This is a genomic window from Methylobacterium oryzisoli (assembly GCF_046557895.1).
Classification (GTDB): domain Bacteria; phylum Pseudomonadota; class Alphaproteobacteria; order Rhizobiales; family Beijerinckiaceae; genus Methylobacterium; species Methylobacterium oryzisoli.
The window spans coordinates 165,917-209,085 of sequence record NZ_JBKIBX010000009.1; the positions used below are offsets into that span (position 1 = coordinate 165,917).

The 43,169-nt window shown below is 70.3% G+C and carries 38 protein-coding genes and 1 pseudogene (1 of these 39 cut by a window edge); 24 read left to right on the forward strand and 15 right to left on the reverse strand.

The genetic code is table 11. The features are described from left to right. A protein-coding gene (locus ACKUB9_RS11560; RefSeq protein WP_407521984.1) for a GlxA family transcriptional regulator crosses the window boundary here: on the forward strand, positions 1-169 show its 3' portion. It extends 794 nt beyond the left edge of the window; only the last 169 of its 963 coding nucleotides appear in the window; its start codon lies beyond the left edge, outside the window; it ends in the stop codon at positions 167-169. Between the two features lie 7 nt (positions 170-176). On the opposite strand, the gene gluQRS is transcribed toward ACKUB9_RS11560, so the two are convergent. Further along, complete coding sequence (gluQRS, locus tag ACKUB9_RS11565) at positions 177-1,022, reverse strand: tRNA glutamyl-Q(34) synthetase GluQRS (RefSeq protein WP_407521987.1); 846 nt, start codon at positions 1,020-1,022, stop codon at positions 177-179. Between the two features lie 31 nt (positions 1,023-1,053). Between gluQRS and ACKUB9_RS11570 the strand changes: the two genes are divergently transcribed. Then, the gene (locus tag ACKUB9_RS11570) at positions 1,054-1,734 is read left to right on the forward strand and encodes a DNA-3-methyladenine glycosylase family protein (protein WP_407521989.1); all 681 of its coding nucleotides are present in this window, start codon (positions 1,054-1,056) and stop codon (positions 1,732-1,734) included. 14 nt (positions 1,735-1,748) lie between these two features. Then, on the forward strand, positions 1,749-2,417 hold the full coding sequence (locus ACKUB9_RS11575) for an alpha/beta hydrolase (protein WP_407521991.1): 669 nt from the start codon (positions 1,749-1,751) through the stop codon (positions 2,415-2,417). 231 nt (positions 2,418-2,648) lie between these two features. On the opposite strand, the pseudogene ACKUB9_RS11580 reads toward ACKUB9_RS11575, so the two are convergent. Next, positions 2,649-3,431, reverse strand: a pseudogene (locus ACKUB9_RS11580) (HpcH/HpaI aldolase family protein); the annotation flags it as partial. A gap of 381 nt (positions 3,432-3,812) precedes the next feature. Here ACKUB9_RS11580 and purC point away from each other — a divergent pair. Then, the gene (purC, locus tag ACKUB9_RS11585; protein ID WP_238235646.1) at positions 3,813-4,607 is read left to right on the forward strand and encodes a phosphoribosylaminoimidazolesuccinocarboxamide synthase; all 795 of its coding nucleotides are present in this window, start codon (positions 3,813-3,815) and stop codon (positions 4,605-4,607) included. A gap of 59 nt (positions 4,608-4,666) precedes the next feature. Here the strand turns inward: purC and ACKUB9_RS11590 are convergent, their stop codons facing one another. From ACKUB9_RS11590 to ACKUB9_RS11605, 4 genes are read right to left on the reverse strand one after another with little or no spacing between them, the layout of a single operon-like run. Beyond that, entirely contained in the window at positions 4,667-6,244 is a 1,578-nt protein-coding gene (locus tag ACKUB9_RS11590; protein WP_407521996.1) for a glycosyltransferase, read from the reverse strand. A 40-nt stretch (positions 6,245-6,284) separates the two neighbouring features. Next, on the reverse strand, positions 6,285-8,261 hold the full coding sequence (locus ACKUB9_RS11595; protein WP_407521998.1) for a glycosyltransferase family 2 protein: 1,977 nt from the start codon (positions 8,259-8,261) through the stop codon (positions 6,285-6,287). Positions 8,262-8,288: 27 nt separating this feature from the next. Next, entirely contained in the window at positions 8,289-8,873 is a 585-nt protein-coding gene (locus ACKUB9_RS11600; RefSeq protein ID WP_407522000.1) for a hypothetical protein, read from the reverse strand. 32 nt (positions 8,874-8,905) lie between these two features. Next, a complete protein-coding gene (locus tag ACKUB9_RS11605; protein WP_407522076.1) occupies positions 8,906-9,385 on the reverse strand; it encodes an invasion associated locus B family protein in 480 nt (159 codons plus the stop codon). A 254-nt stretch (positions 9,386-9,639) separates the two neighbouring features. Between ACKUB9_RS11605 and ACKUB9_RS11610 the strand changes: the two genes are divergently transcribed. Next, positions 9,640-10,008 (forward strand): hypothetical protein, encoded by a 369-nt coding sequence (locus ACKUB9_RS11610; RefSeq protein ID WP_407522002.1) that lies wholly within the window; start codon positions 9,640-9,642, stop codon positions 10,006-10,008. A 22-nt stretch (positions 10,009-10,030) separates the two neighbouring features. Here the strand turns inward: ACKUB9_RS11610 and ACKUB9_RS11615 are convergent, their stop codons facing one another. Then, the gene (locus ACKUB9_RS11615; protein ID WP_407522004.1) at positions 10,031-10,774 is read right to left on the reverse strand and encodes a M48 family metallopeptidase; all 744 of its coding nucleotides are present in this window, start codon (positions 10,772-10,774) and stop codon (positions 10,031-10,033) included. Positions 10,775-10,833: 59 nt separating this feature from the next. Beyond that, on the reverse strand, positions 10,834-12,102 hold the full coding sequence (locus ACKUB9_RS11620; RefSeq protein WP_407522006.1) for a polyhydroxyalkanoate depolymerase: 1,269 nt from the start codon (positions 12,100-12,102) through the stop codon (positions 10,834-10,836). A 343-nt stretch (positions 12,103-12,445) separates the two neighbouring features. On the opposite strand from ACKUB9_RS11620, the gene ACKUB9_RS11625 reads away from it, so the two are divergent. Then, a complete protein-coding gene (locus tag ACKUB9_RS11625; RefSeq protein WP_407522008.1) occupies positions 12,446-13,819 on the forward strand; it encodes an ActS/PrrB/RegB family redox-sensitive histidine kinase in 1,374 nt (457 codons plus the stop codon). A gap of 41 nt (positions 13,820-13,860) precedes the next feature. Next, positions 13,861-14,460, forward strand: coding sequence for an ActR/PrrA/RegA family redox response regulator transcription factor (locus ACKUB9_RS11630; RefSeq protein WP_407522010.1), 600 nt, complete (start codon positions 13,861-13,863; stop codon positions 14,458-14,460). A 54-nt stretch (positions 14,461-14,514) separates the two neighbouring features. On the opposite strand, the gene ACKUB9_RS11635 is transcribed toward ACKUB9_RS11630, so the two are convergent. Beyond that, positions 14,515-16,113 (reverse strand): gamma-glutamyltransferase family protein, encoded by a 1,599-nt coding sequence (locus ACKUB9_RS11635; protein ID WP_407522012.1) that lies wholly within the window; start codon positions 16,111-16,113, stop codon positions 14,515-14,517. Between the two features lie 177 nt (positions 16,114-16,290). Between ACKUB9_RS11635 and ACKUB9_RS11640 the strand changes: the two genes are divergently transcribed. From ACKUB9_RS11640 to ACKUB9_RS11650, 3 genes are all read left to right on the forward strand, one after another. After that, a complete protein-coding gene (locus ACKUB9_RS11640) occupies positions 16,291-16,479 on the forward strand; it encodes a hypothetical protein (RefSeq protein WP_407522078.1) in 189 nt (62 codons plus the stop codon). A gap of 8 nt (positions 16,480-16,487) precedes the next feature. Then, on the forward strand, positions 16,488-18,047 hold the full coding sequence (locus ACKUB9_RS11645; protein ID WP_407522015.1) for an OpgD/OpgG family glucan biosynthesis protein: 1,560 nt from the start codon (positions 16,488-16,490) through the stop codon (positions 18,045-18,047). Between the two features lie 392 nt (positions 18,048-18,439). Beyond that, the gene (locus ACKUB9_RS11650) at positions 18,440-18,664 is read left to right on the forward strand and encodes a type II toxin-antitoxin system HicB family antitoxin (RefSeq protein WP_407522017.1); all 225 of its coding nucleotides are present in this window, start codon (positions 18,440-18,442) and stop codon (positions 18,662-18,664) included. 43 nt (positions 18,665-18,707) lie between these two features. Here ACKUB9_RS11650 and ACKUB9_RS11655 read toward each other — a convergent pair whose 3' ends face one another. Continuing rightward, positions 18,708-19,577 carry an MBL fold metallo-hydrolase gene (locus ACKUB9_RS11655; protein WP_407522019.1) on the reverse strand — a complete coding sequence of 290 codons (870 nt, stop codon included), beginning with the start codon at positions 19,575-19,577 and terminating at the stop codon, positions 18,708-18,710. A 117-nt stretch (positions 19,578-19,694) separates the two neighbouring features. After that, positions 19,695-22,226, reverse strand: coding sequence for a glycogen/starch/alpha-glucan phosphorylase (locus ACKUB9_RS11660; RefSeq protein WP_407522021.1), 2,532 nt, complete (start codon positions 22,224-22,226; stop codon positions 19,695-19,697). A 414-nt stretch (positions 22,227-22,640) separates the two neighbouring features. Between ACKUB9_RS11660 and ACKUB9_RS11665 the strand changes: the two genes are divergently transcribed. Then, positions 22,641-24,263: an alpha-amylase family glycosyl hydrolase gene (locus tag ACKUB9_RS11665; RefSeq protein WP_407522023.1), complete on the forward strand. Its 1,623-nt coding sequence runs from the start codon at positions 22,641-22,643 to the stop codon at positions 24,261-24,263. A 211-nt stretch (positions 24,264-24,474) separates the two neighbouring features. Next, positions 24,475-26,004, forward strand: coding sequence for a glycogen synthase GlgA (gene glgA / locus ACKUB9_RS11670; protein WP_407522025.1), 1,530 nt, complete (start codon positions 24,475-24,477; stop codon positions 26,002-26,004). 312 nt (positions 26,005-26,316) lie between these two features. Here glgA and zwf read toward each other — a convergent pair whose 3' ends face one another. Both zwf and ACKUB9_RS11680 read right to left on the reverse strand, forming a co-directional pair. Next, positions 26,317-27,795, reverse strand: a complete 1,479-nt coding sequence (zwf, locus tag ACKUB9_RS11675) for a glucose-6-phosphate dehydrogenase (RefSeq protein ID WP_407522027.1) — start codon at positions 27,793-27,795, stop codon at positions 26,317-26,319. An 83-nt stretch (positions 27,796-27,878) separates the two neighbouring features. Continuing rightward, positions 27,879-28,748 carry an SDR family NAD(P)-dependent oxidoreductase gene (locus ACKUB9_RS11680; protein WP_407522029.1) on the reverse strand — a complete coding sequence of 290 codons (870 nt, stop codon included), beginning with the start codon at positions 28,746-28,748 and terminating at the stop codon, positions 27,879-27,881. A gap of 208 nt (positions 28,749-28,956) precedes the next feature. Here ACKUB9_RS11680 and ACKUB9_RS11685 point away from each other — a divergent pair, with 208 nt between their 5' ends. From ACKUB9_RS11685 to ACKUB9_RS11695, 3 genes are all read left to right on the forward strand, one after another. Next, the gene (locus ACKUB9_RS11685) at positions 28,957-30,069 is read left to right on the forward strand and encodes an acyl-CoA dehydrogenase family protein (protein ID WP_407522031.1); all 1,113 of its coding nucleotides are present in this window, start codon (positions 28,957-28,959) and stop codon (positions 30,067-30,069) included. A 250-nt stretch (positions 30,070-30,319) separates the two neighbouring features. Continuing rightward, on the forward strand, positions 30,320-31,192 hold the full coding sequence (locus ACKUB9_RS11690; protein WP_407522033.1) for a DUF4747 family protein: 873 nt from the start codon (positions 30,320-30,322) through the stop codon (positions 31,190-31,192). A 184-nt stretch (positions 31,193-31,376) separates the two neighbouring features. After that, positions 31,377-31,682 (forward strand): hypothetical protein, encoded by a 306-nt coding sequence (locus tag ACKUB9_RS11695; RefSeq protein WP_407522035.1) that lies wholly within the window; start codon positions 31,377-31,379, stop codon positions 31,680-31,682. A gap of 168 nt (positions 31,683-31,850) precedes the next feature. Here ACKUB9_RS11695 and ACKUB9_RS11700 read toward each other — a convergent pair whose 3' ends face one another. Continuing rightward, on the reverse strand, positions 31,851-33,737 hold the full coding sequence (locus ACKUB9_RS11700) for a sigma 54-interacting transcriptional regulator (RefSeq protein WP_407522037.1): 1,887 nt from the start codon (positions 33,735-33,737) through the stop codon (positions 31,851-31,853). Positions 33,738-33,922: 185 nt separating this feature from the next. On the opposite strand from ACKUB9_RS11700, the gene ACKUB9_RS11705 reads away from it, so the two are divergent. The 5 genes from ACKUB9_RS11705 (at position 33,923) to ACKUB9_RS11725 (ending at position 37,913) form a co-directional block, all read left to right on the forward strand. Beyond that, a complete protein-coding gene (locus ACKUB9_RS11705; RefSeq protein WP_407522039.1) occupies positions 33,923-35,281 on the forward strand; it encodes a CmpA/NrtA family ABC transporter substrate-binding protein in 1,359 nt (452 codons plus the stop codon). Positions 35,282-35,283: 2 nt separating this feature from the next. Further along, positions 35,284-36,123, forward strand: a complete 840-nt coding sequence (gene ntrB, locus ACKUB9_RS11710; protein WP_407522041.1) for a nitrate ABC transporter permease — start codon at positions 35,284-35,286, stop codon at positions 36,121-36,123. A gap of 5 nt (positions 36,124-36,128) precedes the next feature. Then, a complete protein-coding gene (locus tag ACKUB9_RS11715) occupies positions 36,129-37,085 on the forward strand; it encodes an ABC transporter ATP-binding protein (RefSeq protein ID WP_407522043.1) in 957 nt (318 codons plus the stop codon). Between the two features lie 25 nt (positions 37,086-37,110). Continuing rightward, positions 37,111-37,599 (forward strand): cyanase, encoded by a 489-nt coding sequence (gene cynS / locus ACKUB9_RS11720; RefSeq protein ID WP_407522045.1) that lies wholly within the window; start codon positions 37,111-37,113, stop codon positions 37,597-37,599. A gap of 74 nt (positions 37,600-37,673) precedes the next feature. Beyond that, the gene (locus tag ACKUB9_RS11725; protein ID WP_407522047.1) at positions 37,674-37,913 is read left to right on the forward strand and encodes a hypothetical protein; all 240 of its coding nucleotides are present in this window, start codon (positions 37,674-37,676) and stop codon (positions 37,911-37,913) included. Positions 37,914-38,000: 87 nt separating this feature from the next. Here the strand turns inward: ACKUB9_RS11725 and ACKUB9_RS11730 are convergent, their stop codons facing one another. After that, on the reverse strand, positions 38,001-38,630 hold the full coding sequence (locus tag ACKUB9_RS11730) for a glutathione S-transferase family protein (protein ID WP_407522049.1): 630 nt from the start codon (positions 38,628-38,630) through the stop codon (positions 38,001-38,003). Between the two features lie 237 nt (positions 38,631-38,867). On the opposite strand from ACKUB9_RS11730, the gene ACKUB9_RS11735 reads away from it, so the two are divergent. The 4 genes from ACKUB9_RS11735 to ACKUB9_RS11750 all read left to right on the forward strand — a co-directional run bounded on the left by ACKUB9_RS11735 (position 38,868) and on the right by ACKUB9_RS11750 (position 42,761). Further along, a complete protein-coding gene (locus tag ACKUB9_RS11735; protein WP_407522051.1) occupies positions 38,868-39,917 on the forward strand; it encodes a 30S ribosomal protein S2 in 1,050 nt (349 codons plus the stop codon). Positions 39,918-40,064: 147 nt separating this feature from the next. Beyond that, complete coding sequence (gene tsf, locus ACKUB9_RS11740) at positions 40,065-40,988, forward strand: translation elongation factor Ts (RefSeq protein ID WP_407522054.1); 924 nt, start codon at positions 40,065-40,067, stop codon at positions 40,986-40,988. Positions 40,989-41,160: 172 nt separating this feature from the next. Next, complete coding sequence (gene pyrH / locus ACKUB9_RS11745) at positions 41,161-41,883, forward strand: UMP kinase (RefSeq protein WP_407522056.1); 723 nt, start codon at positions 41,161-41,163, stop codon at positions 41,881-41,883. A 362-nt stretch (positions 41,884-42,245) separates the two neighbouring features. Further along, complete coding sequence (locus tag ACKUB9_RS11750; protein ID WP_407522058.1) at positions 42,246-42,761, forward strand: CYTH domain-containing protein; 516 nt, start codon at positions 42,246-42,248, stop codon at positions 42,759-42,761. The last annotated feature ends 408 nt before the right edge of the window (positions 42,762-43,169 follow it).

The following is a 43,169-nucleotide window of genomic DNA, read 5'->3' on the forward strand; positions in this document are numbered from 1 at the left end:
AATCCGGGTCGAGGCGGCGCGCCGCCTGCTCGAACAGGGGATGCCCGTGACGGCGGCGGCGACGCGCTGCGGCTTCGGCTCGGAAGAGACCCTGCGGCGTGCCTTCCTGCGCCTCGTCGGGACGAGCCCCAGCGCCTACCGCGAGCGCTTCGCGGAGAGGCGGGCGTGAGCCCGCGTCAGGGAAAGCCGAGCCGGCGGCGGATCTCCGCCGCGGTCACGCCCTGCGCCCGCAGGTCGGCGAGGGCGAGCGAACCCCGCGACTTCGCGAGTTTCTCGCCCTCGGGATCGCGCAGGAGCGCGTGGTGGTGGTAGCGCGGGCTCGGCAGGCCGAGCAGGCGCTGGAGCAGCACGTGCAGGTCGGTCGCGGCGTCGAGATCCTGGCCGCGCACCACGTGGGTGACGCCCTGCGCGGCGTCGTCCAGCACCACCGCGAGGTGATAGCTCGTCGGCACGTCCTTGCGGCCGAGCACCGCGTCGCCCCAGCGCTCGGGATCGGCCGGGCGGTCGCCCGGCGTGCCGGCCGCGTCGACCGTGTCGACGCGGAGCGAGCCCGGACAGGCGGCGCGGGCCGCCCGCATGTCGAGCCGCCACGCGTGCGGCGCGCCCGCGGCGATCCGCTCCGCGAGATCGGCGCGCCCGCAGCAGGTGCCCGGATAGAGAGGTGCCCCGTCCGGGTCGCGCCCGAGGCTCGCCTGCGCGATCTCCTTGCGCGAGCAGAGGCACGGATAGACGAGGCCCCGCGTGCGCAGGGACGCGAGGGCGGTCGCGTAGGCCGGGAGATGATCCGACTGGCGCCGTACCGGCTCCTCGAAGCGCAGCCCGAGCCAGCGCAGGTCGGCGAGTATCGCCTCCGCCAAGTCGGGCCGGCAGCGGACGGGATCGATGTCCTCGATGCGCACGAGCAGCCGCCCGTGCATCCGCCCGGCCATCTCCGCGTTCAGGAGAGCCGAGTAGGCATGGCCGAGATGCAGGCGCCCGTTGGGGCTCGGGGCGAAGCGGAAGACCGGAGGACGGGACGGCATGGGGCGCAGCAGGCTTGAGCCGAAGATGGGGATGGCGAGGCGCGCCGTCGATGGTGCCCCGCCCGCGCGGCTCCTCGATTCGGAAGACGTGCTGCGCGAGGGCGTGGCGGCGCTCGCCGCCTGCGACCCGGTGATGGCCCGCATCGTCGCGGAGGGCGCAGTGCCGCCCCTGCGCAAGCGCCCGCCGGGCTACGAGGGACTGGCCGCCATCATCGTGGCCCAGCAGCTCTCCACCGCGAGCGCGGGCGCGATCTGGGGGCGGCTGAAGGCGAGCCTGCCCGACCTCACGGCCGAGACCCTGGCGGGGGCCGACGACGCCGCCCTACGGGCCGCCGGCCTGTCGGGGCCGAAGATCCGCACCCTGCGGGCGGTGGCCGAGGCGGTCGCGGCCGGCAGCCTGCCGCTCGACGCGCTCCACGCGCTGCCGGCGGACGAGGCCCACCGGCTGATGGTGGCGGTGCGCGGCATCGGCCCCTGGACCGCGGACGTTTACCTGCTCTTCTGCCTCGGCCACCCGGACGCCTTCCCGGCAGGCGACCTCGCGCTGCAGGAGGCGGCGCGGCTCGCCGACGGCCTCGATGCGCGCCCGAGCGCCGCGGCGCTGACCGAGCGGGCGGAAGGCTGGCGGCCCTGGCGCGGGGTCGCCGCCAAGGTGCTCTGGGCGTATTACCGGGTCGCCAAGGCGCGCGACGCCGCGCCCATCCAGCCCTGAAACCGGAGCCCCCGATGACGACGCTCACCGGCCCGCGCCTGCCACCCCGCTCGGGTTGGGCCCCGCGCCAGCTCGTGGTGCTGCTGCACGGCTTCGGCGCGGACGGCAACGACCTGATCGAGCTCGGGCGCGCGTGGCAGCCGCTCCTGCCGGACGCCGCCTTCGTGTCGCCCCACGCGCCGGAGCCCTGCCTCCAGGGCTTCGGGCGGCAATGGTTCCCCCTCACCTTCCGGGACCCGCACGAGCGCTGGCGCGGGGTGAACCGGGCGGCCCCTGGTCTCGACGCCTTCCTGGACGCCGAACTCGCCCGCCACGGCCTCGACGAGAGCCGCCTCGCGCTGGTGGGGTTCAGCCAGGGCTGCATGATGGCGCTGCATGTCGGCCTGCGCCGCCCGCGCCGGCTCGCCGCGGTCGTCGGGCTGTCGGGTCTCCTCGTGGTCGAGGAGGGCAAGGGACCGGAGAGCCTGATGCCGGCCATCCGCTCGGTCCCGCCGATCCTGCTGGTGCATGGCGACCAGGACGACGTCATCCCGGTGGAGGCCCTCTTCCTCTCCACCGACCTCCTCGCCGGGGCCGAGGTGCCGGTGGAGTGGCACCTCTCGGCCGGCACCGCCCACGGCATCGACGAGGGCGCCCTGCACCATGCCGGGCTGTTCCTCGCCCAGGCCTTCGCTGGCCGATAACGCGGCTAGAGCAGGCTTCGATCAGGTTGAAACGTGAAGCCTGCTCTAGGTTTTTGATTTTGCCGCATTTTCTGCGACGAACCGGCATCCACTTCGTCGGAAAATGCTCTATCCCCGTGCCTCCTTGAGCGCCGCCTGCACGCCCGCGCGCAGCAGCCCCACGTCGCTCGCCAGCGCGATCAGGTCGAAGCCCTGGCCGGCGAGCTCGCGGGCGCGCGGGCCGGAATGGGNTCCCCGTGCCTCCTTGAGCGCCGCCTGCACGCCCGCGCGCAGCAGCCCCACGTCGCTCGCCAGCGCGATCAGGTCGAAGCCCTGGCCGGCGAGCTCGCGGGCGCGCGGGCCGGAATGGGAGTAGACGCCGATGTGCTTGCCCGCCGCCCGGGCGCGCGCGAGCACATGGTCGAGGGCCGCTCGGGTCGCGGCTCCGTCCGGGTCGAGCCCGGCGCCGCCCGAGAGCGCGATCGACAGGTCGGACGGCCCGATGAACACGCCGTCGATCCCCTCGACGCCGAGGATGCCGTCGATGGCGTCGAGCGCCGCGCGGGTCTCGATCATCGCCAGCGTGAGGCACAGCCCGTTCGCCTCCTTGAGGTACTGGTCGCCCGAGAGCCCCGAGAGGGCCAGCGCCGGCAGCGGCCCCCAGCTCCGCTCGCCGAGCGGCGGGAACTTGGCGAAGCCCGCGAACAGCCGGGCATCCTCCACGCTGTTGACCATGGGGGCGATCACCGCCGAGACGCCGGCGTCGAACATCCGCGAGACCGTGTTGAAGGCACCCACCGGCACCCGCGCGATGGTCGGCTTGCCGCGCGCGGCGATCAGCGGCACCGAGCGGGTGACGCTGGCGACGTCGTGGGCGCCGTGCTGCATGTCGAGCACCACCGCGTCGAAGCCCGGCTCGCCCGCGAGGATTCCGGCCACCGCAGGCTCGGCGATGCCGCTCCAGGCCGTGATCAGCGGTCGACCGTCCCGCAGCCGCGCGGCCAGCGCCGCGACCGCTCCACCCCGTTCCGCCATGCGCATCCTCCCCGTGGTCGTCCAGCCCCGGCCGCCGGGTTCCGGTCCGGCCGGCCGAACCGCGGGACCTTAGGTCGGGCCGCCACGGGCGTCGAGGCGCGACGCTCGGGCTTATCCGGCGCGAGATCCGGGGATTCTTGAAACCCGGACCCGGCGGGACCACATTCCGGCATCGAACGGCACGGACGGATGGTGTCCCCGATGCCACTGGCGCGCTCCCGGCAGGCATCCCTGCGACCGGGCTAACGCGTTGTGCTGCCTTCTCGCTTCGGGTAGTTTGCGACCGGCTGCAGGGACGATCCGGTTCGAGTCGTCCCTCGCCCGACCTGATTGCGGGTCGCCGCGCCGCGGGCCTCACACGTATTCTGGAGCCACGGCCCCATGGATTTCCTCAAACCACGGTACACGCCTATGAACCGCCGCCGTCGCATCTACGAGGGCAAGGCGAAGGTCCTCTACGAAGGTCCCGAGCCCGGCACGCTCATCCAGCACTTCAAGGATGATGCGACCGCCTTCAACGCCAAGAAGCACGAGGTGATCGACGGCAAGGGCGTGCTGAACAACCGGATCTCCGAGTTCCTGTTTCAGCATCTCAACGACATCGGCGTGCCGACCCATTTCATCCGCCGCCTCAACATGCGCGAGCAGCTGATCCGCGAGGTCGAGATCATCCCGCTCGAAGTCGTGGTGCGCAACGTGGCGGCCGGCTCGCTGGCGACGCGGCTCGGCCTGGAGGAGGGCACGCAGCTCCCGCGCTCGATCATCGAGTTCTACTACAAGAACGACCAGCTCAACGACCCGATGGTTTCGGAGGAGCACATCACGGCGTTCGGCTGGGCGACTCCCCAGGAGATCGACGACATCATGGCGCTGGCCATCCGGGTCAACGACTTCCTGTCCGGCCTCTTCCTCGGCGTCGGCATCCGCCTCGTCGACTTCAAGATGGAGACCGGGCGCCTGTGGGAGGGCGACCTGATGCGGATCGTCGTTGCCGACGAGATTTCTCCGGATTCCTGCCGGCTCTGGGACATCAAGAGCCAGGACAAGCTCGACAAGGACCGCTTCCGCAAGGATCTCGGCGGCCTGATCGAGGCCTATACCGAGGTGGCGCGCCGCCTCGGCATCCTGGGCGAGAACGAGAAGGTCCAGAGCGGCGGCCCGCGCCTCGTCCAGTAGGCGCGCCGGTCACTCCTACTCCGCGACGGGGCTGCCGGTTAGGCGGCCCCGTTCTGCTTTCAGCGCATGGCGGCGGGTACGGGGACGGGCCGCAGCCGCGCGTAGGTGCCGGCCTGCGGGTCGAAGCCCGGGTGGTAATGCGGGTCGGCGGCCAGCGCTGCACCCCAGCGCTCCCGCAGCCGCGCCACCTCGGCCTCGTGGCGGGCGCGTGCCTCCGGGGTCCAGCGGCGGCTCGCCGCCTCGCGGTGATGCAGCACCGCGCCCGGCACCAAGAGGGTGCGGTAGCCGGCCCGGTCGAGCCGCAGACACAGGTCGACGTCGTTGAAATCGACCGCGAAGGCCTGCGCGTCGAACCCCCCGACCGCCCGGAACTTTTCTGCCTCCACCGCCAGGCAGGCGGCCGTCACGGCCGAGACGCGGTGTGTCGCCCGCAGGGCGTGGAGGTACCCTGGCGCATCGCCAGGAAAGTGGCGGTGCGCGTGGGTGACGAGGCCGCCCGTGCCGAGCACGATGCCGCCGTGCTGGATGCGCCCCTCCGCATCGAGGAGCTTCGCGCCCACCGCCCCGACCTCGGGCCGCAGCGCCTCCTCGGCCATGCGGCGCAGCCAGTCGGGCCGGAACGCCTCGACGTCGTTGTTGACGAAGACGAGGAGCCGCCCGCGGGCGATTCGCGCCGCCGCGTTGTTCATGGCCGCGAAATTGAAGGGGCCGGGGCAGGGCAGCACCCGCGCGACGCCCTCCCGCTCGAGGTCACGCAGGTAGGCCAGCGTCGCGGGCTCGCGGCTGTCGTTGTCGCAGACGATGATCTCGCGGTGCGGCCAGTCGGTCCGCGTGCGCAGGCTGTCGAGGCAGGTGCGCAGCAGGTCGAGGCGGTCGCGCGTCGGCACGATCAGGCTGGCGAGCGGCAGGGGATCGGGCAGCGGCCGGCGCAGGGTGAGCACGCCGTCCGGCCCCGTCTCCACCGTGGCCCCGGGAACGGCGGCCTGCGCCTGGACGCGCCGCGCCTCTCGGCCGCCCTCGTCCTGTCCGGCGAAGGGCCGCCACACCGACAGGAGCACGGGCAGGTGGCGCACGGCCCCCTCCCCGGCCTCGGCGTGCAGGCGCAGCAGCAACGCGGGCAGGTCGGCCGGGACCGGCGCGCGGTCGAGTGCCGCCCGGCGCAGCGCCACCACCGGGCCGATATAGTCCACCGCGAGGAGGTAATCCGGGTCGAAGGCCGGCCGCAGCAGCGGCAGCAGCGGTTCGTCGCGCGGGCCGAGCACCAGCGCATCGCCGTAGAGGGCGCGAAGGCCGGGGTTCTCCGCGAAGGCGGCGGCGATGCGCACCCCGGCGCCCGCCACCAGGGCATGTCCGGGCGGGCAGAGGATCAGGAACTCGGCCGCGTCCGGATTCGGCTCCTCCGGCGGCGGGCCGGGCGGCACCAGCCGATGGGCGTCGCCGAGGAGCGCCACCGCGAGGTTGCGCGCCCGCACCCGCCTCCCGGTGAGCCAAGCCCGCGCGATGGCGAGCGCGGCGGCCGGGTGGCGCCGCAGCACCGGCAGCGCGGCGAGGAGGCGCAGCGGCGAGGATCGCAGGGGTTCGGCGAAGCGCAGCACGTCGCAGGCGGCCTGCGCCGGAAAGGACGAGGGCCGCCTCATCCGGCTTGCCCCGCAACGCCCGCCCGGCGCGTCATCGCCCTCACTCCAGATCCTCCCCGAACGTCGTCACCGACAGGGCCGGGTGATAGTAGGGGTCGTCCCGGATGACCGTGCGCCAGCGCTGCGTGAAGCGGGCCGCCTCGGCCTCGAACCGCTCCCGGGCCGCGCCCACGGCCGGGCCGCGGCTGACCGATTCGTGGTGGGCCAGCACCGCGTGCGGCGTCCAGAGCGTGCGCAAGCCCTCCGCGCCGAGTCGCAGGCAGAAGTCGATGTCGTTGAAGTCCACCGCGAAGGCCTGCGCGTCGAAACCGCCGACGCGGTCGAAGGCCGCACGGCCGACGGCGAGGCAGGCCGCGGTGACGCCTGCCACCTCGTGCGTGACGCGCAGGCGCCCGAGATGCCCCGGCGTGTCGGCCGGGCGGTTGCGCAGGATGTGGCCGGCCCGGCCGCCGAGGCCCACCACGACGCCCGCGTGCTGCAAGCGACCGTTGCCGTAGAGGAGCTTCGCGCCCACCGCGCCGATCCCGGGACGCACCGCGAGCCGCACCATCTCGGCGAGCCAGCGCGCCTCGCGCACCTCGACGTCGTTGTTGAGGAGCACCACGACGGCGCCGCGCGAGGCCGCCACCCCGGCATTGACGAGCGCCGAGAAATTGAAGGGACCCGGCCGGTCGAGCCGGCGCACGCGCGGATCCCCGGCGAGGCGCGCGTAGAAATCCGCCACGGCCGGGTCGGTGGAGCCGTTGTCGACGAGGACGAGTTCGAGCGCCGGGTAGTCGGTCTCCTCCAGCACGCCCCGCACGGCGACCCGGATCAGGTCCGGCCGGTCGCGGGTCGGGATCACCACCGAGACCAGCGGCGGCGGGTCCGGCAGCGGCCAGAGGAGATCCGTCGTGCCGCCCTCCTCCCGCGGGCGGGCCGGGACGCCGGCCCGGGCCAGCATCGGCGCCAGCGCGGCCCCGTGCCCATGCGCCTCCGGCTCGGCCGGGCAGCGGCAGAGGATGCGCGCGACGTGCCGGACGCGGTCGGGCGCGACCGCCAGGGCGGCGGCGAGCGCCAGGGTGCGGATGCCGTCGGCAGGGCTCCAGCGGCTGCGGGCGACGAGGTCGCGAGTGATCAGGGTCGGGCGGCCGGTATAGAGGGTGGCGAGCGCGAGGTCGGGGCTCCAGCCGGGCTTGAGGCGCGGCCGCAAGCCGCCCGCCGTCGCCACCTCGTCGTCCGCGTAGACCATCTCGGGGCGGGAGGGATGCGCCAGGGCGGCGGCCAGCAGCGCCAGCGCGTCGGGCGCGAGCACGTCGCCCGGATGCAGGACGCCGATTGCGTCCGCGTCGGGCAGGCCGGGGCCGTCGATCGGCGACACGCGGGGTTCCGACGGCAGGGCGGCGGGCGCGCCGTGCCACCGGACGGCGAGGCGCCAGTCGCGGTGGCTCTGCGCCAGAAGCGACCCCAGGGTCCGGCGCAGCGCCTCCGCGTCCTCGGTCCGGGCCTCGATCAGCAGGCCGATGCGCAGCGGATCCGCGGGCGGCGACCGGTCGAGGGCGGGCTCGAAGGCGCGGGCCTCCCGGGCCTTCCAGGCGGCATAATCCGCCATCGGCGTCACGGCGGCGGCGATGCGCAGGGTGTTGTGGAAGCGCCGCCGGTCGCCCCGCGCCGCGAAGCTCAGGGCGAGCGCGAGCCGGTCCGGCCGGCGGGCCGCGCGGACCAGCACCGCGGGAAGCCGCAGCAGGCGCGCCGCCTCGATGCGCAGGCCCGGTTCGGGCGCGGCGAGGAGGATGGCCGTGGTGCCGGGCGGAACCGGGCCGATCCAGTCGGCCCGTCCGAGCACCGGCCCGGGCAGCAGCGCCTCCGTGATGGCCCCGTCTGCCGCCACGAACCGCAGCATCGGGCGGATGGGCCGGTCGAAGCGGCTTCCCGCGTAGGTCAGGGCGAGCCAGCGCCCGCCGGCCGGGCGGTCGAGGACGAGCCTGCGGGTGAAGTCCGGATCGCCCGGGTGGGGTTCGAGGCGGAAGCCGGCCATCGGCGGGGGTGCGGCGGGCGCCCCGCCTCAGCCCGCCGGCTTGCGCGGCCGCCGGGCGGGCTTGGCCGCGCCTCCGCCGAGCCCGATCTCGATCTCGAAATCCTGCGCGTGGGCGGCCGGGACCGTGATGCCCTCCTCCACGAAAGCGAAGGTGGCGCTCGCCGAGCCCGGCGGGATCGTCACGGCGGCGCGCCGGCTGCGGCGGGCGAAGACCTCGCTGCCGCGCTTCACCGTGATGGTCACCGGCGCCTCGAAGCGGCCCGGCGCGCCGCTGGGGCCGAGGAGCGCGCGGCCCTGCACCCCGACCCGCACCAGGGTCGCACCGCCCCCGGCCGGTGTGCATTCGCGGCTCACCTGTCCGAGGGAGATCTGGCTGCGCAGCCCGCCGCTGCCGTTCTGCAGGAGGGCGGCGCCCCCCTCGGTGACGTCGATCGCCGGGCAGTAGACATCGTCGGTGTTCGCCGGAGCCTCGGGCGGCTTGGTTGTGCCCCCGTACAGCAACATGTTCATGAACGGATTGCCGCCGTCGCTCTGGGCCGCGGCAGGTCCCGCCAGCCCTGCGGCGCAGATCACGAGCGCGGCGCTCCGCGCTGCCCAACCACCGTTCGTCATCGTCGCGACCTCGTTCGCGGATGCGGATCTCGCTACTGCAGGCTGTCGAAGCCGGGGCCGAATCCCTTGAGCGAGAGCGGGATGCCGACGCCTTCCTCGGGCGTCTGGAAGACGATGAAGGTCGCCTGCTGCCCGGTGCGCAGCTGCTTGATCAGATTCTCGTCCATCACGACCTCGGCGACGCAGCCGGTCGACAGGCAGCGCACGAACAGGGTGCGGCCGATATCGGCTTGGTCGATCTTCAGCCCGAGGCCGGAGGGCAGCAGGATGCCGAGCGGCGCCACCACCCGCAGCAGCGTGCCGCGGTTGTCGGCCGTCTTGAGCACGATCACCACAAGGGTGAGGTTAGGGCGATCCTCGGCGGCCACGTACTGCACCAGCGCGCATTGCTCCGCCTTGGCGCCGGCCGGCGTCTCGCACCGCAATTGCCAGTCGTCGAAGCTCTGCTTCACCGCCCCCTGGGCGGCGGCCGGGGCGGCCTGGATCCCCGCGGCGAGCAGGAGGGCGGTCATGAGGCCGGCCCGCAGGCGCCATCCGGCCCGTCGCACTTCGTCTCGCACGCCTCGTCCTGCTCCGTTGCGCGCCGCGCCCGCGGCCTGATACCCGGGCGCGTTCGGACCACGAGGACCCGCCCCTGTCAAGCGACGGGGAGGATCGGCCGCAAAGCCACAAGCGTGGCGGAAAGACGGGCCGGCCCGCGCGCTCTCTTTCGTCCGCCCCCTGCCCTACCTAAGATCAGGTGCGTCCGTCTGCCCCGAGTGGTTCCATGAGAGTCGTTCTGTTCGCCGCTCTTCCCCTGGTTCTGGCGGGAGCGCTGTCTGCCGCCGCGGATCCGCTGCCGGTGGAGGAGACGACCTATGTCGAGCGCTCGCTCAACCGCTACGCACCGCTGACCATCGAACACCCGCCGGTGCCGCGCAACCCGCGCGGGCGCCGCGCCTCCCGCTCGGCCGAGATCGCCGGCTTCTGCCGCGACGGCGGGCTGATCCGCCGGTACGACGAGACGGGCGCGGTGATCGTGCGCCAGCGCGAGATCTGCGACAACATCGCGCCGCGCACGCTCGCCCCCGGCACTGTCGATCCGCGCCCGACCTGGCCGGCGGTCAGCCGCGTCGTGGTCCGCTCCAAGGGTTGAGTCCAGGGGCTGAAAAGCCCCCTCACCCGTAGCGGTGCAGCTCCGTGCCGTGGCGCTTGAGCCAGCGCTCGGCTTCCTCGACGCGCGGATACAGGCCGTCGAGCACCCGCCAGTAGCGCTCCGAGTGGTTCATCTCGGCGAGGTGCGCCACCTCGTGCGCGGCGAGGTAGTCGAGCACGAAGGGCGGGGCGAGGATCAGCCGCCAGGAAAAATTGAGGTGGCCGCGGGCCGAGCAGGAGCCCCAGCGGCTGCGGGTGTCGCGGACGGTGAGGCGTTTGGGCATCCGTCCGAGCGCCCGCGCGTGGCGCGACACCGCCTCGACGAGGTCCCGGCGCGCCTCGGTCTCCAGGAAGTCGCGGACGCGCCGGCCCACATGCGGGGTTTGGCACGAGACCGCGATCACGGGTGCCTCCTCGCCGTCGCGGGTGGCGATAGTCAGGCCCGACGTCACGGACCAGTGCAGGACACGATGGGGTACGCCGCGCAGCGGCACCACCGCGCCGTCCTCCAGGATCACGCGCGCCGGCACCTTCGCCACCCGGCCGGCGATCCAGGCGGAATGCGCGTCCGCGAAGCGCTGGGCCGCCGAGACCGCGGTGCGCTCAGGCAGCGTGAGGACGACCTCGCCGGTGGCGCTCGACACCCGCAGGGTGATGCGGCGCGCGCTCGCCCGGCGGCGCACGGCCACGCGGAACGGGATTCCCTCGTGGACGACGGACAGGTGAGTGGGATCGGGCGCCGAACGGCGCAGCAACACGACGGCCATGCCCGCACTCTATCAAGCCGCCGGGGTCCCCCGCCAGCTTGTCCATCGCCCTGCCTGGATCAGACCGCCTGCAGCAGCGGGATGCGCTGGGTGCCCTGCATCTCGTGCATGAAGGCGGAGATGCGCGGCATGATCTGCGAGCGGAACTTCGACCCGTTGAAGACGCCGTAATGGCCCACGCCCTGCTGCAGGTGATAGAGCTTGCGCTCCGGGGCCAAGTTCACGGTGATGTCGAGGGCCGCCTTGGTCTGGCCGACGCCGGAGATGTCGTCCTTCTCGCCCTCCACCGCCATGATCGCGCAGCGGCGGATCGCGGTGGGATCGACCAGGGCGCCGTGGTGGCGCATCTCGCCCTTCGGCAGCGCGTGCGCCACGAACACCGTCTCGACGGTCTGGAGGTAGAACTCCGCCGTGAGATCCATCACCGACAGATACTCGTCATAGAATTCGCGATGCTTCTCGGCCGAGTCGCCGTCGTTGCGCACGAGGTGCTTGAACATGTCCCAGTGCGCCGTCAGGTGACGGTCGAGGTTCATGCCCATGAAGCCGGAGAGCTGGAAGAAGCCCGGATAGACCTCGCGCCAGGTGCCGGGATAGCCGGGGGGCACCACGGTGATGCAGTTGCGCTTGAACCACTCCATGCCGCGCTCGGCGGCGAGCAGGTTCACGGCGGTGGGCGAGCGGCGGGTGTCGATCGGGCCGCCCATCAGCGTCATGGAGGTGGGCACGCCGGGCATGTCGTCCGCCTCCATGCGGGCCACCGCCGCGAAGACGGGCACCGCCGGCTGGCACACCGCCATCACGTGCAGGTCGGGGCCGAGGTGCTGGAAGATCTCGATCAGGTAGTCGACGTAGGTGTTGAGGTCGAAGCGGCCCGCATCGATGGGCACCATGCGGGCGTCGATCCAGTCGGTGATGAACACCTCGTGGGCCGGCAGCAGCGCCTCGACGGTGCCGCGCAGCAGCGTGGCGTAGTGGCCCGACATCGGCGCCACGACCAGCACCTTCGGCTGCGGCTGAGCAGGCGCGCGCTTCATCGCCCGGTCGAAGCCGACGAGCTTGCAGAAGGGGCGCTCCCACACCACGCGCTCGTGGACCGCGACCTCCATCCCCTCCACCACCGTCGTCGGCAGGTCGAAGGCCGGCTTGCCGTAGCGGCGGGTGGTGCGCTCGAACATCTCGCAGGCCGCCGAGACCGTGCGGCCGTAGGGCGTGTAGGCGATCGGGTTGACCGGGTTCTGGAACACGAGCTGGGTCGCGTCGGCCGCGACACGGGCCGGCGTCAGCATCCAGTGAGCGGCTTCGTACCAAAAGTAAGAGAGATCCATGACGCTACCGCTCATTCCGGATTCAGCAGCGCCTCGGCGCCGCTTCTGACGCCAGCTGCAAACTTACTGACGGAGATTAAGGTTCCCGCTTGCCAACACAACGGGTGTGGACCGCAGGAGACCGGACCTGCCCTCGAATGGGTCTGCCTGTGCTCTTTTCGTCGCATCGGACTGCCCATTTTCGCGCCACCTGCCAGCGGGACAGGGCTCGGTCTTCCCCGAAAGAGCGGGCCGGCTCATCCGAAAGTCTGACGCGCCGGCGCGAGGCGGGCTGTGCCTGTCCGCACGTCCGGCGGCGGCGCTCCCGGATGGGCGGCGCGGAGGACCGCCCTATTCTGGTGCCATGAAGGATCCCTCGCCGATCGACCTCGTGCACGACGCCCGGCATCTGCGCCTCGACACGCTGGTCCGGCTGCGCTGGCTGGCCGTGGCCGGACAGAGCGCGGCGGTGGCGGGCGCGCATCTCGGCCTCGGGCTGCCGCTCCCCTTCGGCTGGTGCTTCCTCGTCATCGCGACCTCGTCCTGGCTCAACCTCGCGCTCCGGGTGCGCTATCCGGCGAGCCACCGGCTCAAGGACGAGGCGGCGGCGGCCCTGCTGGCCTTCGACATCGTTCAGCTCGCCGCCCTGCTGTTTCTCACCGGCGGGCTGCAGAACCCCTTCGCGCTCCTGTTCCTGGCCCCGGTGCTGATCTCGGCCACCGCCCTGCCGCCGGCCCACACGCTGGCGCTCGGCCTGCTGGCCGTGGGGCTCGCGACGCTGCTCGCCCTGGTTCACCGGCCCCTGCCCTGGTTTCCCGCCGAGCGGCTCGACCTGCCGTTCCTGTACGTGTCGGGGGTGTGGACGGCGATCCTGCTCGGCACCGCCTTCACGGGCGTCTACGCGTGGCGGGTCGCCGAGGAGGCGCGCCAGCTCGCCCAGGCGCTCGCCGCCACCGAACTGGTGCTCGCGCGCGAGCAGCACCTGTCGCAGCTCGACGGGCTCGCGGCGGCGGCGGCGCACGAGCTCGGCACGCCGCTCGCCACCATCACGGTGATCGCCAGCGAACTCGACCGGGCGCTCGGTCCGCAGGCGACGCCCGCCGTGGCCGAGGACCTCAAGCTCCTGCGCGACCAGGTGGAGCGCTGCCGCGGCATCCTCTCGAAGCTCACCTCCCTCGACGAGGACCAGTCGGGCTTCCTCGAAACCATCTCGCTCGGGCACCTCGTGGAGGAATTGGTGGCGCCCCAGCGGGCGCTCGGCATCATCCTCGACGTGGCGGTGCGCGGGGACGGGCCGGAGCCGCATTGCCGGCGCAACCCCGGCATCCTCTACGGGCTCTCGAACGTGGTGGACAACGCGGTCGACTTCGCCGAGAGCCGGGTGATCATCGAGGCGCGCTGGAGCGCCGAGCGGGTCACGCTCGAGATCCGCGATGACGGCCCGGGTTTTGCTCCGGAGGTGCTGCTGCGGGTCGGCGAGCCCTACGTGACCACGCGCGGCGCCCGGAGCGGCGAGGAGAGCGGGTCGGGCCTCGGCCTCGGGCTGTTCATCGCCAAGACGCTGATCGAACGGTCGGGCGCGCAGATGACGCTCGCCAACGCGGCCGACCCGTCGACCGGGGCGGTGGTGCGCATCGCCTGGCCTCGTCACGTTTTCGAGAGGGACGTAGCGACGCGAAGAATCCTCGGCACGACAGGCGCCCCGACCCTAACGCCAGCCCGCGACGTTCCTATATAAAGTGCTGAAGAAACAGAGCGAATAGCGAGGAGCGTCTCTTGATGACGCAGTACGGAACCCAGAGCGCGCCGGCGGCTGCCGGCATCCTGCCGGACGGCGACCCGCTGGCGGCGCACGCCGACCGCAGCCTGCTGATCGTGGACGACGACAAGCCGTTCTCGACCCGGCTCGCCCGGGCCATGGAGGCGCGCGGCTATCAAGTGCAGGTGGCCGAGAGCGTGGCGGAGGGCGTCTCTCTGGTCGATGCCCATCCGCCGGCCTTCGCGGTGATCGACATGCGGCTCGCCGACGGCAACGGCCTCGACGTGATCGCGCGCCTCAAGGAGCGGCGGCCGGAGGCCCGCGGCGTGATCCTGACCGGCTACGGCAACATCGCCACCGCGGTGACGGCCGTGAAGCTCGGCGCCTTCGACTACCTCGCCAAGCCCGCGGATGCCGACGAGATCCACGGCACCCTGATGGCGCAGCCGGGCGAGCGGGCCGACCCGCCCGAGAACCCGATGTCTGCCGATCGGGTGCGCTGGGAGCACATCCAGCGCGTCTACGAGCTGTGCAACCGCAACGTCTCGGAGACGGCCCGGCGCCTCAACATGCACCGCCGCACCCTGCAGCGGATCCTGGCCAAGCGCGCGCCGCGCTGACGCTTGGTGGCGCAAAAAACCCCTCTTCCCCGGAAGAGGGGTTTTTTCTGCGCATCACACTCCCGCCGCCCCGCCGTCCGAGCGCGGGTCGTGCGTCGCCTCGATGCGCCCGTTGCCCGGATGGCGCACGAGCAGCCCGGCATGGCCGAGCGAATCGATGTAAGCCCCGCCGAGCTCCTCGATCTCGTGGCCGTAGCGGCGCAGAGCGGCGATGCAGGCCGGGTCGAAGCGGTCCTCCACCTTCACGGTCATCGACTCTGCGCCCCAGGTGCGTCCGAACAGCAGGCGCGGCGCGTCGACCGCCTCGGCGACGCCCATCCCGTCGATGGCGTAGCGGGTGAAGACCTGCGCCTGGAACTGCGGCTGACCGTCCCCGCCCATGCTGCCGTAGGACAGGACGCGGCCGTCATCGAGGACGGCGAGCGCGGGGTTGAGGGTGTGGAACGGCTTGCGGCCGGGCTCCAGCGGATTCACGGCCTTCTCGTCGAGCGAGAAGGAGGTGCCGCGGTTCTGCCACGCGATGCCGGTGGCGGGCAGCACGACGCCCGAGCCGAACTCCCAGTACACCGACTGGATGTAGGACACCGCGAGCCCGTCCGCGTCGATCGCCCCCATCCACACCGTGTCGCCGTCGCCGAGCGGGCGCAGCGGATAGGCCGCGGCGCGCTCCGGGCGGATCGCCGCGGCCTCGCGGGCCAGAAAATCCGGCGCGAGGAAGGTGGCGGGGTCGTGCCGCAGACGGTCGAAGTCCGTCACCACGGCGTCCCGCACGCGGAAGGCCCGCTTCGTCGCCTCGATCAGCGCGTGGCAGGAGGCGGGGCTCTCGGGGGGAAGGGGGCCGAGCCGCTCGATCAGCCCGAGGATCATCAGGGCGGCCAGCCCTTGCGTGGGCGGCGGACAATTGTAGGCGGTGCCGCCGGCGAGGCGGACCGCCAGTGGCGCACGGCGCACCGCCCGGTAGCCTTCGAGGTCGGCCCGGGTCACCGGGCTGCCGGCCCTCGCCAGTTCGGCCGCGATCTCGCGCCCGACATCGCCCCGGTAGAAGTCGTCGAGCCCCGCCCGGGCGAGGTGGTCAAGGGTGGCGCCGAGCGCCGGCAGCGCCCGGTGCGCGCCGGCCTGCGGCGGCTTGCCGTCGATCAGGAATGTTTGGGCGAAGCCCGGCTGGTCGTAGAGCGTGTCGAGTTTCTTCGGCACGTAGCGTGCCTCGGAGGCGGACACCGCCACGCCGTCGCGGGCGTACCGGATGGCCTCACCGAGCAGGAGGCTCAGCGGCAGCCGCCCCCCGAGCGCGCCCGCGAGCTGCTGCGCCGCGATCCAGCCGCCCACCGCGCCCGCCACCGTCACGGCCGCGTCGGCCCCGCGGGACGGGATCACGTCGTGGCCCTTGTCGCGGTAGCGCCGGATGGTCGCCTGCGCGCCCGCCGGGCCGCAGGCCTCGATGGCGTGCAGGCGCCCGCCGGGCTCGCGCACCAGCCAGAACCCGTCGCCGCCGATGCCGTTCATGTGCGGGTAGACCACCGCGATCGTGGCCGCCATGGCGAGCATCGCCTCGAGGGCGTTGCCGCCCTCGGCCAGGACGGCGCGGCCGCTCTCGGCGGCGAGGCTGTGGGGTGCCGCGCAGGCGGCGCGCGGGAAGACGGGCGTCTCGGTCATCGGGCTCGTTCGGGCAGGGTCGGCGCGCGAGGTTGCGCCGGGGGGTCCCTTCAGGCTATCGCCCCCTGGCGCCGAACGGAATACGCTGGCGCCCTCCCCGTTCGCGATCAGAAGGCTCCGCTCGTGGCCCCCTCCGGATCCCTCAGTACCCGCAACCTCGTCACGCTGGTCAGCATCATGGTGCTGGTGGGCATCGAGGTGTTCGGCGTGGCGATCGCGGCAGGCTGGGCCATCGCCGGCCTGTTCGAACTCGGCGACCTCGTCGGCCACGTCATGATGGGGGCGTTCAGCCTGCTGGCGCTGTGGATCATGGTGCGGCTCTGGCTCCGCGCCTCCAGCATCGAGCCGATCCGCACCCGGCGCTGACGGCCGCCATGATCGACCGCCGCACGCTGCTCACCGGAGCCGCCCTGCTGCTCGGCGCCGGCCCGGCCGTCCAGGCCGCCGCGCTGCCGCTCGGGGCGCCCACGCCCTTCGACTTCGACGCCCTCAAGGCCCGCGCCCGCGACCTCGCGGCCAAGCCCTACGCCGCCCCGGCGGTGCCCGACCGCGAGGTGCTGCAGGCGATCGACTACGACGCCCACGGCAAGCTGAAGTTCAAGCCCGACCACGCCCTCTGGGCGGACGGGCCGAGCCCCTTCCCGGTGACCTTCTTCCATCTCGGCCGCTTCTTCCAGAAGCCGGTGCGCATGCACGTGGTCGAGGGGGGGACGGCGCGCGAGATCATCTACGATCCGGCCGCCTTCGAGATGCCGGCCGACAGCCCCGCCCGGCGCCTGCCTCCGAATCCCGGCTTCGCGGGCTTCCGCTTCCAGGAGCGGCGCGGCGGCGCGCTCGACTGGCGCCGGAACGACTGGGTCGCCTTCCTGGGCGCCTCCTACTTCCGCGCCATCGGCGAACTCTACCAGTACGGTCTCTCGGCGCGGGGCCTCGCCCTCGACACGGTGATGCCCGACCGGCCCGAAGAGTTTCCGGACTTCACCCACGTCTGGTTCGAGACGCCCGCGCCCGACTCCGACACCGTGACGGTGATGACGCTCCTCGACGGCCCCTCGGCCGCGGGGGCCTACCGCTTCCGCATGCGCCGCACCAGGGCGGTGGTGATGGAGATCGAGGCGCAGCTGCACCTGCGCCGCGACGTCGGCCGCTTCGGCCTAGCGCCCCTCACCTCGATGTACTGGTTCTCGGAGACCGCCAAGCCCGGTCCGGTGGACTGGCGGCCGGAGGTGCACGATTCCGACGGGCTCGCCCTGTGGACCGGCACCGGCGAGCGGCTGTGGCGCCCCCTGCGCAACCCGCCCCGCACGATGGTCTCGGCCTTCTCGGACGAGCGGCCCCGCGGCTTCGGGCTGATGCAGCGCGACCGCCTCTTCGACCATTACCAAGACGGCGTCTACTACGACCGCCGGCCCTCGCTCTGGGTCGAGCCGCTCGGCGACTGGGGCCGCGGCAGCGTGCAACTCGTCGAGAACCCGACCGACGACGAGATCCACGACAACGTCGTGGCGATGTGGGTGCCGGCCGAGGCCGCGAAGGCCGGCACGGTGCACGACCTCGCCTACCGCCTGCACTGGGTGGCCGACGAACCCTACCCCTCCCCCTTCGCGCGCTGCATCGCCACCCGCGAGGGCAACGGCGGCCAAGCCGGCACCGACCGGCCGAAGGGCGTGCGCAAGTTCGTGGTGGAATTCCTCGGCGAGCCGCTGACCCGCCTGCCGGCCGGCGTCAAGCCCGAACCGGTTCTCACCGCCTCGCGCGGCACCTTCCCGCTCGCCCGCACCGAAGCCGTGCCGGACGACGTGCCCGGCCACTGGCGGGCCGAGTTCGACCTCGCGGTGACCGGTTCTGACCCAGTGGAGCTGCGCCTCTTCCTGCGCCGCGGCGACGAGGTGCTGAGCGAGACCTGGACCTACCAGTACATTCCGCCGGGCTGACCGGAGAGCGCCGGAACCGCTCGCTCAAGTGCATTCGAGCGCGAAGGCATCGCTGGCGTCGATGGCCTGAATGACCTAAGGTCATGAAGGATCCTTGATTCCTGCGTCGCATGGCGATGCATGGAATTCACCAGCGAAGTGCATGCGCGTGGCTCAAGCGGAGAAACGCCTTGAAGCGATGCGAAGCAACCCGGCGGCCGATTGGACCATCGCCGACGTCAAGTCGATCTGCCGCACCTTCGATATCGCTTGTGTGTCTCCAGCACGGGGATCACACTACGCTCTGTCGCATCCCGACGTGCCGGACATTCTGACGGTGCCGTACGCACGACCGGTCAAGCCCGTGTATATTCGCAGGCTCGTGGCGTTGGTTGATCGACTCAGGGGGCAGCATGACCGTGCATGATTATCACGTCGAACTTGCCCGTCTCCCGATGTCAGAAGGGGGAGGCTGGCAGATCACCGTGCCGGATCTGCCGGGATGCCTGTCCGACGGTGAGACGATCGAAGAGGCCGAGCGCAACGTGGCGGACGCGATTCTCTGCTGGATCGATGCCGCGCGCCGCCTCGGGCGGGAGATCCCGCCCCCGGCTTATGCTCGAAAGCATCGGGCCTGATCGATCTGGAGCGACGCGCCCACGCCGTCCCGTTCGGCTCTCCTCAGGCCCGCGGCAGGTCGGACAGCGGCACCGGATACGCGTGCGGCCGTCCCGCCAGCATGCCGTCGATGAGCGCCAGCACCTCGGTTCGGCCCGCATTGGCCGCCTGTTCGAAGGGCGTCCAGGTCTGCCTGAAGTCGAGCGGCGCGAAGACCTCGCGGTAGCGGCGCAGCTCCGCCGGGGTCAGGGGCACGCCGCGCACGAACGCCTTGTGGGCCGAGATCGTGCGGGCGTGGCGCGGATCGCCGGGATCGAGTTCGAACTTGAGGGCGTCGCCGCAGAAGAGGATGTGTCGCGCGCGGTCGTACAGCACTGCGTGGCCGTCGAAATGGCCGGCCGTGCGGTGCAGGATGAGGCCGGGCAGCGGCTCCAAGACGTCGTCGTAGGGCCAGGAGACCTGGAGGGCCGCACTCCAGGTGAAGTCGGCGGCCGGGAGCGCGAGTTCCGGGTCGAACCGGTCCTGTAGCTGCGCCAGCGCCCCGTAGCTGTGCGGGTGCGAGGCGGACAGCACCGCCATGCCGCCCAGATGCGCGATGTGGTCGAGCGCCGCCTCGCTGAAGACCGGGCAGCCCTCGAAGCCCATGTTTCCGGCCTCGGTGACGATCAGGTAGGCGCTCGGGCCGATGCCGGAGACCGGCTCGTTCCAGAACCGCCACACGCCGGGCTCGACCTCGGTCCAGTGGCAGGGGAAGCGCTCCTGCGCCTCCGCCACGCTGCGGAAGGACCAGCCGTCCTGCGGCACCACGTGGCGCGCGTCGAGGCACATCGGGCAGGAGGGCGGCGTCGCGAAGTGGCGCTGCCAGAACCCGCAATTGTCGCAGATGAAGGCCGGGAGCTGGAGCGCGCCCGCGAAGGGCAGATAGCCGGGCAAGGCAGGAAATCCGGGAGGCCGAGCCGGGTCGGCTCACCCGCGACATATAGGGCGCGGGCGGCGCGGGAACTCCTCTCCCGCACGGGAGAGGGGTTCCCCCCGCCAGCGTGGACCGGCCTAACCCCCCTGCCCCACCCGCACCCGCCAGATCTCGTCGGCGTATTCGCGCATCGTCCGGTCGGAGGAGAACCACGCCGTGCGGGCGGTGTTGAGGATCGCCGCGCGCCACCACTCGTGCGGATGCCGCCACGCGGCATCGACCGCGCGCTGGGCGCGCCAGTAATCGTCGAAATCCACCGTCAGAAGGTAGCGGTCCGGTCCGGTCACCTCGTCGAGGAGCGGCCGGAACCGGTCCGGCTCGCCCGGCGAGAATTCGCCCGAGGCGATCAGGTCGAGTGCCGCCTTCAGGCGCGGCGAGGCCGCGATGGCGCGGGAGGCGTAAGCAGGCTCGGCCTTCGTCGCCTGAACCCCGGCCGCGTCGAGGCCGAAGATGAAGATGTTGTCGTCGCCGACATGCTCCTTGATCTCGATGTTGGCGCCGTCGAGCGTGCCGATGGTGAGCGCGCCGTTGAGGGCGAGCTTCATGTTGCCGGTGCCCGAGGCTTCGAGCCCGGCGGTCGAGATCTGCTCCGAGAGGTCGGCGGCCGGGATGATCGCCTCGGCGAGGCTGACCGAGTAATTCGGCACGAAGGCCACGGTCAGCCGTCCCGCCACCGCCGGGTCGGCGTTGACGCGCTTGGCGACGTCGCTGGCGAGGCGGATGATGAGCTTGGCCTGATGGTAGCTCGGCGCCGCCTTGCCGGCGAAGATCTTGACCCGGGCCGGCCAGTCGCGGTGCGGCTCGGCCAGGATCGCCTGGTAGAGCGCCACCGTCTCCAGGATGTTGAGGAGCTGGCGCTTGTACTCGTGGATGCGCTTGATCTGGACGTCGAACAGGGCGTCCGGATCGAGCCGGATCCCGGTGCGCTCCTTCACCACGCGGGCGAGCGCCTCCTTGCGGCCCCGGCGCACCGCCGCGTAGCGGGCCTGGAAGCCGGCATCCTCCGCGAAGGCGGCGAGCCCGTCGAGGGCGGTGGGATCGTCGAGCACCCGGGCGCCGACGGCCTCGACAGCGAGCCGGGTCAGTCCCGGATTGGCGTTGTGGAACCAGCGCCGGAAGGTGATGCCGTTGGTCTTGTTGACGATCTTGTCGGTGTCGAGCGCGTGGAGCGGCGCGAACACGGTCTGGCGCATCAGCTCCGTGTGCAGGGCCGAGACGCCGTTGACGCGGCGCGCGCCCAGGAAGGCGAGATGCCCCATCCGCACGCGCTTGCCGTGCGTCTCGTCGATCAGCGACACCGCCGCGAGGCTGCCCGCATCGGCGCGGCCGTGCTTCGAGAGCGCTTCGAGGTGCATCCAGTTGATGAGGTAGATGATCTGCATGTGGCGCGGCAGCAGCCGCTCCATCAGCTCCACCGGCCAGGTCTCCAGCGCCTCCGGCAGGAGCGTGTGGTTGGTGTAGGCGAGCGTGTGCGTGGTGACGTGCCACGCGTCCTCCCAGGACAGCCCGTGCTCGTCCACGAGGAGCCGCATCAGCTCCGGCACCGCGATGGCCGGATGGGTGTCGTTGAGCTGGATCGCCGCGTGATCCGGCAGCGAGCGCAGGTCGCCGCGCTCGGCGACGTGGCGCCGCACGAGGTCCTGCAGCGAGGCCGAGGTGAAGAAGAATTCCTGGCGCAGCCGCAGCTCGTGGCCGGCCGGGGTGCTGTCGCTCGGATAGAGGACGCGCGAGATCGCCTCGGCGCGGCTGCGCTCCGCCACCGCCCCGACGTGGTCGCCGCCGTTGAAGCGGGCGAGATCCACCGGCTCGACCGCCCGGGCCTGCCACAGGCGCAGGACGTTGACGTGCTTGGCGCGCCAGCCGATGACCGGGGTGTCGTGGGGCACGGCGCGGACCGTCTCGGCCGGGCGCCAGACCCGGCGGATCGAGCCGTCCGGCTGCACCGTCATGGCGACCTCGCCGCCGAAGCCCACCGTGCAGGCGGCCTCCGGCCGCTCGAACTCCCACGGGTTGCCCTCGGCGAGCCAGGTCTCCGGCACCTCGCGCTGCACCCCGTCCTCGATCAGCTGCCGAAAGAGGCCGTGATCGTAGCGGATGCCGTAGCCGTAGGCCGGGATCGCGAGGCTCGCCATGCTCTCCATGAAGCAGGCGGCGAGGCGCCCGAGGCCGCCGTTGCCGAGCGCCGCGTCGGGCTCCGCTCCGGCCACCGCGTCGAGGTCGACCCCGACCTGGGCCAGTGCGGCCCGGGCGGTGTCGGCAAGGCCGAGATTGCCCATCATGTCGGACAGGAGCCGCCCGATCAGGAACTCGGCCGAGAGGTAGTAGACCCGCTTGTTCGGGACGACCGGGGAGGTGGAGGCGAGGCAGGCATCGACCACCCGGTCGCGCAGGGCGAGCGCCGTCGCGGCGAACCAGTCGCGGTCGCGGGCGGTGGCCGGCGTCTGGCCCAGCGCGTAGGCCAGCTTGTGGAGGATGGCATCCCGCAGCAGCGTCACGGCGTCCGCGCTCGGCGGCACGGCCGGGGCCGGCGGTCTCCAGAATGCGTGCTGGTCTTCGGCGGACGTGGCGTCGCTCCGCTTGTCGCCGGCCAGTAAAGCTTCGTTCAGCACCTCAGAACCCCCAATCGTTGCCAAGGGTCATGTTTTGCGGCGTTGCGCTCTGACGTCGCGTTGGGAGCCGCAAGACCGTTGGCCAACCACGGCATGGTGTGACCAAGTCGCTCACCTGTCGAGACGGTCGAAGCCTCCGGTACGGAGTCTTCCGGCGTGTGACCTTCGCGACACGTGCCACGGAAACTGGACGCGACTGTGTCCGTTCCGGCCTGAAGCCGCCATGAACGGAACCCGGGTGGGTGCCCCAGACCGTGGAGACCGCGACGATACCCGCCAGAACCCACCCGGCACGATGCGGTTCCGCACGCGACGCGGCCGGCCGCCGGGAACCCCCGCAGGCCTTCCGGCTTGCCTGCCGGAGGCGGCATAAGCGTGGCCGCGGATCTCAGCCTGCCCTCACGGAGCCGTGGCATGCCCGGTGAACTCTGGTGGAAGACCGGAACAGTATACCAGGTCTACCCGCGCTCATTCCAAGACACGAACGGGGATGGGGTCGGGGACATCCGGGGTATCACGGCCCGGCTGGACTACCTCGCATGGCTCGGGGTCGACGCCGTCTGGCTGTCGCCCGTCTGCCGCTCGCCGATGGCCGATTACGGCTACGACGTCGCCGATTACTGCGACATCGATCCGCTGTTCGGGACTCTCGCGGATTTCGACCGGCTGGTGGCCGAGGCGCATCGCCGCCGCCTCAAGGTCATCATGGACTTCGTCCCCAACCACACCTCGGACCAGCATCCCTGGTTCGCGGAGAGCCGCGCCTCGCGCCACAATCCCAGGCGCGACTGGTACATCTGGCGCGACCCGAAGCCCGACGGGTCGCCCCCGAACAACTGGGTGAGCAATTTCGGCGGCCCGGCCTGGACCGTCGATCCGGCCACCGGCCAATCCTACTATCACGCCTTCCTGCGCGAGCAGCCCGACCTGAACTGGCGCAACCCGGCCGTCCGCGAGGCGATGTACGCCGCCATGCGCTTCTGGCTCGACCGCGGCGTCGACGGCTTCCGCGTCGACGTGATCTGGCACCTGATCAAGGACGAGGGGTTTCGCGATAACCCGCCGAACCCCGACTACCTGCCGGGCGACGCCGAGATCAACTCCCTGTCGCCGCTCTACTCCGCCGACCAGCCTGAGGTGATGGAGGTGGTGGCTGAGATGCGCGCCGTACTGGAGGAGTACGACGAGCGCGTGCTGATCGGGGAGATCTACCTGCCGCTGGAGCGGCTGATGGCCTATTACGGCGTCGACCTCTCGGGCGCCCACCTGCCCTTCAACTTCCAGCTCATCCTGACGCGCTGGCACGCCGCCACCGTGGCGGCGCTGGTGGACGAGTACGAGGCGGCGCTGCCGCCGGGCGGCTGGCCGAACTGGGTGCTCGGCAACCACGACCAGCCCCGCATCGCCGCCCGGGTCGGCCTGCCGCAGGCCCGGGTGGCGGCGGTGCTGCTGCTGACGCTGCGCAGCACCCCGACCCTCTATTACGGCGACGAGATCGGGCTCGCCCGCGTGCCGATCCCGCCCGGGCGCGAGCGCGACCCCTGGGAGCGCAACGAGCCGGGCCGCGGGCGCGACCCCGCGCGCACGCCGATGCAGTGGGATCGCGGCCCGCAGGCCGGTTTTTCGACCGCCGAGCCCTGGCTCCCCCTCGATCCGGATGCCGGCCGCTGCAACGTCGAGGCCCTGCGCGACGATCCGGGCTCGATCCTGACGCTCTACCGCCGCCTGCTGGCGCTGCGGCGCGAGCATCCGGCCCTGAGCCTGGGCGCCTACAAGGCCGTCTCGGTCGAGCAGGACGTGCTGTGCTTCGAGCGGCGGCACGAAGCGGAGACGCTCCGGGTCGTCCTCAATTTCGGGCACGAGCCTTGCAATGCTCCGCTGCCCTCCGGCGGAGACTGGCGGGTGCTGCTGTCGAGTTCCGGCAGCCGCATCGGCGAGCGCCCGTCCGGCGATCATCTCGCACTTGCGGGAGACGAAGCCCTCGTCCTCCTGAACGATCCCGCTTCGCCTGCGTCCGACCTGAACGAAACCGGCTAAATTTAGGCCGTCTGCTCGCGCAGCTCGACCATATCTTCGTTCAGGCAAGCAAGATCGGCTCGAATCTCGCGATTTTGCTTGCCAGGGAAATTTTCACGTTTATTGTGCAGTGCGGCGGAACCCGGGACGCCCTCGCGCGTTCGGGACACAACGAGCGGCGCAGCTTTTCCCTCCCTCCGCATTCTGCGACCGCCTCCTGGGGGTTTTCTCGATGATCGGATCGGCGTTGGTGCGCTCGCCCTCGGTTGCGCCCGCGGATCCGTTTCCCCCTCTGCGACCCCGCCAGCCCCGCCACTCCCTGCGCCAGCGGATCCTGTTCGCCACGCCCGAGATGGCGGACTTCCTCAAGACCGGCGGTCTCGGCGAGGTGGCGGCGGCGCTGCCGCGGGCGCTGCGCCAGCACTACGACGTGCGCATCCTGATCCCCGGCTACCGGCAGGTGGTGGAGCGCTACGCCGACATCCCGGTCGTGGCCCATCTGCCCGGCCGGGACGGCCTGCCGCCCTCCGCGCTCGGGCTCGTCGAGACCGGCGACGGCCTGCCGGTCTACGTGCTCCTCAACGCCGACCTCTACGACCGCGCCGGCTCGCCCTACGGCAACCAGGACGGCGACTTCGACGACAACGACCTGCGCTTCGGACGGCTGAGCCTCGCGGCGGTGGAACTCGCGCAAGGAGCGGATCCCGACTGGACCGCCGACCTCCTCCACCTCAACGACTGGCAGACGGCGCTCGCCCCGGCCTACCTGGCGTGGCAGGGCCTGCGCGTTCCGACCATCCTGACGGTCCACAACCTCGCCTATCAGGGTCTCTTCCCGCGCGAGAATCTCGGCCGGCTCGGCGTGCCGGAAAACGCCTTCCACATCGACGGCGTCGAGTTCTACGGCAAGCTCTCCTTCCTGAAGGCGGGGCTGTTCTACGCCTCGCACGTGACCACGGTCAGCGACACCTACGCGCATGAGATCACCACGCCGGAATTCGGCTGCGGCCTGGAGGGGCTGCTGAGCACCCGCGCCCGGCAGGGGCGGCTCGCCGGCATCCTCAACGGCATCGACGAGATCTGGGATCCGCGCACCGACCCGCACCTCGCCACCGCCTTCGAGGCCGACGACTGGAAGGGCAAGCGCGCCAACGCGGACGCGGTGCGCCAGCGCTTCGGCCTCGGCGTCTCGCGCGGGCCGCTCTTCGCCATCGTGTCGCGCCTCGTCCACCAGAAGGGGGTCGACCTCACCCTGGCGGCGGCCGAGACCATCGTGGCGGAGGGAGGCCAGCTCGTGGTCACCGGCCAGGGGGAACCGCGCTTCGAAAATGCCTTCCTGGATCTGGCGCGCCGCCACCCGGGCGCGGTGGGCGTGCGCATCGGCTTCGACGAGACGGACGCGCACCGGATGTTCGCGGGCAGCGACTTCCTCCTGATGCCCTCGCGCTTCGAGCCCTGCGGCCTCGCGCAGATGTACGCCCAGCGCTTCGGCTCGCTGCCGATCGCCCACCGCACCGGCGGGCTGGCCGACACCGTCGAGGACGGCGTCACCGGCTTCCTGTTCGGCGAGGCCTCCCTGCGGGGTCTCGCGGGTGCGGTCCGCCGGGCCCTCGACACCTTCGGGTCGAAGCGCCAGCTCAACATCATGCGCCGCACCGCGATGGCCCGCACCTTCGGCTGGGACAAGGCGGCGGAGCGCTACAGCAGCCTCTATGCCCGCACGATGGGCAACGGCGAGGTGGTGCGCTTCCGCGCCGCCTGACACCGCATCTTCGATTTCGAGGGACACGCCTCAAGATGAAGCGCGGGGAACCCTTCTCCCGTGCGGGAGAAGGGCAGGGATGAGGGTCCCGGGAGGGATCAGCAAGAAGACGCCAACGCTGCCGCTACCAGCACTGAGGCTGGTTGCTGAACCTGAAGCGTTCCGCTCCCCGCACCACACTCAGCGCTTCACTGCGGGTCCACCTGGACCCTCACGCGGGATCTTCGATCCCCTGCCCCTCTCCCGCACGGGAGAGGGGTTCCCGCGGTACCCGCGCCTGACCTTGAACGGACCAGATGGCTTGCGTCCCGCCTACGGCACGTCCTCGTGCCAGGTGCGCCCGTCGCGCTCGATGAGGGCGATGGCGGCGGTCGGTCCCCAGGTGCCGGCCGCGTAGGGCCGTGGCGGCTCGGGGCGATCCGCCCAGGCCTGCAGCACGCCGTCCGCCCAGGCCCAGGCCGCCTCCACCTCGTCGCGGCGCATGAACAGGGTGGCGTTGCCCCGCACCACGTCCATCAGCAGACGCTCGTAGGCGTCCGGGTAGCGCTGGTTGAAGGTCTGCTCGAAGCTGATGTCGAGGCCGGTGGGGCGCAGCCGCATGCCGCCGGGACCCGGCTCCTTGGTCATCACCTCGAGCTTGATGCCCTCCTCCGGCTGCAGCCGGATGACGAGGCGGTTCGGCTCGCGCGCGAAGGATTCGGGCGGGAAGATACTGAAGGGCGAGGAGCGGAACTGCACCACGATCTCGGACATCTTCTGCGGCAGCCGCTTGCCGGTGCGCAGGTAGAATGGCACGCCCGCCCAGCGCGGCATCATCAATTCGAGCCGCAGCGCCACGAAGGTCTCGGTGAGGCTGCGCGTACCGGAGTCGAGATCCTCCGCGTAGCCCTGCACCGACCGCCCGCCGATCGCGCCGGCCGTGTACTGGCCGCGCACGGTGCGGGCCGGGACCTCGTGGGCCGGGATCGGCTTGAGCGCCCGCAGCACCTTCAGCTTCTCGTCGCGCACCGCGTCGGCGTCGAGCGAGAGCGGGCTCTCCATCGCCAGCAAGCAGAGGAGCTGCAGCATGTGGTTCTGCAGCATGTCGCGCAGCGCGCCCGACGTGTCGTAGTACCCGCCGCGCCCCTCGACCCCCACGGTCTCGGCCACCGTGATCTGCACGTGGTCGATGACGTCTGCGTTCCACAGCCGCTCGAAGATGGTGTTGGCGAAGCGCAGCGCCAGCAGGTTCTGCACCGTCTCCTTGCCGAGATAGTGGTCGATCCGGAAGATCTGGCTCTCGGGAAAGACCCGGCCGACTTGGTCGTTGATGGCGCGGGCCGAGATCAGGTCGTGGCCGATCGGCTTCTCCAGCACCACGCGCGATTGCGGGGTGATCAGGTCATGGGTGGCGAGGTTGCGGCAGATCTTGCCGTAGAGGGTCGGCGAGGTGGCGAGGTAGTAGGAGCGCACCTGATCCGGCCGCTCGCCGAGCCGCCGGGCGAGATCCGCCCAGCCCTCCTCCCCCGCCCCGTCCACCGCCACGTAGGAGACTTGGGAGAGGAAGCCCGCGATCGTGTCGTCGTCGAGGTCCGATTCCGGCACGTGACGGCGCAGGGCCGCCTCCGCCATGGCGCGGTATTCCGCGTCCGGGTGGTGGCTGCGCGCCGCCGCGATGATCCGGCTCGTCTCGGGGATCTGCCGGTCGCGGAAGCGATAGTAGAGCGCGGGCAAGAGCTTGCGCATCGTCAGGTCGCCCGTCGCGCCGAAGACGACGCCGTCGAACGACGCGACGGGAATGATCATGGGCATGAGGGATCAGGTCTCCCGCTTCGCGGCGGCGATGCAAGCCCGCCGCCAGTCGCCGGCCATCGGAGCCCGGCCGGCGCCCGACTTCAAGGCTCGGACGGCTTTCCAGGCTCCGATGACGCCTGCATGAAGGCCGCGAACGCCTCCTTGTGGGCCGGGTGCCAGCGCGAGAGCGCCGGGCGGTTCTGCACGATGTCCTCGGCCGCCCAGCGGATGCGCTTCTCGTCCTGCGCCCGCGTGGTCTCGTTGTCGGGGCAGAGGATGTAGAAGTCCCCGGCCGCCATCCCGGAGAAGAGCATCGCGGCCGTCTCCTCGGGCGTCCAGGCCCCCGCGGGTTGTTCGGCGACGCCCCGCGCGCGGGTGAGGCCGGTATAGACGAAGCCCGGGATCAGCAGGTGCGCGCTCACCGCCGCGCCGCGCTCGCGCAGCTCGTGGGCGAGCGCCTCCGTCACCACCTTCACCCCTGCCTTGCTCACGTTGTAGGGCGTGTTGCCGGGCGGCGTGGTGATGCCCTGCTTGGAGCCGGTGACCACCACGGCGGCGGGTGTCCCCGCCTCGATCAGTCCCGGCACGAAGACCTGCAGCAGGTGGATGACGCCCCACAGGTTGGTGTCGAGGATGCGGTGCCACGTGGCCTCGTCCGAGAAGAAGCGCCCGCCGGCCTCGATCCCCGCATTGGCCATCACGAAGGAGACCGGACCGACCGCGGCGGCCGCGGCGTGCAGGGCGGAGACCGCCTCGCGCGAGGCGACGTCGGTGGCGACCGCCCGCACCTCCGGCGCCCCGGCGGCGCGGACCGCAGCGGCGGCTTGCTCCAGCGCGTCGCCGGGGAGGTCGGCGAGCACCACGCCGAGACCGCGCGCCGCGCAACCCTTGGCGGCGGCGAGCCCGATGCCGCTCGCCGCCCCGGTGATCACGGCGACGCGGCTGCGCGCGAGGGCGGGGTGATCTGTCATGCCTGGCCTGCCTCGTGGAGTCTCCGTCGCCCGCCGAGGAGGGCGCTCCGCCCGCCAAGTAGGGCGCCCTGCCCGGCGGGACACCGGGCACGGCCGGACGATCGATTTCGGCCGGACCGACCGGCTCTGCACGCCGAGGTGGCATGGATCTTGGAACTGCACCGCTCGCGGGTTCCGCTGCGGCGGCACGAAGCGGGGGGAGACGACCATGCTGCGGATCCTGAGGATGCGCGCCGACAGCGACGACCCGTCCGGCCCGGACGGAATGCTGGCGGAGGTCCGGTCGGCCGCCGCGCGCGACCTCGCTCCGCTCGTGCGCCGGATCGACGAGGACGGCCTCTACCCGGAAGCGCCGCTGCGCGCTTTCGGGGCCGCGGGCGCTTTTTCCACCCACCTTCCGGCGGCGGGCCGGGCGGATCTCGGCGGCGCCATCCAGGCCGCCGCCGAGGCCGGCGAACACTGCCTCACCACCGCCGTCTGCATGGCGTGCCAGGGGGCGCTGGCCCTCGCGGTCGCCTGCTCGGACAACGCGGGCCTGCGCGCCGATCTCGGCCCCCGCCTCGCCTCCGGCGCGGTGCTGGGCGGCATCGCCCTCGCCGATCCCATCGAAACCCTCGCGGGGCTGGCGCGCCCGAGCCTCGCGGCGGAGCGCGTGGCGGGCGGATACCGGGTCTCCGGCTCCCTGCCCTGGGTATCGAATCTCGGCCCCGGCCACCTCGTCGCCGCCGCGTTCGAGCGTCCGGTCGGGCGGCTCGCCATGGCGGTCCTGTCCTGCGAGGCCGAGGGCGTGCGCCTCGTGGCCCCGGGCCGTCCGCTCGCCCTCGGCGGCGCCCGCACCTACACGGTGCAGTTGCAGAATGTGCTGGTGGCGGACGAGAATCTGCTGGCCGACCCGATGGAGGCCTACTTCCGGCGGATCCGCCCCGGGCTGCTGCTGCTGCAGGCCGGGACGGCGCTGGGCCTCGGGCGGGCCTGCCTGCGCCTGATGCGCGAGGCCGCGCGCCCGCACGGCCTCGTCAACGGCCGGCTCGCCCTCCAGCCCCGGGCCCTGGCCGACCGGCTCGACGCGCTGGAGGACGAGGTCGGCCGCCTCGCCGCGACGCCCTTCGAGGCCGACCCGGATTACTGGCGCAGCGTGCTGGAGGTGCGGCTCGCGCTGGCCGAACTCGCGGTCGAGGCCGCCCAGAGCGCGCTGATGCATGACGGCAGCCGGGGCCTCCTCGCCGACGGCGAGGCCCAGCGCCGCCTGCGCGAGGCTGCTGTCCTGGCCGTGGCGCCGCCGGCCACGAAGCACCTACTCTGGATGCTGGCCGAGCTTTAACGATTGTAGCAGCAAAATAGGAAAATGATATTGCTAAGTTAGATTATACAGAATAGGGAGATTAATATCCCTCTACACATTAGATAGTACATTGATAGACAACCCACTAAATGTCATTTTATTAATAATTACTATAATTACATCAAAGAAAATTTAAGTGAAAAAGTGTTTTTATAGAGTGAGCGATAGCGAGAAAGGGGTTGCGCAGCCCATAAAAACTTTCTAACAAAGCAATTGTTAGGAGGTAAGTATGGCAACTGTGGAGTTTCACGCTTTAAACATTAGCGCAACACCTCATCCTCGGGGAGCCTATCGCAAGCTATTTGAGGGCTTGGCCGGTAAGCGAGTAAAATATTATGGTGAAAAAATTGCAGCTTTTTCGAAACCGTCTGATACAAAGGACGGCGTTTTCTGGGGCTATATTTTTTCTTGGACTGAAATTGATAAAAATCAACCCGTAATTGACACGATCTTGCTGCAGAAACCAGACGAAGAAAAACTCGCTGACATCATTATTCCTGAAAACATTGGATTCAATTGGCAAAGTTTTATTTATGTTTTTGTCGAAGAAAGGCATCTATTGGTATTTGAGTCGCGCAATGCTGAATCAAGAACTTTAGCACCCTCTAACGCAGAAAAAATATTCAGGACAATTTTCCAAACCAATTCCATTGTATATGTTTTGATTGATGGATATCCCTTGTATCATGTTGAAGTTGATTTGGTGGTTGAAAAAAATACTTTGGATAAAATATTTAGTATTCCCAGAATCTCTCAGCTAGAAATCCAAATTGGAAGACCAAACCCCGATGATAACTCTATAGATGCAGACCGCATCATTGAAAGATTAGAAAGAATTAATGCTCGCGCAGAAATAATCAGATACAGAGTATCGGATTCAAAGGAGGGACTGAAACCTGATGAAACAATGAGGGAGCAAGGCGCAGCAGCCTTAAGGCATGGATTTGTGGAGGCTAAAGGCGAGAATGAAGGCGGCCAGATAATACTTTCGTCGAAGCAATATCCGAAGAGTCATAAAGCATATGCTGACCCTCATTCGACGACAATTGATACAGCTATACAAATTGCAAAGCGAATTTTTGCGCGACTCGACAGCACTTAAGCCAATAAAACTTTACTGGAGGGCGTATGGTGGTCTTAATGCATTCTTAACATCTCCATACCTATGGTTCGCTTTATTTTTTACAGTACTTACTACACCAGCGTGGCTTGAATTGGATAAAGATGGTGTACGAACATGGGCACAACTTCCCTTAAGCGTACTTCCAAACATCCTTGGATTTTCGATGGGCGGCATGGCGATCATGTTATCTTTTACTGCATCACCGATGTTCAAATACCTCACAGAAGGAGGTAGAAGCGAGTCCTTTTTCATTAAAATCGTTGCCTCTTTCTTTCACTTCATCGCAGCTCAAACCGTTGCAATATTCTTCGGCTTGCTCTGTCGAGTTTACTCCATAGTAATACTTTCATTCTTTGGATATTGGTCGATGTGTTACGCTCTTTTGGTCGCGTTAGCAACAGCGGCCCAGCTGTTCAACACTGCTCGCATCGCCAATATCGCAGCCTCAACCAAGGAAGATGATCTGTGATCATTTAATTGCATTCCAAAAATAATGCAAACAATTGAATTGCCGTGCATCATTCACGGCTCGAAATAGATCTTATATTTGCAGATAATATGCCTCATTAAGTAAATCGACAACATTCATGTACCATTGCGTTGACATGAGTCTAGCATATCAGGATTTACCTTGCAATTAATGCTTTCGTTTCTTCATCACACCTAACGTCTTGATGCGCGAGGCGAGCGTGGTGGGTTTCACGCCGAGCAGAGCCGCCGCCCCGTCCGACCCGAAAACCCGGCCGCCGCAGAGCCGGAGCGCCTCCTCGATATCCGCCCGGTCGCGGACGCGGCGCTCGGCCTCGGTGAGCGGGGCGGCGCGGGTCGGCTCCGGCGCGGACGGCGCGGGCGCGGCGGCCTCCGTTTCCGGCAGGTCGAGGCGCAGGCGGCCGCGGGCCGACAGGATGGCGGCCCGCTCCATGACGTTTTCCAGTTCGCGCACGTTGCCGGGCCAGCCGTAGGCAAGGAGGCGCCGCAGATCGGCCTCCGTCAGGCGCAGGTCCGGGATGGCGAGCTTGCGCGCGACGCCGCGCAGGACGTGCTGAGCGATGAGCGGGATGTCGTCCGGCCGCTCGCGCAGGGGCGCGGCCTGGATCGGGAAGACGTTGAGGCGGAAGTACAGATCCTCGCGGAAGCGGCCTCGCCGCGACTCCGCGCGCAGGTCGCGGTTCGTCGCCGCGATCACCCGCACGTCCACCGCGCGGGTGCGCTCCTCGCCCACCCGCTCGAACTGCCGCTCCTGCAGCACGCGCAGGAGCTTGCCCTGCAGATCGAGCGGGATCTCGCCGACCTCGTCGAGGAAGAGCGTGCCGCCATCCGCGAGGTCGAACCGGCCGACCCTGTCGCGCAGCGCCCCCGTGAAGGCGCCCCGCACGTGGCCGAAGAACTCGCTCTCGAACAGGTCGCGCGGCACCGCGGCGCAGTTCACCCGGATCAGCGGGCGCTCGCGCCGCCGGCTCGCCTCGTGGATCGCCCGCGCGATCAATTCCTTGCCGGTGCCGGATTCGCCCGTGACGAGCACGGTGGCGTCGGTCTGCGCCACGAGGTCGATCTGCTGGCGGATGCGCTCGACCGCGGGGCTGCGCCCGATGATGCCGGTGTGCCGGCTCTCCTGGCGGATCTCCTCCTTCAGGTAGGCGTTCTCGCGCTCCAGCCGCTCGCGCAGGGAATCGACCTCGGCCAGCGCCGCCCGCAGCCGCTCCTCGGCCTCGCGGCGCTGGCTGATGTCGCGGAAGACGATCACCGCGCCGAGCAGGCTCCCGCGGTCGCGGATCGGCGTCGAGGTGTATTCCACTGGGAAGGACGAGCCGTCGCGGCGCCAGAAAACCTCGTCCTCGACGTGGTGCACGGCGCCGTCCCGGAAGGCGGCGTAGATCGGGCAATCGTGATGCGGGTAGTGGCTGCCGTCCCGACGGCTGTGGTGGACGGCGCCGTGCATGTCCCGTCCGACGAGATCGGCGGCGGACCAGCCGAGCATGCGTTCGGCCGCCGGGTTGACGAAGGTGGTCACCCCCTCGGCGTTGACGCCGTAGATCCCCTCCCCGGCCGCCCGCAGGATGAGCTGGTTCTCGCGCTCGATGTCCCGGAAGATGCGCTCCATCCGCTGCCACTCGGCGATGCCGGCGCGCATGTGCCGGTCGGCCTCCGCGTCGACGAGGCGGCGGCGGCGCTCGTCGAGATCGGCGAGGCACACGAGCAGCGCCCGCCGCCCGTCGAGATCGATCACGGAGGCGAGGGCCTCGACCGGGACCGCGTGTCCCTCTGCATGGCGGGGCGTCAGCGCATGGGTCCAGGTGCGCCCCTTGGCGAAGGCGGCCTCGGTAAAAACCACCAGCGCCGGCAGCTGGCCCGGATGCAGCGCGCTCGCCCGCAGACCGGAGAGGGCGTGGCGGGAATAGCCGAGCAGCGCCTCCGCCCTGGGATTGGCCGCGAGGATCAGGTCCTCCCCCGGATCGAGCAGGATCATCGCCTCGGGCGCGCCGTCGAAGACGGGACCGAGTTCCAGGGCACCGGACGTCGCCATCGGCTCCCTCCGCCGCAGGTCACGAGATCTCGTAGCATGCTCCACGAAATCTCGTAAATCACGATTTTTCGTAGCTCGGCAATACCGTAAAAGCCGTTCCATGAGCAGGGTTTTCGGCCCTTGCACGCCTTGGCATGCCGCTTGCCACCATCGGTGAGCCCACCCCTCGGCCGCGGGAGCCCACCATGGCTTTGTTCGATGATCCTTTCGACGCGACGCGGCGCCTGTGGCGCGGCACCTGCTCCTGCGGCGCTCATGCGAGCCAAGCGGCGCATAATGCGGCGCTCTCGGAGGAGGGCCGGGCCGAGCGGCTGGTCGAGGGCGCGGTGATGCGGGCGCTGTTTCCCCGCGACGCCACGCGGCGGGCCTTCCTCTCGGCGGTCGGCATCGGTGCTGCGACGGCCGCGCTGCAGGAGGTGCTGCCGATCCGCTTCGCCGCCGAGGCCTTCGCGCAGGCGGGCGCGCCGGAGAGGAAGGACCTGAAGGTCGGCTTCATCCCGATCACCTGCGCGACGCCGATCATCATGGCGGCGCCGATGGGCTTCTACGCCAAGCAGGGCCTGAACGTGGAGGTGGTGAAGACCGCCGGCTGGGCGGTGATCCGCGACAAGACCCTGAACAAGGAATACGACGCCGCGCACATGCTCGCCCCGATGCCTATCGCGATCTCGCTCGGCATTGGCTCGAACCCGCAGGCCTACACGATGCCGGCGGTCGAGAACGTCAACGGGCAGGCCATCACGCTCGCGGTCAAGCACAAGGACCGGCGCGACCCCAAGGCCTGGAAGGGCTTCAAGCTCGCGGTGCCGTTCGACTACTCGATGCACAACTACCTGCTGCGCTACTACCTGGCGGAGCACGGCGTCGATCCCGACACCGACGTGCAGATCCGGGCGGTGCCGCCGCCCGAGATGGTCGCGAACCTGCGGGCCGACAACATCGACGGGTTCCTGGCCCCCGACCCGGTCAACCAGCGCGCGGTCTACGACGGGGTGGGCTTCATCCACGTCCTGTCGAAGGAGATCTGGGACCGGCACCCCTGCTGCGCCTTCGCGGCCTCGCAGGCCTTCATGACCGAGACGCCGAACACCTACGCGGCGCTGCTGCGCGCGATCATCGAGGCGACCGCCTACGCGTCGAAGCCTGAGAACCGCAAGGAGATCGCGGCCCAGATCGCGCCGGCCAACTACCTCAACCAGCCGGTGACGGTGGTGGAGCAGGTGCTCACCGGCACCTTCGCGGACGGGCTCGGCCAGGTGCGCAGGGTGCCCGACCGGATCGATTTCGACGCCTTCCCCTGGCAGTCCTTCGCGGTCTGGATCCTCACCCAGATGAAGCGCTGGGGGCAGATCAAGGGCGACGTCGACTACAAGGCCGTGGCCGAGCGGGTCTACCTCGCCACCGACGCGGCCAAGCTGATGCGGCAGACCGGCCTGACGCCGCCTTCCGCCACCTCGAAGACCTTCGCGGTGATGGGCAAGCCGTTCGATCCCGACAAGCCGAAGGAATACCTCGACTCCTTCGCGATCCGGCGGCCGAGCTGAGCATGCGCGCCGCCCTGCCGCTCCGCGCCGGCCTCGTCTCGGCGCTGCTCCTCCTCGGCTTCCTGGCCGCCTGGCACGTCGCGGTCGGCGGGACGGCCAAGACCGAGGCGATGGACCCCGAATACGCCGCCCTGATGGGCGCGAGCGCGACGACGGGCAAGTCGGCGATGCCGGGGCCGCTCGACGTGGCGGCGACGATCTGGCGGCACCTCAAGGACCCGTTCTACGACCGCGGCCCCAACGACAAGGGCCTGGGCATCCAGCTCGCCTACTCGGTGGGCCGGGTGGCGCTGGGCTACCTGCTGGCCGTGCTGGTGGCGATCCCGATCGGCTTCCTGATCGGCATGTCGCCGCTGATGAGCCGGGCGCTCGACCCGTACATCCAAGTGCTCAAGCCGGTCTCGCCGCTGGCCTGGATGCCGCTCGCCCTCTACACGATCAAGGATTCCGGGCTCTCGGCGATCTTCGTGATCTTCATCTGCTCGCTGTGGCCGATGCTGATCAACACGGCCTTCGGCGTGGCGAGCACGCGCCGCGAGTGGCTCAACGTCGCCCGCACCCTGGAGGTCGGGCCGCTGCGCCGGGCCTTCACGGTGATCCTGCCGGCGGCGGCCCCCACCATCCTCACCGGCATGCGCATCTCGATCGGCATCGCGTGGCTCGTCATCGTCGCGGCCGAGATGTTGGTCGGCGGAACCGGCATCGGCTACTTCGTCTGGAACGAGTGGAACAACCTCTCGATCACCAACGTGATCACCTCGATCCTGGTGATCGGCCTCGTCGGCATGGTCCTCGACCAGTTGCTCGCCCGCGCGCAAGCCCTCGTGACCTTCCCGGAGTGAGCGCGATGGCGACCCTGCTGCCCTTCCGCGCCGCTCCCCCGCCTCCCGGATCCCCCATGTCCGACGACAAGTACCTCTCGATCGAGGGAATCGCCCGCCGCTACCCAGCGCCCGGCGGGGGCACCACCACGGTGTTCGAGAACCTGTGGCTGCCGATCCGGCGCGGCGAGTTCGTCTGCATGATCGGGCATTCGGGCTGCGGCAAGACCACGGTGCTCAACATCCTGGCGGGGCTGGAGGCGCCCTCCGAGGGCGTCGTCATCGCGGACGGGCGCGAGATCACCGGACCGAGCCTCGACCGGGCGGTGATCTTCCAGGGGCACGCGCTGCTGCCCTGGCGCACGGTGCTCGGCAACGTCGCCTACGCGGTCGCCTCGCGCTGGCGCAGGGCGCCGCGGGCGGAGGTGGAGGAGCGGGCGCGGCGCGCCATCGCCACGGTGGGGCTCGCCGGCGCGGAGCAGAAGCGGCCGGCGGAGCTGTCGGGGGGCATGAAGCAGCGCGTCGGCATCGCCCGCGCGCTCGCCATCGACCCCAAGATGCTGCTGATGGACGAGCCCTTCTCGGCCCTCGACGCGCTGACGCGCGGAACCCTGCAGGACGAGGTGCGCCGCATCTGCGTCCAGACCGGCCAGACCGTGTTCATGATCACGCACGACGTCGACGAGGCGATCTACCTCGCCGACCGGATCGTGCTGATGACGAACGGCCCCCAGGCGAAGGTGGCCGAGATCGTCGAGAACCCGCTGCCCGCCGACCGCGACCGGACGGCCCTGCACCACGCGCCCGGCTACTACGCCCTGCGCAACCACCTGATCGACTTCCTGGTGACCCGCAGCTGCACGTTCCGCGAGCAGCAACCCGCCGGTTACGACCCGCGCCATCCGCCGGTGGTGCGCCCCACCCTGTCCGACGCCGACGCGCAGGCGATCGCCGCCGCCAACCCCACCGCCCGGCGCGCCTGACACTTCTTTTCACGGGAGAGACGAGATGAATCGCGAAGACCTCACCGAGAAGCTGCTCGACATCAAGCGCGAGAAGGGCTGGACCTGGAAGTACATCCAGGACGAGATCGGCGGCATCTCGCCGATCCTGATCACGGCCGCCTGCATGGGCCAGATGAAGCTGCCGAAGGCCCAGGCCCACAAGGCCGCCGAGCTGTTCGGCCTCAGCCAGGCCGAGGAGCGCCTGCTCAACGAGGCGCCCTATCGCGGCTCGATCCCGTCGCTGCCGCCGACCGACCCGCTGATCTACCGCTTCTACGAACTCGTCATGGTCTACGGCACCACCTGGAAGGAGCTGATCCAGGAGGAATTCGGCGACGGCATCATGTCGGCGATCGACTTCAACATGACGATGGAGCGCGAGCCCAACAACAAGGGCGACCGGGTGAAGCTGTCGATGTCGGGCAAGTTCCTGCCCTACAAGTACTACGGCAACGAGGAGGGCGTGCCGGAATACGGCTTCAAGGAGGCGTGAGATCGCGCACGGCGGCGCCTCGCACGGGGCCGCACTCTGCCGACGAGGAAAGCCCCTCACGGAGGAGTGGACGGATGAGTGCCCAGACGATGCCCCGCCTGATCGCCCTCGTGCTCGGCGCCGCCGTGCTGGCCGGCACCATGCCGGCGCAGGCCCAATCCGGCTACCACGGCGGCCACGGCCGCTACGGCGGCTGGACCAGGGGCGGTCACGGCGGGGTCTATCGCCCGGCGGATCACGGCGGCAAGGTCTGCTACAACCTCGTCGGCAAGCCCTACGTCTACAAGGGCCGGGGCCGCTGCCCGATCAGCTGACCGGCTTCGTCCCCTGGACGGGTCCGGCTCGGCGGGGCATCGGCAGGCCGAAGCCCCGGCCGGCGTATTTCTGAGTGCAGCGGGCGATCAGGCCGCCCAGGCCGCCTCCAGCGCCGCGTCCTTCTCGCGGACCCGCGCCACCGCCGGGCGCTGCAGGTGCCGGCCGACATAGGCCGTGATCTCGGGCGTCTCGGGCACCAGCTTGAACATGGTCGTCCAGGCGAGCGCCGCACCCCACAGCACGTCGGCGGCGGTGAAGCGCTCGCCGAGAAGGTAGGGGCCGCGCCGCAGCTGGGCGTTGACGAGGTCCATCACCGCCTCGTAGCTGCCGTAGGGCGACATCGCCAGGGGAGCGGGTTCGCCGCCGCGGTGCTTGTCGACCACCGCCGGCTCGAACGCACTGCCGTAATAGACCATCCAGCGCAGGTAGGGGCCGCGCAGCGGGTCGCCGAGGGCCGGGGCGAGGCCGGCCTGCGGGAAGAGGTCGGCGAGGTAGAGGAAGACCGCCGCCTGCTCGGTCACCAGGGCGTCGCCGTGGCGGATCGCCGGCACCTTCCCCATCGGGTTGACGGCGAGGTAGGCCGGCGCCCGGTTCTCGCCCGCCTTCATGTTGAGCACGTGCAGGTCGTAGGGCGCGCCGAGCTCCTCCAGGAGCAGCAGAGCGCTCGACGAGCGGGTGTTCGGCGAGTGGTAGAGCGTGACGCGGTCCTGGCTCATGCGAGCGGCCTCCCTCAGCCCCGATTCGGGGCGCCGCCACGGTCGAGGCGGCGCGGGGCGAGATCAAGGCCGTGCAGGCGCGGGGCGAGGGGCCGCCTTGCCATCCGGAGCCCGATCCGATAAAGCGCCCGCCATCCCACACGCGGAGCCGGCCTCATGCAGCAATGAGGCGTTTCCGGTGGCCGGCTTCACGCTGGCTGCACCCTCCGCGGCGGATCGAACCGGAGAGACAAAGACATGGCCCTTCCCGATTTCTCGATGCGTCAGCTCCTCGAAGCCGGCGCGCATTTCGGCCACCAGTCGCACCGCTGGAACCCGAAGATGCAGTCCTACATCTTCGGCACCCGCAACAACATCCACATCATCGACCTCGCCCAGACCGTGCCGGCGCTCTACCAGGCGCTGCAGGCGGTGAGCGACACGGTCGCCAAGGGCGGTCGCGTGCTGTTCGTCGGCACCAAGCGGCAGGCCGCCGACGTGGTGGCGGATTCGGCCCGGCGCTCGGCCCAGTACTTCGTGAACTCCCGCTGGCTCGGCGGCACGCTCACCAACTGGAAGACCATCTCGGGCTCGATCCAGCGCCTGCGCAAGGTCGACGAGATCCTGGCCGGCGGCGGCCAGGGCCTCACCAAGAAGGAGCGCCTGATGCTCTCTCGCGAGAAGGACAAGCTCGAGAAGGCGCTCGGCGGCATCAAGGACATGGGCGGCGTGCCCGACCTGCTGTTCGTGATCGACACCAACAAGGAGCAGCTGGCGATCAAGGAGGCCAAGCGCCTCGGGATCCCGGTGGCGGCCATCGTCGACACCAACTGCGACCCGGACGGGATCACCTACGTGGTGCCGGCGAACGACGACGCGGGCCGCGCCATCGCGCTCTACTGCGACCTCATCGCCCGCGCGGCGATCGACGGCATCTCGCGCGGCCAGGGCTCGATGGGCATCGACGTCGGCGCCTCTGAGGAGCCGATGGCCGAGGAGCTGCCGGCCAACCTCAACGAGCCGGAGGTCGCCCCGGTCGACATCTCCGAGCCCTACGTGGGCGAGCCCTTCGAGCTGCTCGCCGCCCCGCGCGGCGCGCCCGACGACCTGACCAAGCTCACCGGCGTCGGCCCGCAGCTCGTGCAGAAGCTCAACGACGCGGGCATCTACCACTACTGGCAGGTCGCCGCGATGACGCCCGAGGACGTGGCCAAGGTCGATGCCGACCTGAAGCTCAACGGCCGCATCGACCGCGACGGCTGGATCAACCAGGCCCGCGCCTTCGTCGAGGCCGCCGCGGCCGCGTGAGGGCCGGCCCGCGTGAGCGGCCCGATCCGGGCGCGGTTCGCGCCCCGATCCGGGCGCGGTTCGCGCCCCAGACAGGTTGACGGAATGACAGCCCGGCGCTCGCGCAGCGCCGGGCTCCCTTTATCGGTGGAGTGGAAAGGACGTCCCATGGCCAACATCACGGCTGCGATGGTCAAGGACCTGCGCGAGAAGACCGGCGCCGGCATGATGGACTGCAAGTCCGCCCTGAACGAGACGGCGGGCGACATCGAGGCCGCGGTCGACTGGCTGCGCAAGAAGGGCCTCGCCAAGGCCGCCAAGAAGGCCGGGCGCGTGGCCGCCGAGGGTCTGGTCGCGGTGGAATCCGCCGGCCGCCACGCGGCGGTGGTCGAGGTGAACTCCGAGACCGACTTCGTCGCCCGCAACGACGGCTTCCAGGCCTTCGTGCGCGAGGCCGCCAAGATCGCGCTCAACACCGAGGGCGACGTCGAGGCGCTGGAGGCGGCGCACTTCCCGGGCTCGCAGACGACCGTCAAGGACCGGCTGCAGGAACTCATCGCCACGATCGGCGAGAACATGACCCTGCGCCGCACCGCGAGGCTCGCGGTGGAGAAGGGCGTGATCGCCTCCTACGTGCACGGGCAGGTCAGCGAGGGCCTGGGCAAGATCGGCGTGCTGGTGGCGCTGGAATCGGCGGGGGACGTCACGTTCCTGAGCACGCTCGGCCGGCAGATCGCCATGCACGTCGCCGCCACGAACCCGCTGGCGCTGGACGCCTCGGGCATCGATGCGGCCACCGTCGAGCGCGAGAGCAACATCCTGCGCGAGAAGAACGCCGGCAAGCCGGACCACGTGCTGGCCAAGATCGTCGAGAGCGGCCTGAAGAGCTACTACAAGGAGGTCACCCTCCTGGAGCAGCCCTTCGTGCACGACACCTCGAAGACCGTGGCCCAGGTGCTCAAGGAATCCGAGGGCAAGGCCGGTGGCCCGGTGAAGCTCGCAGCCTTCGTGCGCTACGCGCTCGGCGAGGGCATCGAGAAGGAAGAGGGGCCGGACTTCGCCAGCGAGGTCGCGGCCGCGGTCAAGGGCTGACGATCCGGGGCTGAGGCTCGGGGGGCGCCGGAGCGTCTCCCCCTCCCCGTTTCCGCATCGCGCAACGGCCCGGGGCGTCCGCGTCCCGGGCCGTTGCCGTGACGGGGCGCCTCGACGGGCCGGGGCGGGCGGGGTAGAACCCCGCCGCACCCTCACCGTGCCAGGAGGCCCCATGTCGGAAACGACGCCGATTCGCCGCGTGCTCGTGAAGCTGTCCGGCGAGGCGCTCGCGGCACCGGACGGCTACTGGCTGCACCCGCCGACCCTCGCGGCGCTCGCCGACGACATCGCCCGCTCGATCGACGCCGGCTTCCAGATCGCCCTCGTGGTGGGCGGCGGCAACGTCATCCGCGGCGCGCGGGTCTCGGCCGCGGGCTGGATCGACCGCGCCACCGGCGATTCGCTGGGCATGATCGCCACGGTGATGAACTCGCTGGCGCTGGAGACCGCGCTCAACGCCGCAGGCGTCACCGCCCGGACCATGTCGGCGGTGTCGATGCCGACGATCTGCGAGACCTACGCCCGCCAGCCCGCCCTGCATCACCTCGACAAGGGACAGGTCGTGGTGCTGGCCGGCGGCACCGGCAACCCCTACTTCACCACCGACACCGCCGCGGTGCTGCGCGCCGCCGAGCTGAGATGCGACGCGGTCCTCAAGGCCACGCAGGTGGACGGGGTCTATTCCGCCGACCCGAAGCGCGACCCCGAGGCGGTGCGCTACGACCGCCTCACCCATGACGAGGCCATCGCCCGCGACCTCAAGGTGATGGACACGGCCGCCTTCGCGCTCGCCCGCGAGAGCCGCCTCTCCCTCGTCGTCGGCTCGGTCCATGCCCCCAGTTCCGTCACGGCGATCCTCACGGGCATGGCGCCCGCGACCCGCGTGGTGCCGTAATGTCAGTCCGGGCCGGGAAGGCTATTCCGCCAGCTCCCCTATCGAAAGACGCAGGAACGACCGCCTACAAACCTTTCGGTTGCGCAGTATCCTGTTGACGATTAACGTCCGATGGCATTCACGGTCGCGGTGCCCATGGTAGGAATGGCGTCGTTGCTGATCGATCGGCCGGCGATCGACCGATCGGTTGCGCGCGTGCCGGCGGTCCGATCGGACCGACGTGACGACGTCCGCCACGGTGAGGCAACCCACAGGACGACGCCGGTGCCGGCGGACGGGACGTGAGGGACATGGATATGCGGGCGTGGCCCCAGCGGAGCGATGCGACGCCGACCGACCCTCTGCCGGACGCGGGACGATCCATGCGATTCGAAGTGGAACGCAAGTTCCTCGTGGTGAACGACGATTGGCGCCGTGCGGTCACCGGGCAGCGGCGCCTGCGCGATGGCCTGATCGTCCAGGCGGGCGGGGGCAAGGTCAGGGTGCGGCTCGACGAGACGCGGGCGTGGCTGACCGTGAAGGGACCGCGCGCCGGGCTCGGACGGGCCGAGTTCGAGTACGAGATTCCGCCGGCCGACGCGGAGGCCATGATGGCGGCGGTCTGCCCGACCAACCAGATCCACAAGGTGCGCCACACCGTGCCGCATGCCGGCCTGCTCTGGGAGGTCGACGTTTTCGAAGGTGACCTCGCCGGCCTCCTGTTCGCGGAGGTGGAGGTGGAGCACGAGACGCAGCCGCTGCCGATCCCGGGCTGGGCCGGCCTGGAAATCTCGAGCGACCCCCGCTTCCGGCAGAGTGCCCTGCTTCGCCTGCGGGCGGCCGCCGGACGGCCGCTGACGCTGGACGACGTGCTCGCCGCCCCCCCGGCCGCGGCCTGAGCGGACGCATCGCGCTCCGACGGCGACGTTCGATCGGTCGGCGCTGCTGGCCCAGACCGGTCCGGATCAACCCGGTCATCGGCCGGCGTCCAGCATCAGCCGCGATCGACACCAAAGACACGCGCCCTCTCATGCCTCGCCGCATCACAAGGCGCCCTGACGTCCCAAGCCGGCCGCTGCCCTGGCCGGCCTTCGGCACGCGGCCTGGTCAATAGGGCACCTGCGGGGAGGGCGCAGGCTGGATCGGCAGCGGCTCGCGCGCGGGAGTGGGGCTCGTCGCGCGAGGCGGGCTGGCCGGCCGCGCACCCGGCGTACCCGCAGGGCCGCGCGGCCCCGCAGGCCCGGCCGGCCCACGCGCGCCGGGCTTGCCCGGAGGACCCGCAGGCCCGGCCTCGCCCGGCGGCCCCG

Excerpts from the sequence above, each read along its gene's own strand:
- cynS (WP_407522045.1), top strand. The coding sequence starts at position 37,111 with ATGAATCGCGAAGACCTCACCGAGAAGCTGCTCGACATCAAGCGCGAG.
- zwf (WP_407522027.1), bottom strand. The coding sequence starts at position 27,795 with ATGCCCATGATCATTCCCGTCGCGTCGTTCGACGGCGTCGTCTTCGGC.
- ACKUB9_RS11705 (WP_407522039.1), top strand. The coding sequence starts at position 33,923 with ATGGCTTTGTTCGATGATCCTTTCGACGCGACGCGGCGCCTGTGGCGC.
- ACKUB9_RS11700 (WP_407522037.1), bottom strand. The coding sequence starts at position 33,737 with ATGGCGACGTCCGGTGCCCTGGAACTCGGTCCCGTCTTCGACGGCGCG.
- ACKUB9_RS11695 (WP_407522035.1), top strand. The coding sequence starts at position 31,377 with ATGGGCGGCATGGCGATCATGTTATCTTTTACTGCATCACCGATGTTC.
- ACKUB9_RS11625 (WP_407522008.1), top strand. The coding sequence starts at position 12,446 with ATGAAGGATCCCTCGCCGATCGACCTCGTGCACGACGCCCGGCATCTG.
- ACKUB9_RS11605 (WP_407522076.1), bottom strand. The coding sequence starts at position 9,385 with ATGACCGCCCTCCTGCTCGCCGCGGGGATCCAGGCCGCCCCGGCCGCC.
- ACKUB9_RS11640 (WP_407522078.1), top strand. The coding sequence starts at position 16,291 with ATGGTGCTGGTGGGCATCGAGGTGTTCGGCGTGGCGATCGCGGCAGGC.
- ACKUB9_RS11575 (WP_407521991.1), top strand. The coding sequence starts at position 1,749 with ATGACGACGCTCACCGGCCCGCGCCTGCCACCCCGCTCGGGTTGGGCC.
- ACKUB9_RS11615 (WP_407522004.1), bottom strand. The coding sequence starts at position 10,774 with ATGGCCGTCGTGTTGCTGCGCCGTTCGGCGCCCGATCCCACTCACCTG.
- ntrB (WP_407522041.1), top strand. The coding sequence starts at position 35,284 with ATGCGCGCCGCCCTGCCGCTCCGCGCCGGCCTCGTCTCGGCGCTGCTC.
- glgA (WP_407522025.1), top strand. The coding sequence starts at position 24,475 with ATGATCGGATCGGCGTTGGTGCGCTCGCCCTCGGTTGCGCCCGCGGAT.
- ACKUB9_RS11690 (WP_407522033.1), top strand. The coding sequence starts at position 30,320 with ATGGCAACTGTGGAGTTTCACGCTTTAAACATTAGCGCAACACCTCAT.
- purC (WP_238235646.1), top strand. The coding sequence starts at position 3,813 with ATGGATTTCCTCAAACCACGGTACACGCCTATGAACCGCCGCCGTCGC.
- ACKUB9_RS11595 (WP_407521998.1), bottom strand. The coding sequence starts at position 8,261 with ATGGCCGGCTTCCGCCTCGAACCCCACCCGGGCGATCCGGACTTCACC.
- ACKUB9_RS11610 (WP_407522002.1), top strand. The coding sequence starts at position 9,640 with ATGAGAGTCGTTCTGTTCGCCGCTCTTCCCCTGGTTCTGGCGGGAGCG.
- ACKUB9_RS11630 (WP_407522010.1), top strand. The coding sequence starts at position 13,861 with ATGACGCAGTACGGAACCCAGAGCGCGCCGGCGGCTGCCGGCATCCTG.
- ACKUB9_RS11725 (WP_407522047.1), top strand. The coding sequence starts at position 37,674 with ATGAGTGCCCAGACGATGCCCCGCCTGATCGCCCTCGTGCTCGGCGCC.
- ACKUB9_RS11680 (WP_407522029.1), bottom strand. The coding sequence starts at position 28,748 with ATGACAGATCACCCCGCCCTCGCGCGCAGCCGCGTCGCCGTGATCACC.
- pyrH (WP_407522056.1), top strand. The coding sequence starts at position 41,161 with ATGTCGGAAACGACGCCGATTCGCCGCGTGCTCGTGAAGCTGTCCGGC.
- ACKUB9_RS11645 (WP_407522015.1), top strand. The coding sequence starts at position 16,488 with ATGATCGACCGCCGCACGCTGCTCACCGGAGCCGCCCTGCTGCTCGGC.
- ACKUB9_RS11715 (WP_407522043.1), top strand. The coding sequence starts at position 36,129 with ATGGCGACCCTGCTGCCCTTCCGCGCCGCTCCCCCGCCTCCCGGATCC.
- ACKUB9_RS11735 (WP_407522051.1), top strand. The coding sequence starts at position 38,868 with ATGGCCCTTCCCGATTTCTCGATGCGTCAGCTCCTCGAAGCCGGCGCG.
- gluQRS (WP_407521987.1), bottom strand. The coding sequence starts at position 1,022 with ATGCCGTCCCGTCCTCCGGTCTTCCGCTTCGCCCCGAGCCCCAACGGG.
- ACKUB9_RS11635 (WP_407522012.1), bottom strand. The coding sequence starts at position 16,113 with ATGACCGAGACGCCCGTCTTCCCGCGCGCCGCCTGCGCGGCACCCCAC.
- ACKUB9_RS11730 (WP_407522049.1), bottom strand. The coding sequence starts at position 38,630 with ATGAGCCAGGACCGCGTCACGCTCTACCACTCGCCGAACACCCGCTCG.
- ACKUB9_RS11620 (WP_407522006.1), bottom strand. The coding sequence starts at position 12,102 with ATGGATCTCTCTTACTTTTGGTACGAAGCCGCTCACTGGATGCTGACG.
- ACKUB9_RS11665 (WP_407522023.1), top strand. The coding sequence starts at position 22,641 with ATGCCCGGTGAACTCTGGTGGAAGACCGGAACAGTATACCAGGTCTAC.
- ACKUB9_RS11590 (WP_407521996.1), bottom strand. The coding sequence starts at position 6,244 with ATGAGGCGGCCCTCGTCCTTTCCGGCGCAGGCCGCCTGCGACGTGCTG.
- tsf (WP_407522054.1), top strand. The coding sequence starts at position 40,065 with ATGGCCAACATCACGGCTGCGATGGTCAAGGACCTGCGCGAGAAGACC.
- ACKUB9_RS11685 (WP_407522031.1), top strand. The coding sequence starts at position 28,957 with ATGCTGCGGATCCTGAGGATGCGCGCCGACAGCGACGACCCGTCCGGC.
- ACKUB9_RS11750 (WP_407522058.1), top strand. The coding sequence starts at position 42,246 with ATGCGATTCGAAGTGGAACGCAAGTTCCTCGTGGTGAACGACGATTGG.
- ACKUB9_RS11600 (WP_407522000.1), bottom strand. The coding sequence starts at position 8,873 with ATGACGAACGGTGGTTGGGCAGCGCGGAGCGCCGCGCTCGTGATCTGC.
- ACKUB9_RS11570 (WP_407521989.1), top strand. The coding sequence starts at position 1,054 with ATGGCGAGGCGCGCCGTCGATGGTGCCCCGCCCGCGCGGCTCCTCGAT.
- ACKUB9_RS11650 (WP_407522017.1), top strand. The coding sequence starts at position 18,440 with ATGACCGTGCATGATTATCACGTCGAACTTGCCCGTCTCCCGATGTCA.